This window comes from Alkalitalea saponilacus (assembly GCF_900168165.1).
In the GTDB taxonomy this organism is placed as follows: Bacteria; Bacteroidota; Bacteroidia; order Bacteroidales; family Marinilabiliaceae; genus Natronoflexus; species Natronoflexus saponilacus.
The window spans coordinates 4,124-61,794 of record NZ_FUYV01000021.1 but is presented as its reverse complement, the minus strand read 5'-3'; the positions used below and the strand labels follow the sequence as shown (position 1 = coordinate 61,794).

Genomic DNA, 57,671 nt, shown 5'->3' with positions numbered 1-57,671 from the left:
TTATTTGACTGTTTTACCCTGTTAAATTTCCGATAATGTATTTTTTAAAAATCAAATCACTGCTCGTTATAATATGTTCCTTTAGTCTTATTGCATGTGCGCAAAAATCATCCGACACTAAAAAGCCGTTGATCGATTTTGAAATATATGCAACTTTACAGGATTCTCTGATATTTGAAGAAGTGATGACTGAGTTTAGGTTATCAGGTGATACTCTCTCCAATTTGTCGTCACGAATAATGTCTGTTGCTGAGTTTTTTGCCGGAACCGAATATGTTGCATCCACACTGGAGTTGGAAGGGGAGGAGCGCCTGGTAGTTAACTTGCGGGAGATGGATTGTACCACTTTTGTTGAGTACGTTTTGGCAATGGCCTGTTGTCAGTTCTCCGGTCGTATGGACATAGACGATTTTTACAGGAATTTGGCGTTAATCCGATACCGTCAGGGAAAGCCGGAGGGTTACCTGTCGCGGCTTCACTACTTTACCGAATGGTTAAAAGTGAAAGAAAAACAAGGGAGTCTGATTCTAATCAGCGACTCTATTGGAAATGAAGCGTTTAATTCGGAAGTGCATTTTATGTCTACAAATCCCGGTTTTTATCGTCAGTTGGAGGCAAATCCAGAGTATGTTTTCCCTTTGCAGAGAATTGAGGGCCGGATTGCGGGGTATTCCATGAAATACCTTACCAAAGATATCATTAAGGATAAAGAATTACACATCAATAACGGCGACATCATTGCCTTTGTCACTACCATCGAAGGGCTTGATGTTTCCCATACAGGGTTTGCAATGCATCACAACGACCGACTTCATCTGTTGCATGCGTCAACCCGAAGTAATAAAGTTGAATTAACCCCGGTACCTTTACATGAATATCTGGCAGGTTTGCCGCGCGTTAGTGGAATTCTTGTGGGAAGAGTGGTTGATTGTAAATCACTGTTGTCCGATTAAAATATTTGAAACCATTGACGTGTTATTTTTCTTTAGGTATTTTATAACTTTTGGTATTAATGGGGGCTTTCTTCCGCCTCAAGGAATTTCCGTTAATAAAATCTAGTTTATTGTCGTTAAAAATCCGGGTTGTTTGAGCGTAGCGAGTTTCCGGATTTTAGACAATGAACTTGATTTTTAGGAAATTACTTGCAGCGGCGGCATTTTTTGCTTACTTTTTTTTGCTGTAGCAAAAAAGTAAGAGCCCGTGCGGCTTGAGCACTTAAATAATATGGAATTATTTTTCCCGAACAATAATGTATTGTAAATAATTAAAACTCCAAAATGGCTTTAAGTCTTGCTATCATCGGTCTGTTAGGTATAACAGCTCATTATCTTTTTACAAAATTGCGTTTACCCGGATTTCTTGGGATTTTATTTGTTGGAATAGCCATTGGGCCAAATGCACTCAACTGGATAGATGAAAGCATTTTAATAGCTTCTGAGGATTTAAGAAAGATGGCTCTAATCATCATTCTTTTGCGAGCAGGGATGGGATTACACAGGCAAACCTTGAAAATGGTAGGTGCTCCGGCCATTAGACTTGGATTCATCCCGGTTCTTTTTGAGGGATTTATGGTTCTTTTTGTTGCATGGTATTTTTGGGATTTGGGTTTTGTAGAAGCAGGAATGCTGGGGTTTATTCTGGCAGCTGTTTCGCCAGCTGTTATTGTTCCCAAAATGTTATCCTTTATCGACCGTGGCAAAGGAAGTGAAAAGGGAATTCCAACCATGATATTGGCAGGTGCATCCTTGGACGATGTGGTGGCCATAACCATATTTTCTGCTTTTGCAGGATTTTATGGCGGTCAACAAGTGAATATTACGACTCAGGTATTATCTATACCCGTGGCAGTCATAACAGGCATCGCACTAGGTATTGTGATTGCGTTTTTATTGTTATGGATTTTCAGGAAGTTTGAGACCCGTAACACCAAAAAGGTTTTAATTATGTTGGGGGCGGCCATTCTGTTAACAACACTTGAATCTGTTCAGTCGCTTATTCCTTTGGCATCTTTGCTTGGTGTGATGGTCATTGGCTTTATTATTCTTGAAAAAGAACAAAAAACAGCGATTGATTTATCCTCAAAGCTCAATAAATCGTGGATTTTCGCTGAAATTATTCTATTCACGCTGGTGGGTGCAGAAGTGGACGTTTTTCTGGCATTAGAGGCCGGGGTCGCGGGACTTTTAATCATTGCCGCCGGATTATTGGCACGCTCCGTGGGAGTTATGGTATCATTGATTAAAACCGGTTTTAGTTTTAAGGAGCGTTTTTTCTGCATTCTTGCATACAGTCCAAAAGCTACTGTACAGGCCGCAATTGGCGCAGTTCCCATGGCCATGGGTGTTCCGGGGGGAGATGTTATTTTAACCATTGCTGTACTTTCCATTGTAGTGACCGCACCGCTTGGAGCCATTGCCATGAATTTTGCAGGGGAGAGAATCCTAAAATAGCTTCCTTTATTCTTAATTCGATGTTTCTGGCAGATGGTTGTTGCAAAAGTCTGAAAGATTTTCCCTAATTTAACTTCGAAATTGAATATTTTGAATATGGGTTTTAAAAACAAAATAGTTGCCGAAGCATATTCTTCATATATATCAGCAGTTTGGCCTGTTGTTAAAAGTTTTGTTGATTCAGAAACAGACCGGCGTGAAAAGATTGTTGGTGAGTATTTTAAATGGTATAGCCATTTAAAAAAAGAACTAAAAGCATCCAATGATGGTGCAAAATATGTTGAGCTGCAAAGAAACTTCAGGTCAGAAATATTTAAGATGCTCCAAGAGCATCTTAAAACTTCCACAAATACCGGTATTCATAAACTTCCACATCTTTTTGACAACGAGTTTCAAGGTTGGATAAAAGATATACCTAAAAGAGTAACCGCGAGGGAGCCATACACATGGTACGAACTTTCCCGGTTAAAGAATCCGTTTCGATACCCGGCTGCAATATTTCAAAATTTTCGGGCATCGTTGCTTCAAAGTTTTAGAAAAGTGTGGAACGGTTTTCGGAAATTATTCCGAAAACCGCCTAAGGATATTACGGTTTACAGAGTAAGACGTATCCCTTTTAATCAAATCCTTTCTTATCATACTTATGGCAGGTTGCATCAAAAACAAATTGAATTTCTTGATGAATTATTGACCCAATACACCAAGGTGTTTTTGGAATTATGGGAGCAGGATATGTTCCTTGATAAACATTGTAAATCTACCTTGGGAAAAAGTGAGGATGATATTTCCCTGAATTTCGAAGATAAATGGCCTGAGATTAGAAAAGCGACAAGAAGAAAGGACCTTTTACAGGAATTTGAAATAGCCGTTGAAAAGAACATAAAGAATGTTTTTTTACAAGTTGATGAACTTTATAATCTTTCAGATACATTGTATTTGCCAAACGGCAAATACAAAACCAGAGTGGTTGATGCATACTGTAACCGAATTCACGGCCATTGTAATGGGATTCTTCAGGGATGGAACAGGTCATGGCTTACCCTTTTGGATGATTGGACTTTGGATGTGGAGATTTCGTTGCTCTACTTGAGCGTGTTTCATGAATATTACGAATTTGAGAAAGTTACCCATGATTACATTCATGGCGAATTGGAAGAAGGTTATGCTGCTGTGGAGCAGTTCATAAACCAAAGTCGGGAGCGTTTTGAAAAATGTGAGGGACAAAAAAAATCTGTTCTTCAGTTGGTGGCAAAAGAGCGTAAACTGGCTGCCAGTGAGTTTGTTGATAAACACATTACACACTTAACCGAAAAACTGGCCATTTGTTTTAAGAGCGACTACAGGCAACTCTTACTTAAATTTAAAGCAGAAATAAATAAAGTCTCTGAGAAACGCACGTTTGTTTCGGAGCGCAAATATGCTTGTCCGGTGCAGGAGAATGATGTAAATTCCATTTCTCCGCGAGGGTTATTAAGCTTTGAAGCTTTGCCGGTTTTTGTTGCTGATGCCGAAAAAATTATGGCCATGGTTGAGCAAAATCTTGAAGAAGCAAGAATTAAGCTGACAGGCCTAGGTTCAGTATGGGATTTTAGTCTGGAGTCGGCTGCCATGATGTTGAATGAAACAAAGGGAACAGCTTGCGAGGCAATAATTAGCGCAAAGGAAGGTACAGTTCGTGCTCTGGAGTTGCTTTCTGAGTCGCAAGCAATTGTTGAGAATACCGGAAAAGCCATCAGCTCCGATTTTGGTGTTACCATTAATAGGTTTAACGACCAGATTCAGAAGCTCACCAACAGTGAATCTATTTTCGAACTCAACCTTAAAATAGCACGCATTAAAACCCTCGAAAGGTCAAAGGAGTTCAGAAAAAAAGTGGTGAATGGATTTAAAACGGCCATTCCTGTTGCGACAGAGTTTGTAAAGAGCAACTATAAAAAAATAAAATCCGGAACCGACAAGCTTCAGTATCGAATCGGGTTAAAACATGAATCGGTAGGTCTGGCATTTGAGTTATACGAATTCATCAATGATACTTCTGAAGGTTTGCGCAAGCTGCCCTTTGTTTATCAACGTTTGTATCAGCTCACCCCTGTTAGTGAAGCACGTTTTTTTGTAGGCAGGGAGGAAGAGCTGAATACGCTAACCGAAGCACTTAACAATTGGCGAAAAGACCGTTTTATAACCATTGCAGTGGTTGGCGAAAAGGGGAGTGGAGTTACTTCTTTGCTCAACCGTTTTTTAAATGAGAAAATTCAGGAAAAGGATATATACAGGGTAACGTTGAGCGAAAAAATACATACAACCAATCGCTATTTTGATTTTTTTACTGAGTTGTTTGGAGTCGAAGAGCGGTTTGAATCAAACGAACAAATAATAGACTATTTGATTAATAAAGATAGTCAGAGTGTGGTAGTTATTGAAAATCTACACCATTTCTATCTGAAAAAAGTAAATGGTTTCGATGATTTGATGTTGTTGTTCGACCTAATGTCGAACACCATGAAAAAAGTATTGTGGATAGGTGCATTTACAAAGCATGCCTGGAGATATCTCGATAAAACCATTCATGTCTCAGGCTATTTTACTTCCATAGTTCACCTGCAGGATATGCAACCTGACGTAATGGAAGAGATTATTTCACGCCGGAATAATATCAGCGGGTATCGCCTCCATTTCGACGATGATGAGGATATTATTTATCAAAAGCGGTATAAAAATTCGGATGAAAAAGCTCAACAGGAAATGCTGAGAAAGAATTTTTTCAGAAAACTAACAAGATTAAGTTACGGAAACATCAGTTTAGCGCAGCTATACTGGCTTAGGCTTACTCGCAAGGTAACTGAGCGTGAAATTAAAATGGGGAATGTGAAAGAGATTGATTTTTCATTTGTAAAAGATTTGGGTGCTGATGAATTGTTTGTTCTTCAAACCATCGTGTTACACGATGGTTTGTCAACTCAGGATTATATTCAGATTACTGGTAAATCTGAAAATTCAGCCAGGAATATTCTGGTTCCTATGCTCGAAAAAGGGTTGCTCATCCGGCCAAAAACAAAATACAATGTGAATCCAATTGTTTTTAGTCCGGTTGTCAGGCATCTTCAGTCCCGTAACTTTATTGGTTGATTTTAATTATAGTGATAATGATAAAATATATACTCTCCATCTTGTTCTTTTTAACGGCTTCGCTGTCCATGGCTGTTGAATCTGATACGTTATCAGCTCCTGATGTTCAAGATGATACTTTGGTGGTTGCGTTTCCCGACACACTCACGGTCGTAATTGGAAAAACAGAGATTGATACTGCAGCTATTACCGCCATTGAAGACTTCGAAAAGGAGCGAGAACAATTGCGACAGGAAATTGGAACACCCGGAGAGGTGATTAATGTCATCTCTTTCAGCAAAATTTTCTGGACTCTGGTAATTATTGTCTTAAGTTACCTAATCATTAGGTTTGTGGTGAAAATTCTGGAAACCATAGCCGAAAGAAGCAGCAAGTTAAGGATTGGCCTGAAGAGTATCATTCCGGTGGTACGCATATTACTTTGGATTTTTGTTGTATTTATTATCATAAAAGGGATATATAACCCGCCAAAGGAGACCTACTTAGCCATGTGGGCCTCTGCTGCCATTGCCATTGGTCTGGCTGCACAGGATTTGCTGAAGAATGTTTTTGGAGGAATTATGTTGTTGTTTGACAGGCCTTTTCAGGTTGGTGATAAGATTGAAACAGGAAAATATTATGGAGAGGTCATAGAAATTGGCTTGCGTGCCACACGAATTGTGACACCCGACGACTCGGTGGTATCAGTTCCAAATATGGAACTGATGAACTCTTCCGTTTCAAATGCTAATTCCGGCGAATTAAATTGCCAGGTGGTGGCCGAAATATATCTACCCATTGATGTGGATACGCAGAAAGCACGAAAAATAGCCATCGAAACAGCTCAGGTATCACGATTTATCTATCTTGAAAAACCCATTGTGGTGGTCTTTTTTAATGAAGTAAAAGAGAGACGTTCATACCTTAAAATGCGCATTAAAGCATATGTGATGGACATCCGTTACGAGTTTCAGTTTAAAAGCGATATGACTGAAATTGTCATTCGGGAATTATTGCAACAGGGAGTTATCCGAAAAGGTGATTTATTTTAGTTTGTAAAAGATTGCTTTGTTGATGTATATCAATACACATAAAAAACTTACATATTTGTCTTAAAATTTTTCTTAATATTTATATGTCAAAAAAGATTCTCATAGAAAAAGCCTCAGGAGAAATGCAGCCCTTTTCGGTTGAAAAGCTTGAGCAATCATTAAAGCGTTCAGGAGCCGATGGTGCTCTTATTCTGGAAGTGGTCGAAGATGTTGAATCATGGCTTAAGGAAGGAATGACTACCAGAAGGATATACAACCGTGCTTTTTCTTTGCTTCGACGTAAACGTCGAAGCATGGCAGCAAGGTATAGCCTTAAGAAAGCCATTATGGAGTTAGGCCCCTCCGGATATCCGTTCGAACATTTTATCGGTCAGCTTTTTAAATATCAGGGATTTGAAGTACAAGTAGGAGAGGTTGTTAAGGGACACTGTGTTTCACACGAAATGGATGTGATAGCCACCAACCTGACTCATCAGCATTTGGTTGAATGCAAGTTTTACAACAGTCCCGGGAAATTTGCCAGTGTGCAGGTTCCGCTTTACATCCGTTCACGAATAGATGATATTGTAAGAGAGAGGCAAAAAGATGCTGCCTATCAACGTTTCAATTTTCAGGGATGGGTGGTTACCAATACACGTTTTACAACCGATGCCATAGATTTTGGCCTTTGCAGCGGGTTAAAGCTGTTGGGGTGGGATTTTCCTGAGAAAAGAAATTTGCGTCAGTTGATTGAAGAGATGCGTATTTTCCCCATTACTGCTATTACCCAGCTTTCAAAAGCCGAAAAAGCACAATTGCTGAATCAGGGCGTGGTGCTGTGTCGCCAGTTGCTTGAAAAGCCGGGGGTGTTGGACAATTTGCGCCTAAAAGGAAATAAACGTGAAAAAATTCTGGATGAGGTGGATGATCTTTGCCATGGATGAAAATTGATGTAAAAAGTTTTTTAATCAATTAAATCTCTTAAAATAATGATTTGCCTACTGAGTTTGTTGCATGTTTTTGAGATTTCGAGAAGAATATTTTCTATGTTTATTTCTTGAATATGCGAAATGAGGTAAGATACTCTTGATGTCATTTGCAAAACTGAGACTCTAAATAGTTGATAGCAGTTAGTATAATACTAAGCTATATTCTATTTTTAAAAGGATGGGTTTTAATAATTGTTTAAATCCAAATCAGATCAATACAATTAATTATATGCTTATTTGGTTGTTGCAATGTAGCGAATTATTCTTGTATTGATTTTTTTTATAGATTTGTCTACATTTTGTGAAACTTGGTAATATGAACATTATATCGGGTATAAGTTTCTTTGTTTACTGCCGCTATTTAATTCTTTTTTTATTGAGTTGTATAGCACATTCACATGCAACTTCTGCTACCTCCATTAGCTTCAGATCAGTTAATGCCACAAATACACTATCTCAATCATCTGTATTATCCATGCTTCAGGACAGCACAGGGTTTTTGTGGGTGGGAACGAAAGACGGATTGAACAGATTTGATGGGTACGAATTCGTGAGCTATAAGTATGATCCTTATGACAGTAATTCATTGTCGAGCAATGAGATTAGTGCTTTGGAAATGGAGGGAGACCGATATTTATGGGTTGGAACCAGGAGCGGAGGTTTAAATCGCCTTGAGCTGCATACTGGAATCATACAGCGTTTTAGTAATCTGACATATGATGATCTAATCAGGGATATATATTATGATTATGATGGTAATTTATGGGCCGGAACATCTGAAGGCCTATTTTTAAAAGAAGAGATTAACGGTCAAATTGTTTTCAGAAACCTAACACCGAATGCCATATATAGAAGAGACACCAATGAGCCCTTCATTCCAACCCGTAAGAATATTTCTGTAACGGCTATTTATCATCATGAACCCGGATTTATGCTGATTGGCGCCGAAGAGGGATTATTTGTATATGATCTTGAACGCAACGAATTTAAATCTCTTTCAGAACAAACTATAGGGTTTACAGTTGTCACCAGGTTTTTAAGAGACAGTAAGGGGCGTTTGTGGGCAACAACTTATGATGGTCTATTGCAAATTAACAAACGACCAACTCCATCACTTTATGAGGTTGTTGTTTATGATTCCAATGCACCCATTGAAAGACGTCTGCCAGTTGATTGGGTCGAAGATATTCGAGAGGATCATCGTGGGAATCTCTGGTTAGCCACGCGTGGCGCAGGTATGGTATTGATTTCACCTCAGGCAAAAGTTGAAAGGGTTTTTAATTATTCTGTGATTGAATCCGGAACCATTCCCGATAACATTATCAATTGTTTACTAATTGACCGAACGGGTGTTTTGTGGATTGGGACTGAGAGTAGAGGACTTGTTTTTTCTGATTTATACGCCAAACAGTTCCGGTCGATAGTTCCAGGTGTTTCTCCGAATTCTGGTTTGAGTGACCATCTTGTATCAGCAATTGTGGGCGAGGATAATGTTTTATGGGTAGGTACATCCTCTGCTGGAATAGATGTATTTGAGATTAATGGAGGCGATATATCTAAAAGAAAAAATATCCCAAGAGTCATTTTGTCACACGGTCAATGGAAAAGTGAGATTCTTGCACTTGCAATAGACGAACAAGGAGCATTGTGGATTGGTTCTGCCACCAATAGTTTAGTGCGTTATACAGAAACAAAAGGATTTGAAAGCTATATTGTAGAGGGTTTTGTTTTTGCATTAATGGAAGATAACCGTGGAAACATTTGGTTTGGAACCTGGGGGCAGGGGTTGGGATATATTAATAAGTCAACACGTGAAATTATTCAGTTTAATGAAGAAACTGGTGAATTACTGGGTTTAAGCAGTGACAAAATCCTTAGCATTTATTTAGACTCTAATGATTTTTTATGGGTTGGCACAAAAGGTGGTGGTGTAAATGTAGCACATATTGATGATGTCATCAATCAAACTGCTGACTTTACAGTTTATCGTCATATACCTGAAATTCCAGGATCCCTTTCTTATAATGATATTTACAGTGTGTTTGAAGATGAGGCCGGAAACATTTGGCTGGCCTCCGGGAGAGGCTTAAACAGGCTGGTCGTGAACGAGGCTGACGATTTTCGCAAAACGGTGCTGGATGGTGATGCCCAATTTTCTGTTATAAGTGAAAGGAATGGGTTACCTGGTGGCTTGGTTTATACTATTTTAGAAGATGGAAATAATCATTTATGGCTGGGAACGAATAACGGTTTAAGCCGTTATTCTCCATTTGATCAGAGCATTATAAATTATGGAGAGAATGATGGACTTCCATCCGTTCAATTCCTTCAAAACAGTGCATTTTATGATAAACGTTCGGGGTTGATGTATTTTGGTGGAGTTGGTGGTATAACTCTTTTTAATCCCGACAGTATATCTATCAATCCGTTTCACGCCAAAGTACGAATAACGGATTTTCGATTACACAATCGTTCAGTAAAACCAAAACAACGAGTTGGAGGTCGAAGAATCCTGGAGAAAGACATTGCGAATACAAAGCAGCTAAGGTTGGCACATTCTGATAATGAGATTTCCTTTGAGTTTTCGGCCATGCATTTTTCGAGCCCTGAAAAAATTCGATACAGTTACCGACTCTTAGGATTTAATGATGAATGGCAAAATGTTGGAAGTCAAAACAGAAGAGCCACATATACCAACTTGAGTTTTGGAGAGTATATTTTTCAGGTTCGTGCAACGAATAACGATGGAGAATGGGCTCCTGAATTAACTGAGTTACACATTGTAATTAATCCACCGTTGTGGTTAACCAAGTGGGCCTATATTTTTTATACAGCGCTGTTTCTTTTTCTTCTATATGTATTCAGAAAATACTCTCTTATTGCTGTAAAAAAGAAAAATCAGCTCATTATTGAGAGTCTGGAGAATAAAAAAGAGACTGAGCTTGCCGAGGCAAAAATGAGATTCTTTACAAATGTTTCTCATGAAATTCGAACACCTTTAACGCTAATCAATGCTCCCCTTCAGGAAATGATAGGCAATAAATCTTTGCCATCTGATGTTTCCGAGTCGCTTAATATGATTTATCGAAATGTCAAAAGGCTTCTAAATCAGGTAAATCAGTTGCTGGAATTGAGGAAAATGGAGAAGGGACAGTTCAAGTTAAGGCCATCGCGGTTTTCTCTTGATGTATTGATCCAGGAGGTGTTATTAGATTTTGAATCCATTATTAAACAAAAAGAGATAAAGGTTTATCATGATCAGGGAGATGAAGCATTTATTCATGCTGATAAGCGCCTAATTGGGACAGTTTTATACAACCTCCTGTCCAATTCTCTAAAGTTTACGCCACAAAAGGGTGAATTAAGAATCTCAATCAGTTGTTCCGGAAATGTTGGAGAGGAAGATTTGATTGAGCAACACGTCATTCTGCGAGTATGTGACTCTGGTCCCGGAATCCCCGAAAGTGAACTGGAAAATGTCTTTAATCGTTTTTATCAATCTAAAAACCAGCAGTTTGAATATATGGGCGGATCTGGCATTGGCTTATCGATCGTAAAGGAGTTTATTGATCAGCATAAAGGAACTGTAACTGCGTCGAATTTGCCTGAAAAGGGTTGTTGTTTTGAGGTTGTCCTGCCAGTTAGTCAGAATGAAGCAACCGATTCTTATAAACATTCACAGTTAGGGAATGATTTCGATCAACCAGGAGTGGAGTCTGATGTTATTTCTAATTCCTTGATGATTAAAGACTCCGGGTCAGATTCCGTTTCAGATTCAAAATTGCCCGTTTTAGTTGTGGTGGAGGATGACTTAGATCTTTCGGGTTATTTGAAATCATTTTTCAGTAAAAAATTTGTCACTCATCTCTTTATGAATGGAAAGGATGCGTTTGATGAAATTGTCAATATCATGCCTGATTTGGTCATATGCGACGTCATGTTGCCAGGAATGGATGGCGTACAATTGACTGGAAAACTAAAAAGTAGGGAAGAGACCAGCCACATCCCTGTTGTTATGCTTACGGCACGATCTGGTGAAGATAATATTGTAGAAGGATTGTCCATTGGAGCAGATAGTTATATAACCAAACCTTTTAGCATCAGCGTGCTAGAGGCCCAGGTAAACTCCCTTTTGAGCAGTCAGAAGGCATTTAAAATGAGATTTAGCAAAAAAATGGTTCTTGAACCAACCGAAGAGTCCATTACTCCCATGGACGAAAAGTTTCTCAAGAAGTTGATTGAGGTTACTGAACAGAATATGGCTGATCCTATGTTTGATGTAACCACACTGATTGATGAAATGCATATGAGTCATTCCATAATTCTTAAAAAAGTCAGGGCTTTAACAGGATTATCACTTGTAGAATTCATTCGGTCCATGCGTATTAAGAGAGCTGCACAAATCTTTCGTCAGGATAAGCTATCCGTTTCTGAGGTCAGTTTTATGGTAGGATTTTCAGACCCCAAGTATTTTAGTCGCTGTTTTTCCAAAGAAATGGGAATGAAACCAACCGACTTTTTAAAGGAAATTCATGGGTAGTTTTAAACTCAAAAGCAAGTGTTTTAAACTTGTTTTAGGTCTGATTCTTTATTATTCTGGCAGTCCGGCAAGTTTATTTTAATCAGTCCGTAAACATTGGTTTATAATATGCTCCTTATGGGATGTTGTTTTACAGATGTTTCTGCTTTTTTGCTGTGTTCTGTATTTGGATTTTTAAATCCAAATTATTAGATGTATAAGTCTGTATTTGTTGTTGATTGGGTTACACATGCACATATTTACATCATGTTTGTGTGTAAATTTAAAATGTAAGCGGTATTTTAAGTTTGCAATCATCGATATCAGCTGGGGGAAATGTGGAATGGTTAAAACCATATTTAACTCTTTCATCTATCTCAACTGAAGTTTATTTGCTTTATCAGCAAGGCATGGAATAAATCAAATGGAAAAACGGTCGATCGCTTACATCAAACCGATCATACTCGTTTACTTTTTTTAACAATGCAGGATTGTTTTTTTTGAATGATGGTGTAAAATTCATCCAATTCAATGAATTTTTACTGTTTTTGATATAAAATTACACCTTTTCTGCAAAAATATACTCCATTTAGGCTGTCGACTTTCTTATTTTTACATTATGCAAAATTTTGTTTAACAAGGTGTTCCGAATTTCTGTGATGTAAATTCCTGATATGGTTTTCTAATATTAATATTAATTAGAAATTAACAATCCAAATTTTTGTAAATAGTATAGCACATTTGGTTCATATTGCTTCAAAACCATGTTTTATAATAAAAATAGATGTGTTAAAATAGAAAATGTAGAGTCAATTTTATTGTAACATGGCGTTTTGATCTTTAAAGTAATGGCAAGTTATAAAGTTAAGTAAGAATTGTTATAAAGTTAAGTAAGAATTATTATATAAATGTAGTCTTGTTAGAAATTATGGTCGATTCTTTAAACATTGGACAAATCAGGGGAAAAATCAACATCATCATATCATTTTTGATGATATTTTTTTTAAGTTCCTGTAATCAAGAAAAAATGGCGTTTATGGATACTTCGTTAGACAATGAAGAACGCGTGAAAGATTTGGTCTCCAGAATGACCCTGGAGGAAAAAGTTTTTCAGATGCTACATGAAGCTCCCGCTATTGAAAGACTCGGAATTCCCGAATATAACTGGTGGAACGAATGTTTACATGGGGTCGCAAGAGCCGGATTGGCCACGGTTTTTCCACAGGCCATAGGGATGGCTGCCATGTGGGATGATCAAATGATGTTTGATATTGCAGATGCAATATCTGATGAAGCAAGAGCTAAGCATCATGATTTCGCTAAACAGGGAAAACGCGGTATGAGCCAGGGATTGACTTTCTGGACACCAAATATTAATATTTTTCGCGATCCCAGATGGGGCAGAGGCATGGAGACATATGGTGAATGTCCCTACCTGACAGGCGAACTCGCCGTAAATTTTATCCGTGGTCTTCAAGGTGATCACCCTGATTATCTCAAACTAGTGGCAACAGCAAAGCATTTTGCTGTTCATAGTGGGCCTGAACCCGATAGACACAGTTTTAATGTTCACCCTTCGCAACGAGATCTTGTTGAGACCTATTACCCTCATTTTAAAAAGGCTGTTAAAGAAGCCGGTGTATATTCATTTATGTGTGCATATAACAGGCTATTCGATGAGCCTTGTTGCGGGAGTGAGTATTTAAACAGTTTACTAAGAGATGAATGGGGTTTTGAAGGCTACGTAGTTTCTGATTGTTGGGCAATACTTGATTTTTACAATCCTGGTGATCATGAGGTGGTTGAGAATGCTGCACAAGCCTCTGCTTTGGCTGTTCGATTTGGAACAGACCTTAATTGTGGCAGTTCATATCCGGCCTTATTAGAAGCTGTTGCAAATGGTTATATTACAGAAGAAGAGATTGATGTAAGTGTTTCCAGGCTTATACTTGCCAGAATGAAGTTGGGTATGTTTGATCCTCCATCAATGGTTCCTTTTGCTCATATACCGTACGATGTCGTAGATAGTGAGTTGCACCGCAAATTGGCCTTGGAAGCTGCCAGAAAGTCAATGGTGCTTCTTAAAAATGATAACAACACTTTACCATTCAGTAAAAATGTCAGTAGTGTGGCAGTGATAGGGCCAAATGCCCACAATGTTGATGCTTTATTGGCAAACTATAATGGTTATCCCTCCGAACCAATTACTCCTTACCAGGGAATTTCCCGGAAACTTCCATCTGCGAATGTAAAATATGCGCTTGGTAGTCGGTACGCTGAAGAGTTTCCGTATATGACCGTAATACCATCGCACATACTTTTTACTGATGAAACCCTGTCTGAAAATGGGTTGCAATCAGAATATTTTAACAACATTGATTTTCGTGGGAATCCTGAATTTTCAGGTTTCGATCCGAAAGTTGACTTTCAATGGTGGACTAACAGTCCAAAACCTGGTGTTTCAAATGATGAGTTTTCTGTGCGTTGGAGCGGATACCTTGTTCCAGATGTATCAGGGAAGTATGCACTTGGCGTTGAAGGGTTTTCCGGATTTCGACTCTATTTAGATGATGAGTTGATTGTTGAAAACTTTAGTCTTTACCATTCAATGACTGATTTTAAATTCATGCAATTAGAAGCTGGGAAGAAGTACAAAATCGTGCTGGAGTTTTATCAAGACAATAATACTCATCCTATGGTTAGGCTTTTGTGGGATAAACCCGGGCAAAACTTAAAACAGGAAGCCATCGAACTTGCAGCTCAATCAGATTTGGTTATTCTCTGTATGGGATTAAGTCCATTGTTAGAAGGTGAGGAGATGGCTGTTGATATTCCTGGTTTTTTTGGAGGTGACAGAACTGACATTGTTTTGCCTGCTATTCAGACAGATTTGGTAAAGGCCATCATGGAACTGGGAAAACCGACGGTAATGGTTCTTTTGAATGGAAGTGCCCTGGCTTTTAACTGGGAAGCGGATAATGTTCCTGCCATTATAGAAGCCTGGTATCCGGGACAAGCAGGCGGTCAAGCAATCGCTGATGTTTTGTTTGGGGATTACAACCCTGCCGGACGACTACCAGTCACGTTTTATAAAAGCATAAATCAAATCCCTGATTTTTCTGATTATTCTATGGATGGACGAACATACCGTTATTTCAAAGGAGAGCCTTTATACGAATTTGGATTTGGTTTGAGCTATACCACTTTCGATTATTCTGAATTGAATATTGATACCCAGGTTATGGCGGATGAAAGTTTTGATGTATCTGTCTTAGTTACCAATACAGGAAGTATGGATGGAGATGAGGTCGTTCAGTTGTATGTTTCATACCCAGACAATCACATGGCTCCAATTCGATCGCTTCAAGGATTCAGAAGAGTTTTTATCCCTGCTGGTGAGTCTCGTGAAGTGAAATTTAATATATCTCCCGATCAAATTGGGTTATTTCATCCGGAGCATGGTAAAGTTGTTTCTGCGGGCAAAATACATGTTTATGTGGGAGGTAAACAACCCGACAGCATATCACTCAAAAATGGAAATGTTGTGATGAGTAAAGTTGAAATACTTGGTGAGTTTATTTGTAGATAATTTTTAATAGTAATATAAAACATTGGTATTTAGATATTTTATTGTTTATGTTTCTTTTTTGTAAAGTTTCTTTTTCTGATTATCAAATACACTCTGGAATAGAACTTAAAAAAACGGAAGATAGACCTGAATTAAGGAGCTAAATACTAATAAAAAACAAAACAATTATGAGTGGAAAGATTTGCAGATTGCTAGTACTGTTTTTTTTATTGCCAAATATTATCCTGGCTGAATCGGGTGAAAAGCTTTGGTTGCGGTATTTGCCCCTCGACAATGCTAAAGTAGTTGATTATACCAATGCTATCCGGTCTTTAGTTGTGGCAGGAGATGATGCCGTTATATCAGCTGCTGCCGAAGAAATTCAAATGGCTTTTAATGGTTTAACCGGCAATGATCTTCGAAATGTTAATCGACCCGGCGCTGGAGCGTTACTAATCGGGACACCAGAGAATCGTCTGATTCGGGATCTTGAACTTTCTAGTGAACTTGAAAAATGTGGCGAGGAAGGCTATATCATTAGAACGTTTCCTGTGCGTAATGGCCAGATGACTGTAATAGCTGCAAATACATCGGCAGGTGTTTTGTATGGAACCTTCGATCTGATCAGAAGAATGCAGACAGGTGAATCCATCTCTAAACTGGAAGTAAATGAGTCCCCGGCTTTTAAAATCAGAGTACTTAATCATTGGGACAATTTAAATGGAACAGTTGAGCGTGGTTATGCTGGTCATTCTATTTGGTTTAACCGTCCTGAGGATTGGTCGGTCAGAAGCGCTCAATACAAATATTACGCAAGAGCTAATGCCTCTGTGGGAATCAATGGAACCGTGATAAACAATGTAAATGCTGATCCAAATGTACTTACTGCTGAATATATTGAAAAATATGCAAGAATTGCAGATATTTTCAGACCGTATAACATGAAAATATACATGTCTGTAAATTTTGCATCTCCGGCTGTAATAGGGGGACTTGAGAATTCTGATCCCTTTAATCCTGCAGTGCAACAATGGTGGAAGGATAAAGCAGCAGAAATATATCAGTCAATCCCGGATTTTGGTGGATTCTTGGTAAAAGCAAATTCTGAAGGACAGCCAGGTCCAATGGATTATGGTCGGACACACAAAGATGGAGCGAATATGATGGCTAAAGCGTTACAACCCCATAATGGTATTGTAATGTGGCGAGCTTTTGTTTATGAGCCTGGTGATGATGAACGCTCAGTTCAGGCCTATAATGAATTCATGCCGTTTGACGGGGAATTTGAGGATAATGTAATTGTTCAGGTTAAAAACGGACCAGTCGACTTTATGCCACGTGAGTCATTCAGTCCTCTGTTTGGTGGTATGCAAAAATCACCGGTGATGATTGAGTTTCAGATAACACAGGAGTACCTTGGTCACTCCAATCATCTGGCTTATTTGTCAACTATGTGGAAAGAAGTTCTTGATGCCGAGACATTTGCAAAAGGTGTCGGTTCTTCCGTCGCGAAGACTACAGACGGAACTCTTTTTAATCACGAATTAACTGCCATCTCTGCGGTATCAAATATTGGTAGGGACATTAACTGGACAGGGCACCATTTCGGACAATCTAACTGGTACGCTTTTGGTCGCTTAGCCTGGGATTATGACTTACTTTCTGAAGATATTGCCGAAGAGTGGGTAAAGATGACCTTTGTGCATGATCAAAAGTTTGTTGAGCCAGTTGTAGATATTATGATGCGATCCCGAGAGGCTGTTGTAAATTATATGAATCCACTGGGACTTCATCATATTATGGGATGGGACCATCATTTTGGACCTGAACCATGGACTGACATTCCGGGAGCACGTGAGGATTGGTTACCCAGATACTATCATAATGCAAGCGAATTTGGTATCGGATTTGACCGAACAACTAATGGAAGTAATCTGGTATCCCAATATCATAGCCCTTTAAATAAAATATACAACGATCCACTTTTGGTTCCTGAAAACCTGCTCTTGTGGTTCCACCACTTGCCATGGAATTACAGATTGCAGAATGGCCTTAAGTTGTGGGATGCGATGGTATATAAATATTATGAAGGTGTGGAAGAGGCCCGGTTATTTCAAAACAGATGGGATCGGTTGGAAGGATATATTGACGATAGAAGATTCAAGGAGATACAATATAAGTTGAAATTACAAACAACCGAAGCTATTTGGTGGAGAGATGCTTGTGTTTTATATTTCCAGACTTACTCTAATTTGCCCATTCCCGCTGAACTGGAAAGACCCGTTCATGATCTGGATGAGCTTAAGGAGTTAAAATTTGATATGAAACATCATAATTAATAAAGTATTATTTACTATATTTAAACAGTGAAACCACGGATGAGAAATAACTCAGTATAAATGTTAGGTGTGAAATTGTGTTTATATGCTCTTTATAGGTGCTAATGAGATTATTTCACTCCGTGGTTTTTTATTTTTCAGATTCTTTTCACCCCTTCAGCCTTTTAAACATTTCTGTTATGAAAAGTTTTTACTCATTGTTAATTCTCTTTCTTCTGTTTGCTCCCCTTTTTGCAGATAATCCATTGTATTTAGATCCTGATCAGGAGATAGAAGTCAGAATCAACGATTTACTATCACGGATGACACTAGAGGAGAAGGTCTCGCAGATGGCCAATACCAGCCCTGCTATTCCACATCTAAACATTCAGGAATATGAGTGGTGGAATGAGGCATTGCACGGGGTTGCACGAAGCGGTATAGCCACCGTTTTTCCACAGTCTATTGCTATGGGTGCAACCTTCAATCCGGAGTTGATAGAAAAAGTTGCCACAGCCGTTTCCGATGAAGCACGAGTTTTGCATCACGCTGCGGCCCGTCGGGATATTCGTTTGAGATATGGCGGTTTAACTTTTTGGGCACCTAACATTAACATATACAGAGATCCCAGATGGGGAAGGGGTATGGAAACATATGGAGAAGATCCTTTTTTAACAGGTGTCATTGGAACTGCTTATGTAAATGGATTGCAGGGCGATCATCCCCGATATCTTAAAACTGCTGCTGGAGCAAAACATTACGCAGTGCATAGCGGACCGGAGCATGGAAGAAGGGAATTTAATGCCATAGCTTCTACAAAGGATTTGTATGAAACATATCTGCCTGCTTTTAAGACCTTGGTAGATGCTGGTGTTGAAGCCATAATGTGTGCTTATAACAGTACCAATGGAGAACCTTGTTGTGCGCATAACTATTTAATCAATGAAGTATTAAGAGATAAATGGGGATTCAAGGGACATGTTGTTACTGATTGTTGGTCTCTTAACGATTTTTTTACCAGCATAAATGTTGCAGAAGATGCTGTTGAAGCAGCAGCATTAGCACTGAAAAATGGTGTAGATCTAGAGTGTGGCTCAGTATATAATCCAAATTTAGTAACTGCTGTTGAACGAGGATTAATCTCAGAAGATCAAATCGATGTGGCCTTATCACGACTTTTATCTACCCGTTTTCGGCTCGGAATGTTCGATCCTGAAGAGATCAACCCTTACGCCAATATCCCCGATACCGTTTTAAATTCTTCAACCCACAGGACTTTGTCTCGTGAGGTCGCAGTTGAATCAATGGTTTTGTTGAAGAATAATGGCATTTTGCCTTTGAGGGATGATTTATCGCGCTATTTTGTTACAGGCCCCAATGCCAGCAGTATACATGCTCTAATAGGTAATTATTATGGAGTAAACGACCGATATGTAACAATTTTGGAAGGCATCGCAGGAAGGGTTCAGATCGGAAGCCAGGTACAATATCGCCCTGCCATTCTTCTGGACAGGCCTAATGTGAATCCAATCGATTGGTCAACCGGAAGTGCCAGTGTCAGTGATGTAACTATATTAGTTTTAGGAATAACTAATTTACTGGAAGGAGAAGAAGGAGAAGCCATTGCTTCACCCTATTACGGTGATCGTTTGGACTATTCTATCCCTGAAAATCAGTTGGACTATTTAAGAAGACTTACCCGAAATGAGAATAATAAAATCGTCGCAGTCATAGTTGGAGGGAGTCCAATGAACCTTAAAGAGGTTCATGAACTGGCTGATGCAGTTCTGTTGGTCTGGTATCCTGGGCAAGAAGGAGGAAATGCTGTGGCCGATGTTTTGTTTGGAGATGCAGCCCCTGGCGGGAGACTTCCTGTTACATATCCAGTATCCCTGGATCAACTGCCGCCCTATGAAGACTATTCAATGGAGGGGCGCACATACCGATATATGAAAGAGGTACCTATGTACCCCTTTGGGTATGGCCTTAGTTACACCAGTTTTGAATATTCTGACATAAGCCTTGCAGACCGTCGCATCAGACGTGATGGAAAGACAACAGTAAGGGCTACTGTTACAAATAGTGGGAACATGGCTGCTTCTGAAGTTGTACAGCTTTATATAACAAATCCACCTTCCAGGGTTACAAGAACGCCATTGTTCTCCCTTAGAGGATTTGAAAAGATCTTTCTTGAGCCTGGAGAGTCACGCGAAGTAAAATTTGAGATTGCCAGAGATATGCTTGTTTTAATTGACGACAACGGGCAGGAAATCATAGATTCCGGAGCTTATACAATAGCTATTGGTGGTGCTGTACCCACGGAGCGAAGTGTGGAATTGGGGATGCCGGTTCCGGTAAGAGCAACTCTAAATGTTCGATAGAACTCTAGTTTTTTAAACATTCTTTTTTGAAATATAGAAAGAATGGTTTCTCTTTTTTGAACTTATTACATCGCTCATAAATCGTTATCATACTTTTTGGCCTTTAAAAAATATGGAATTGCTCACTTCTGCCAAACTTAAAATACTATTTGTTATGATATTTAAGAAAGCTAAAACAATCTTGTCGTCATTGTTAATTATTATTGCATTTGCAATGTGTACTTCACCATATGAAACGGTTGAAGTTAACAATCCAATTTTACCCGGTTTTTATCCCGATCCCAGTGTATGTAAAGGCCCTGATGGTTATTACATGGTACATTCAACATTTGGATATTTTCCGGGGATACCAATTTTCTACAGCCCCGATTTAATCAATTGGGAACAAATTGGTCATGTAATGCACAGACCGGATCAGATGCAACTTGATAGCCTTAGTTTAGCAGGTGCTGGAATGTTTGCGCCAACCATTGAATATCATGAAGGAACATTTTATGTTGCTTGTACTGAAGTTTATGGACGTGGGAACTTTGTTGTGACTGCCACAAATCCAGCCGGCCCATGGTCTGATCCCTATTTTTTTCCGGAAGTAATAGGAATTGATCCCTCACTTTTCTTTCATGAAAATGGTAAAACTTATATTATTTATAACAGCGATGCACCTGATGATCAACCTCTGTATGAGGGTCACAGAACAATCAGGATGTTTGAAATAGATATTGAAAAAATGCAGGTGGTAGGCAATCAATCGATTCTTGTTGATGGAGGTGTGGATATTTCCGAGCAACCGGTGTGGATTGAAGGGCCTCACATTTATCGAGTTGGTGATTATTACTATCTCTCTGCTGCCGAAGGAGGAACAAGTGTGAACCATCGTCAGGTGATTTTTAGAAGTGAAGATATTTGGGGGCCATACATCCCTTGGGAAAACAATCCGATTTTAACCCAGATGCATCTGGATCCAAACCGCCCAAACCCCATAACTTCCACTGGTCATGCCGATATGATTCAGGACTTAAAAGGAAATTGGTGGGCCGTTTATTTGGCTTGTCGTCCATATGAAGGCAATCACTACAACACAGGACGAGAAACATTCATGTCTAAGGTGGAATGGACCGAAGATGGTTGGCCAGTTATCAACCCTGAATCGGAAGTGATTCCTTTCCAATTTGAGTTTGATGCAGCTTTGAAGGATAAACGCGTTACAAAACCTTTACATGGAAATTTCACGGTACGTGATGATTTTGATCAACCAAGCATGGACTTCAAATGGGTACAAATTCGAACACCGAAGTCTTCATGGTTTAATTTGATCCCTGAAAAAGGAGTGTTAAATATGAGTCTTTTACCAGCATCAACAATAAAACAATTCAACCCTTCATTCCTGGGAAGAAGACAACAACATATGGTTTGTAATGCAACCACATCACTTGAGTTTAAACCGGAGAGTGAAGGGCAGCATGCAGGTCTGGCTGTTTTGCAAAATGAACATCGTTATTATTATCTGGCTCAATCGTTGGAAGACAATCTACCTGTTATTAGCTTGTATAAATCTGTACCAAATGCCATTGAAGACGAGATGGTCGTTTTGGCCACAAAAAGACTGTCTGACTCTTTAGGTGAAAATCTGTATCTTCGAATTGAATCTGACGTTGATGTATACCGTTTCTTTTACTCCTATAATGGGGACAAATGGTTCCAAATAGGTGACGAGCAGGATGCTCGCTTTTTAAGTACGGAAACTGCCGGCGGTTTTATCGGAAGCATGTTTGGACTCTACACTAAAACAACCGAAAGTTCTGAAGGTGGAATTAGTGCTAATTACCATTGGTTTGAGTATACCGGCAATGATGATATATTTAAATAATGCTTCATTTTTATTTGCGGTAATTTTTTAACTTTGAAAATCCTAATTGATAAATTTACCGGAAATTTCAGATAATGAAGTAAATGGCTAAAACAACCATCACTATAAATGATATTGCACGGGATTTGAATGTGGCACCGTCCACAGTATCCCGTGCATTAAATAACAGTAATAAAATCAGTGAAAAGACCAAGGATCTGATAAGAGATAAAGCTGCTGAATTAGGATATGATCTTAATATGGTGGCTTCCAGTCTCTCCAGAAAGCAGACCAATATCATCGGTGTGATGGTTCCTTCGGTTAATCGTCATTTTTTCAGTCAGGTTGTTAGCGGTATCGAAGACCTTGCTTATGATGCGGGTTACCGCATCATTATTGCACAAACAAATGAACTGGCCGAAAGGGAAAAGGACATTCTTACTTTATTCAACTCAACCAGAGTTGATGGAATCATTGCTTGTTTGTCGCTTGAAACATCTGATGTTACTCACTTTTCAAAAATTCTTAAAAACGGAATTCCTCTGGTTCTGATTGATCGGGTAAGTTATGAACTAGATTGTCCCAAAATTGTGGTAGATAACCATGAAGGTGCATTTCAGGCTGTTTCACACCTTGTTCGATCTGGCTGCAAACGTATTGCACACTTGGGAGGTCCCATGGGATGTCCTGTTTTCAAGGAGAGATCTAAAGGATATTTAGATGCGATGCAAAAGGCAGGTCTTCCGATACATGCAAAATATCATTTGTCAACTGACTTGTCAACAAGAGATGTGCAGGAAGCAATGAAAGTTTGGCTATCAATGCCAGAGACTCCTGATGGAATTTTTACTTCGGATAGTCACACTGGATTAGTAGCAGCTAAAATAGCTACAGAGGCTGGTATAAGAGTGCCGGAAGAGATCTCTTTTGTTGCTTTTGGAGATGATCCGGCTCATGAGTACATTACACCTTCACTTTCTTCTATTGAAGTACCTGGAAATGAAATGGGAAGAAGTGCTATGCAGCTAATTCTTGAACAGTGCCTGGGTGAATCAATTGATGTTCAAACCATCATTAAACCTATTCAACTTATCATTAGAAGCAGTTCTTTTAGGTAATTAACCTAAATAAGATTGTGTTAGCTTTTCCTCCATTATAATTCTCGTCCATATTTCTTCTTAGGATATAAATTGTAATAGTAGATCCATAATTGTTGTTAATTCATCTGTTTTTGATGAGTTTTTACTCTGTTAAACAATGGACTTTCAATTTATTGTTATTTGAATTTAAACCTTCTGTATTGATCTATGAGCATACGAACAGATCTTCAATAAATTAAGCGACTTAATCTATTGGGTTCGAACTGATAGCATGAGATTTTGTCGCTTGCGAGAATACTGAGAGGACGATGTTTAAAAATTTTGAGAACCTTCTGCAATGTAACATTCAATTAAACATCCTCTTTCGTGGTCACATAATTTTAATGATCTTCTACTTTTCATTTATCTAAAACAAATTGGAGTCGACTATTTAATCTGCATATTAATATGGGTGTTCTATCCGGAAAACAAGAAACAATTATTATTTATTTGTTTATAAAAGGGCAAGCGCTTGCATAATTGTAATTTCTTTTCTACTTTTGTAGTTCGAATGTAATTTGGATCATTGAAACCAAACATGAGAATCGGTAGATCGACGATGTCAAAGACTTTCTCACACAGGCGATGTGCTGAGTTCGGTCGAAGTCAGCAATGACTGGATTGGCGAGTTCTCCAGAGGCTTCGGGAGCAACTTTAAAAACAAATTATAGACACATGAAAAAAGATCATTTGAATTGATATTGACTATGCTTAATAGCTTTTTTAATATGTAGGATGATTTCTTGATATTAGCTGGATCGCAATGAACAAACTAAATTTTCACATATGAAAAAAAAATCTATTTTTTTACAAATTGCAACGGCAAGTTTTTTTATGCTGTTTTCTTGTACTACAGATTACAATGAAACAGTTTTTGAAAGAAACCTTGACAAAGGCTGGCAGCTTTTTTCCTCTGAGGGGCTGAATGCAACGGGTTCCGAAATATCGGGAGCAGACTTTGATCGTTCCTTTGGATACCCGGTAACATTACCTGCTACCGTGATGCATGGATTGCAGCAAAACGGAAAGTTTCCCGATTTGTTTGAATTCGGTGTGCTGGAGCAAATGGACACAGTACCTTATCAGGTACCATGGTGGTACAGAACCACATTTAATGTAAATACAGAACCCGGAAAGGATTTTTTCCAGATCACATTAAATGGAATCAACTTTAAAGCCAATGTCTGGCTCAATGGTCAAAAAGTAGCTGGTGATGATTTAATTCAGGGATCATACGGAGTATGGAATTTTGATGTGAGTGAATTGGTGGTTCAAGGAGAAAACCATCTGGCCATAGAAATTATCCCTCCTGTGTTTGGTGTGGATGTTAGCAAAGGTTTTGTTGACTGGAATCCTAAACCTGCGGATAATTTGATGGGGATTTGGCGTGATGTTACCTTAAAGCAATCAGGGCCTGTATCCATGCGCCACTCAAATGTCGTTACCAAAGTTAATAAGGAGACTTTGGATGAGGCTGAGGTAACCATTTCAACATATCTTACCAATCATTCCGGGGTTGAGCAAAGAGCTGAAATAACTGCAAATTTTGATATCCTACATTTGAAAAAGGAAGTTCGGTTAAACCCGGGAGAAACCAGAGAGATATTCTTCAGGCCTGGTCAATTTCCGGAACTGCATATGAAAAATCCAAGACTGTGGTGGCCTAATAATATGGGCGAACAGGCTTTATACGATTTGGAATTGGAAGTTTTAGTGGATAATAGGCTGACCGACAGGGATGAATTTCGGTTTGGGATTAGGGAGATTGAAGATTTTTGGAATGAGAACCGATATAGAGGATTTAAAGTGAATGGTCAGAAATTGGTTGTTAAAAGTGCCGGATGGGTGGATGATATTTTACTCGCAGATAGCGATCAGAAGGTTATTGACCAGTTGAAATATGCGCAACATGTAAATCTGAACTCAATTCGTCTGGAGAGTTTCTGGGGCAGAAACAGAACCATTATGGAAACTGCCGACGAGCTGGGACTGCTTCTGATGCTGGGATGGACTGCCCATTGGGAATGGGAATCATATATCGGAATTCCGCATGATGATTATGTCTCAATACGCGGAGAAGAAGCAAAAACATTGCATGCCAACAATTACCGAGACCAAGTGCTGTGGCACCGTCGTCATCCGAGTGTCGCAATCTGGACTTATGGAAGTGACAAACTGCCTCGCCCTTCTCTGGAAGTGATGCTGAATGAAAGAATGGCCAAAGCAGATACTACACGTCCCATTTTAAGCTATTGTGGAGGCGCCATGCTCATGGGCGATTCTGATCCCAGGCAGAGTATTATCAGTGGTCCTACAGGGGTTAAAATGGAAGGTCCATATGATTGGGTTGCGCCGGTTTATTGGTACATAGATGAGCGTTATGGAGGAGCTTTTGGTTTTAATACCGAAGTTGGACCAGGTCCTCAAATACCTCCTCTTTCCAGTATCAGGAAAATGATTCCCGAGGAGCATTTATGGCCGGTGGACGATGTTTGGTTATACTACAGTGGCCGAAACCAATTCGAAAATCTTGATCGTTATTTGGGAGCATTTCATGCCCGCTATGGCGAGTTTAATTATCTGGAGGATTTTCTGTTTGTCAACCAGATGGCAAGCTATGAAGCCATTCGTCCGATGTTTGAAGCTTTCTCTGTAAATAAATACAACAGCACGGGGGTTGTTCAATGGATGTTTAATAGCGCATGGCCTACTTTTTACTGGCAACTGTTCGACTATTATCTTATGCCAACCGGTGCATTTTATGGAACACGCAAAGCTGCTGCACCGCTTACTCTCATTTATAATTATGGCAACGGTAATATCTATCTAAATAACGATTTTCTGGAATCTCAACAAAATCTAAATGTTGCGGTTAAGGCTTTTGATTTGAATTCAAACCTATTGTTTGAAACTGGTCTTACCACCAATATTGACGCAAATTCAGCAAAAATGGTTGTAGAAATGCCCGGGTTAAATATTCCATCAACCACCTGGTTTCTGGATCTCAGGTTAAAAGATGATGCTGGTAATGAAATTGCCAATAATTTTTACTGGTTGTCAACAGTGGATGATGTTCCGGATTTTGATCGTACAACATGGTATTGGACTCCTAATAAGCAACATGCCGACCTAACGCAGATCCAAAACATGCCTCAGGCAAACGTCATTTTTAGTTACGATGTGAAAAAATATGACGATGAGTTCATTTTTACCGTTAATCTTGAAAATCAGGCTGACGTAATTGCCTTCTTTGCCGAGTATCAAATCGTAGATAAAAATACCATGGAGCCTGTTTTACCAGTATTTTGGGATGATAATTATATAAGTTTATTGCCCGGAGAAAAAAGAGTTATTAAGGGCTCTGTAGGAGCAAAAGGTATTAATGGTGATTCTCTTACGGTCACATTGCAGGGAAGTAACATTATTGTACAGTAAAAATGATTGCAAATTTTGTGGGAGTTTTTGGTTAGGGGCATGAACGTAAAGAATCATTTATGATTCTTTACGTTCAATTTCTTACTCACAAATAAACAGGATGGAGTCATAGATTAAATCATGACATTGATGAAAAATTTATACTTACAATTTTTTTGTAACTTAGGATAGTAAAGCATCACATTTTTAATCAGTTGTATTTAATCTTGGCTGCGGGAATAACTAAATGATAAATAGATGGATAAAAAGCTAATTGGAGTAGATTTGGGTGGCACTAATATGCGCGCCGGTCTTGTATGTGATGGCATTATTGAGAAGGTGTTTGCCTCACCTGTTCCGGTAACGGAAAATTGGAAAGAGGTTATGGATCAATTGATAGAAGTCATATCAAATGTTTTTTCTTCTGAGGTGGAAGGGATCGGGATAGGTGTACCTGGTGTGGTTGATTCCAAAACCGGGGTTGTTTATGATATTCAAAACATCCCTTCATGGAAAGAGGTTGCTGTTGGTACCATATTATCAGATCATTTTAAGGTGCCTGTTTTTGTGAATAACGATGCCAACTGTTTTGCCGTTGGCGAGCGATTCTATGGGGCAGGTAAAGAGTTTGACGATTTTGTAGGCTTGATAACCGGAACCGGACTTGGTGCCGGCATTATAAAATGGGGACATCTATTACCCGATCAAAACTGCGGAGCCGGTGAATTTGGTATGATTCCATATTTGGAAGAGAATTATGAATTCTATTGTAGTGGCCAGTTTTTTAAAAACAAGGCTGGTTTGGATGGAGCTGATGTCGCAAGAAGGGCAGATAGCGGAGACGAACAGGCGCTTAATCTTTTTGCAGAATATGGAAAACATCTGGCCAATGCTATTAAAAGTATTATATTTGCCATTGATCCTGCTGCCATTATCATTGGAGGATCGGTGTCTAAATCTTTTTCATATTATGAAAAAACCATGAAAGAAGAGTTGGCAACTTTCCCGTATTCGGGCGTTGTTGAGAAACTCGTAATTAAACCTTCTCAGATGCCGGAAATTGCCATTTTGGGAGCAGCTGCTCTTAATTTTAATAAACAGCAATTAATAGAAAACAACTATAAATATGCTTAGGGATTTGTCGCATACAAATAAGCCTGTGGTTGGTGTTTTTCTGGGAGGAAAAACACTAAAAGTCGGAAGGGTTTCAAATGACACTGTAGAGGAGATGGTAACAGTTGAAGTTGATAATTACGCCGGAGAAGAGGATGTTCTTAACCAGTTGATTAAGACCATAGAGTCCGTGTTTACCCCTGAAATTGCCGGTATTGGCATTGGAGTTCCAAGTATGGTTGATGTGGAGCAGGGAATTGTTTACAATGTTGAACACATTCCATCGTGGCGAAAGGTTTATTTGGGCGACTTATTAAAAGCTCATTTTAAGAAAGAGATTTATGTGAACAATGATGCCAACTGCTTTGCTGTTGGCGAAAAATATTACGGTAAAGGATGGAAGTACAATAATCTGGCTGTCATATTTGCCGGAGAAGGACTGGGAGTGGGCATCATTGCCGATAATCGGTTGTATTCCGGAACTAACTGCGGTGCAGGAGAATTCGGTTATATTTCATACCGGGATCATAATTATGAATACTATTGTACTCAAAGTTATTTTGAATTGAAGTATGGCTTAAAGCCCAATGCTCTTTTCAAAAGAGCAAAAAAGGAGGATAAAATTGCTCTGGCAATTTTAGAACAGTTTGGTTATGATTTCGGAAATTTTATTAAAACCATTTTATTCGCTATTGATCCTGAGTGTATCATTATCGGGGGCGATATTACCAGATTTTTTCCTTATTTTGAACCGTATATGTGGAAAACCATAAGAAAACATCCTTTCGAAAAAGCCATCGAAAAGTTGCGAATTGACGTAAGTGAAAAACAGGATGTTGCTGTACTTGGAGCTGCCGCTCTCTATTTCGATGCTGAAAAGAAAATTTAGATAGTCATGTCAAAAAAAAATCGAAAATCTGCCGGTGGGATCATTTTTAGTACCAACCCCGATTATGATTACGAACAGGAGGAAGAGAACATAGAAACACCTCCTCCTTCTCAACAAAAGCTAAAAGTTTGGCTGGATAAAAAGCAACGAAAAGGTAAAGTTGTTACGCTGATTACTAATTTTACAGGCCATCCGGATGATTTAAAAGATTTGGAAAAATCGTTAAAAAATTTGTGTGGGGCGGGTGGAAGTTCAAAGGATGGGGAAATCCTGATTCAAGGCGATTGCAGGGAGAAGATTCTTACTTGGCTCTTATCAAAAGGATATAATGCCGTTAAAGCCGGCGGATAATTTCTTATTACATATTTAATAGCCTTAAATTCACTGAGTTTAAGGCTTTTTTTATGATTTTTCTTTATCTTTTGCTAAGGGCCAGATTCTGAAATGCAAAAAGTTTTAAAGGTTTCCGGTAAAAGAAGGCCTCTTTATACGTTCAGTATTTAGAATGATTGTAAATAACTTTAATCTCCGGCATAACCCATGTATAAGAAATGAATATTCACTAATTTTGCGTGATTTTTATGCGAATTGTCATTGGAAATATATTTTTCAATAATATTTTGTAACTACATTATAGTACTCCTACCACATGGTTTGTAGGGCTGAATCCTGTTTTAAACAGGATTCTGACACTGAAAAGAAAACTTTATAGAAATGAACAAAGTCATAAGTAAGCATTATTACTCCGAAAATGTAGTCAGTCTGGAAATTGAAGCTCCTCGGATTGCGAAAGCACGACGTGCCGGACATTTTGTGATGGTTCGGGTTGGAAACACCGGTGAGAGGATTCCATTGACCATTTCAACGGCGAATGTTGAAAGAGGAACCATCACCTTAGTGGTTCAGAAAGTAGGCGTTTCCTCGCGAAAAATTACTGAACTGGAGGTGGGTGATGAGGTGACTGATTTGGTTGGACCTCTTGGACAGGCCACTCATGTTGAAAATTTTGGAACCATATTGGCTTGTGGAGGAGGTGTTGGAGTTGCGCCTTTATTACCGATCGTAGAAGAGTTGAAAAAGGCTGGAAACAAAGTTATTTCAGTGATTGCTGCCCGGAGTAAGGATTTAATAATCCTGGAGGATCAGATTCGTCAACATTCCGATGAGGTGATTGTAATGACTGATGATGGCTCTTATGGGAAAAAGGGGCTTATAACCGAGGGGATGGAAGAGGTCATCAACAGGGAAAAAATAGATCAGGCTGTGATCATTGGCCCTGGAATCATGATGAAGTTTGCTGCATTAACCACTAAAAAACATAATATTCCATCCATAGCCAGTTTGAATACCATCATGGTTGATGGCACCGGTATGTGCGGAGCTTGTCGTGTAACGGTTGGTGGAAAAACCCGTTTTGTATGCGTGGACGGACCTGAATTTGATGCCCATGAAGTTGATTTTGATGAGATGTTGATGAGGTTAAGCGGATATCGTGAAGATGAAATCAAAGCAGACGAGCAATATCTCTGTGTTTCAAAAAATAAAGGAAAGGCATGAACAATAGCGAATATTTAAAGCAGGAGCGTGCAGCTGCCTGGAGAGACGACTTACGAAAAGCTAAAAAGAACAAAGAGAGAACCTCTTTGGCGAGAGTAAAAATGCCTGAAGCGCCGCCTATAGAGCGGGCGCGTTCTTATGTTGAAGTAAACTCAGGATTAACTCCTGAGCAGGCCATAAATGAGGCAAGCCGCTGTATTGATTGTGCCAACCCTACCTGTATTTCAGGATGTCCCGTTGAGATCAACATACCAAAATTTGTTAAGAACATTGAACGAGGAGAGTTTTTAGAGGCTGCCAAAGTTTTAAAGGAGACCAATGCCTTGCCCGCTGTTTGTGGACGGGTATGCCCCCAAGAAAAGCAGTGCGAAGCAAGCTGTTTTTACCAATTAAAACTTAACACAGAACCTGTGGCTATTGGTTATCTGGAACGTTTTGCTGCCGACTTTGAGCAACAAAGCGGAAAAATATCTATTCCCGAAGTGGCTCCTTCCAATGGAATTAAAGTGGCAGTCATTGGTTCCGGGCCTGCAGGCCTTGCTTTTGCAGGTGATATGGCTAAACTTGGATACGATGTTGTTATACTGGAGGCGCTTCATGAGATCGGTGGAGTTCTGAAATATGGAATTCCTGAATTTCGTCTTCCAAACAGCATTGTGGATGTTGAAATTGAGAGTTTACGAAAAATGGGGGTGAAGTTTGAGACCAACTTTATTGTTGGAAAAACTGCCACAATTGATGACTTAAGAGAAGAAGGTTTTAAAGGGTTTTTCGTGGGTAGCGGAGCCGGATTACCCAGATTTATGAATATTCCGGGCGAAAATTTGGTGGGTGTATTAAGCTCAAATGAATACCTTACCAGGATAAATCTCATGGGCGCTTCGTCTCAAGGTATGGATACGCCCGTTGTAAGAGGTAAAAAAGTTGCCGTAATTGGTGGTGGCAACACCGCCATGGACTCAGTGCGAACCGCGCTTCGCCTTGGAGCTGAAAAGGTCTCAATCATCTATCGTCGTTCGCTTGAAGAGATGCCTGCAAGAGTTGAAGAGGTAAAGCATGCACAGGAGGAAGGTGTGGAGTTTTTAACCCTCAACAACCCTGTTGAGTATATTGGTGATGATAAAGGTAAGGTTAAACAGATCCGGGTTCAGAGAATGGAACTAGGGGAGCCGGACAGCAGCGGACGGCGGTCGCCTGTGGCTGTGGATGGGTCGGAATACATCATTGATGCCGACACAGTTGTGGTGAGTGTTGGTGTGTCTCCCAACCCAATTTTACCGCAGTCATTACCGCAACTAAAGGTAAGTCGTTGGGGTACCATCGAAGTTGACCCTGATACATTGCAAAGTTCCATTCCGGATATTTTTGCAGGAGGAGACATTGTAAGGGGAGGGGCAACAGTGATCCTCGCCATGGGCGATGGACGCAAAGCTGCTGCATCTATGCATCAGTACCTTACTAATCAAACCAAAAAATAACACATTATGGCAAATCTCACTACAAAATACCTGGGCCTCGAGTTAAAAAATCCATTGATAGTTGGAAGTTGCGGGTTAACCGCAACTCCTGATTCCATTGCCCGATTGGCCAAAAATGGTGCATCGGCTGTGATTCTTAAATCTCTTTTTGAGGAGGAAATCCAACTTGAATATCAGAAAACATTTAAAAACCAGTTGGGACATCAGGAAAACAATCTGGAATTTTTTGATTATTACGATTATCAATTGAAAAATGATATGCTTGAGCGTACAACTCAATTGATCAAGAGTGTAAAAAAGGAATCTGACATAAAAGTAATTGCAAGCATCAATTGCCGCTCGGTGGGTGAGTGGTTCTCATATGCAGCCAAACTGCAGGATGCTGGGGCAGATGCTATCGAATTGAACGTATTTAGGCTACCTGTATCAATTGATGAGGATGCTGCAACCATCTCGGCCAGATATATCAATATCATAAAAAAAGTGAAGTCACATGTTACAATACCGGTATCCATAAAGCTGTCACCATTTTTCACCGATACTGCCCACATGGCTAAAAAATTGGAAGATGCCGGAGTGGAAGGGTTGGTTCTTTTTAACCGTTATTATAACCCGGATATAGATCTGGTTAATAACAAGATTGTATCCGGTTCGGTCTATTCTTCAACTTCTGATTATGTTTGGTCTTTAAGGTGGATCTCCATCCTGTCGCAAAAAATCAGTTGCGATTTGGTTGCCTCAACAGGCATTCATACCCCCGATACCATGGTGAAAATGTTGGTTGCAGGAGCCAATGCCGTGCAAGTTGTTTCTGCCATCTATAAAAATGGGCCCGATTATATCATGGATTTTCTGCATGGACTCGAAAAGTGGATGGATCAGAACAATATTGAAACCATCAGCGATATACACAACTATGGAAAAAAAATGATGCCAAATAACCCCGAGATGTTCGAAAGGGTTCAGTTTATGAAATACTTTGGAGATCATTAATATACACAGCATCTCGCATTTGAACCATTCCATATGATGGCAGTTTATGGGTCTGTATGTCAAAAAGATAATAATTATACCATGCATAATTATTTGATTTCAAATAATTATTTTATAATTTTGCGGCTCAATTAATGTAAATCTTTAATTTAAATTTGTTTCTATGTTAAACAGTTATGAAACCGTTTTCATTTTAACTCCCGTTTTGTCTGATGTTCAGATGAAGGAAGCGGTGGAAAAGTTCAGGAACATGATCCTGGAAGATGGAGGCGAAATTGTCCATGAGGAGAATTGGGGCCTTCGTAAATTGGCTTATCCTATTCAGAAGAAATCCACAGGTTTTTACAATCTGTTGGAGTTCAAAGCTAAGCCTGAATTTATTCAGAAGTTAGAGTTGAACTATCGTCGTGATGAGCGCATCATCAGGTTTTTAACTTTTAAACTTGATAAGTATGCGCTGCTTTACAGTGAAAAAAGAAGAAGTAACAAAAAAGAAGAAAAGGAGAAATAGGCCATGGCACAAAATCAAAGTGAAATCAGATATCTTACACCTCCGTCGGTAGAGATTAAGAAGAAGAAGTACTGCCGTTTCAAGAAGAACAAAATCAAATACGTGGATTATAAAGATCCTGAGTTTTTGAAGAAGTTCCTTAACGAGCAGGGTAAAATTTTACCACGTCGTTTAACTGGTACATCTTTAAAGTACCAGCGTAAAGTTGCCCAGGCAGTAAAGAGAGCTCGTCATCTGGCCCTGTTGCCTTATGTAACCGATTTAATGAAATAATTTAAGGAGGAAAAAGACCATGATGGAAGTAATCTTAAAAGAAGATGTGACCAACCTGGGTCACAAAGACGATATTGTAAAGGTAAAGCCTGGTTACGGCAGAAATTATCTTATTCCCCAGGGATTTGCTATATTGGCAACAGAGTCGGCTTTAAAAGTTCACGCTGAAAACCAAAAGCAAAGAGCTCATAAGGAAGAGAAACTTAGACAGGAAGCTGCAGCTGTTGCAGAAAAACTGGAAGGTGTAAAACTAACCATAGGGGCAAAAGCCAGTTCAACTGGAAAAATTTTCGGTTCAGTTAATAATATTCAAATTGCTGAAGTACTCGAAAAAGATGGTTTCAAAGTTGAACGGAAGCACATCACCATTAAAGATGCTATTAAAGAGTTGGGTACTTACACCGCAACTGTAAAATTACATCGTGATGTGAAAGTGACCATCGAATTTGAAGTGGTTGCTGAATAAGCAGAAAATAATAACAAATACGTTTTTCAAACAAACAGAAAAAAGGAACATCCACGGATGTTCCTTTTTTTGCACTATACACTATTTTATTGCAATGGTTTCTATCTCAACCAAAGCACCCATAGGGAGAGCTTTTACTGCAAAAGCAGCTCTTGCCGGCGGATTCAAACGGTAATAACTGCCATATACTTCGTTCATGGCTTTGAAGTCTTCCATGTCAGCCAACAAGCAGGTTGATTTTACTACATCGGAAAATTCGTATCCCGCCTCTTTCAGAATGGCCCGGATGTTTTCCATTACCTGGGTGGTTTGTTCTGTAATTCCTCCTTCAACTATTTGTCCGGTGGCCGGATTTACAGGTATTTGCCCTGAAATGTACAATGTTCCATTCTTTTCGATGGCCTGACTATATGGCCCAATGGCCGCAGGAGCATTTTCGGTCTGGATTATTCTTTTCATCGCTATAAATTTTTGTTTAAGGTTTAAGGTTTAAAGTTTTGACTGAACCATTAACTTAAAACATAAAACATAGAACATAAAACTTAAAACCAGTTCGGATTATCTCTCGGGTGACTTCGTTTCTCATATTTCAGGTCTCTCAGCAGACTGCTGTTAACCGATATGGTAAAGAAGTATGATTTAAATCTTCCAACTGGAACCAGGTTAAAACTCATATTCCAGCAATGGAGGTTTCTATTTATCCTTACGTTGGTATGCGAGATTTCTTTCCGGTCAAAATTGTACCCCGATGATACACTGATATCCCACTTATTGGTAAGCGAAATTCGGCCATTTGCGTTGATGTCAGCCGTAATTCTTTTGTCATAATCCATCCGTTCCCGGTTGAATTCTCCCTGAACAACCCGCATACTGTAGTTGAATGAGATGTTCCATGGCATATCGAATTTTACATATCCATCGTCACCCGCCTGTTGAGGTTCTGCATTGTGTGGAGCCGATTGTCCTTGCATATGTTGATCCATCCCTGGTGGCATCATGGAGTCATCGTCGGTAGGAGGTGGAATACCGTTGTTATTATCATTTCCGTTACCATTTGCAGAGCGACCATCGCGCCAACGCTTAATCGTTTCAGATCCAAAATTTAGTCCAAAACTCAGATTAGCCTGTGTTAGTCTGGCAATTCTTCTGTTTACATCCCACTCTGAGCGATGAACAGCTACCGGGCGGCCTGTTGCTGTGGTATCTATTGCATACGGATTAAATGTAGCACCAAAACTGATATTGGTTCCAAATACTTTGGTTCGTCCACTCATGGATATGTTAGACCAGTTGAGCGAATCAGCCATGAAATTATAGGAGGTACTGAAATTAAGAGACTCCAGAATATTTACTTTCTTGAATCCTGTCGTATCTCTATCACTTCTCATTTTCATTTCCAGGGTGTTCCCTAAACTCAATCCCATGGAACCTGATTTTCCTCTTCCGGGTACCCCATACAATGCACCCTCAAAAATGGAATACTCTTCTCTTACAACCAAATCCCGGCTTTTGTCATAGTATTCAATCCAGTCGTAATATCCAAATTTCTCCTCACCAAAATCAGGCCGGTAACTCATACTTACCGAGGGAGTCATGACGTGGCGAATCGCATCTATTTTATCTCCAAAAATGGCCCTGCTTGGGGTAAAGAATGTATATAATTTAGTTGAAGTTCCAACGCCTACATTGTAATCATATACTCTGTTAAATCCGGGAATGGTATCCGTGGTAACAACTCTTCTCAAATCTTCATCGTAATCTTTACGTATGGAGTTAAAATACCATCTTTCAGTATAGTTTACGTTTGGCGTTACAGTGAAGTATCTCAGAAGTTTTAGGTTTAAAGACACAGGGATGCTGTGTCTTACTCCATTTCGCCAATCATCTCTCAAAGCTTGCGGACTCATGCTGAATTCGCTTTCCTTGGTAGAAATTTCGTTTCTCATATTACCTGTATAACCAACGCTAATGTTTTCGTACCAGGCTTCTTGTCCGCCAATACGATTTTGGTTTTTAAATGGAAAAATCCGACTCATCGTCACTGTCATGTCGGGCAATGTCAGATTTATAGTGGTATCCCGGCTGTTCTGAGAGTGTAAAGCATTCAACGACATATTGAACGGAGAGTTAGGAAATCGGCGGGAATATGAAATGTTTGATCTTTTTTGGTTTTGAGCCAGCACTTCCGGGTTAATCACGCTACCAACATTGTTTTGATCAAAGGAACTGGTGGAGAAGTTAACGCTTGCACCAAAAGTGCGGTAAGGATGAGCTTTTGCATCCTGTCTGTGCGACCATGTTACCGAAAAATCATTGGTTTTGCGATAATCCGGCAGATCTCGTTCGCTAAAGACGTTGGTGATTCTGTTGGCATTGAAACTACCAGCATACCTGTATCTTCTGCGATAATTGGACGACGATCTCAATCCCCATGAGCCATTGGCATATAGATCTCCGGTAAGAGCCAGATCAAAATATTCATTTGCAGCCCAATAATACCCCCCATCGCGAAGGAAAAACCCCCGGTTGCTCTCCTCACCATATGAAGGCATTAAAAAACCTGAACTATAGGTGGTGGTGCTGGGCACAAAGGCAAATGGGATGATGAGCGGATAGATTGGAACATCTTCCAGAACAAGGTAAGCAGGACCGGTAACTATTTTATCTCCCGGTATCACCTTTGCTCTGGTCATATTGATATAAAAGTGGGGGCTGTCATGATGGTTACATGTTGTGTATCGTCCGTCCTTTAAAAAATAGGTGTTGTCAGCATTTTTTTTTGCTCTGTCGCTTACTACAAACCCTTCTCCCTGCGTGGTAACTACATGAGTAATGATGGCCTTTTCTGTCTTAAAATTATAGCGGATACTTCGCATGGTGTACTCACCGCTGGGATCACGAAACACTGGTAGCCCTGTTTCAACACCAAGCGAGTCAACGGTTCCGGTTGCATAAACCAGATTGCTGTCCAGGTCAAGCTCAATGTAATGAGCCGTCAGATGAACATCCTGATAACTGACAGATGCATTCCCAAACAGGTAGACTCTTCCCCGATCAAACCAGGTTGAATCTTCCGCACTGTATTTTACTTCTGCTTCTATAAAAGGCGATCTTTGTCTTTGTCGTTCTCTCGGTTGCTCCGTAACTATTGTGTCATCATTTGCTGAAGTAGCTTCCTGGTCGGTTGCAAAGGTCTCGTCGGTGATAAATATCTCAGTGGTATCGCTCAATATGGTGTGATACATCCTGGTGAGCTCTTCCGAGAGGTTGGGTAATGAGTCGTTTACAGGTGATTGTAGTTCAATGTTTTGAGCCTTAGGATGCATGTATGTGCCAAGACACAGTAATAGTATTAACCATTTGATCGGCATGAAGTTAAAAGGCGTAATTTTATTGGTCTTTACTCTCAAAACAATCCCGTATTTTTAATAGATATGAGCACAAAAATAAATTAAAAATTGGTCTTAATACATTTCTTTTCAATAAAACTTAAAGGAGTTCTGGCACACAGGGAGATATTTATTAAATTTGGCAAAAATATAATTGTTTCGCTTTATATATAGGTTAACTTTAATGATGGAACCATTTGCCATGGTTGCTTGTCTTACAGATTCTGGAATGAATGTTGTTACAGCTTTTAATCAATTGTCTGTGTATTTCTATAAACTAAGCGCATAAAGTTTTATTATTTATGAGGTACATATTATTTTTGTTGATATTGTTTGGGGTTATAATAATTGATGCGGAGGCTCAAAATCAACGTGAATCCGGATTTCGCACAGTAGTTATAGATCCCGGCCATGGAGGCCGTGATCCCGGTGCCGTAGGAAGAACTGTGAAGGAGAAGGATGTTGTTTTGGCCATCGGACTCAAGGTGGGCGAGTATCTCAAACGTGAAATGCCCGAATTGAATGTTGTTTTCACTCGAACTGATGATGTGTTTGTACCTTTGAATGAACGGGCTGAGATTGCTAATAATGCCAAAGCAGATCTTTTTGTGTCTATCCATGCCAACTCCATTCACAATCCACGCATATACGGCGCTGAAACCTTTGTTTTGGGTTTGCACAGGTCGCAGGAAAACCTTGAAGTGGCCAAGAGGGAGAACAGTGTAATCATTCTTGAAGAGGATTACACCACAACCTATCAGGGGTTTGATCCTACTTCGCCCGAGTCATATATTATTTTTGAGTTGATGCAGAACGTTTATCTGGATCAGAGCATCTCTGCTGCATCATTGATCCAAAATCAGTTTGAGAGCAGGGTGGGCAGGCACAACAGAGGGGTAAAACAGGCCGGATTTCTTGTTTTGAGGGAAACTGCCATGCCAGGTGTTTTGGTTGAAGTTGGTTTTCTTAGTAATGCCCAAGAGGAGAGATTTCTAGCATCTGAAGAAGGTCAGGTGTATTTGGCTTCTGCAATATTTAGAGCAATTCGGGACTATAAGAACCGACATGAAGCCAGAAGCCAGATTGCCTCAGTTAGACCCAATGTTCAGTCTGAAATAGTTCTTCCAGAAACTCCTCCAATGGTAGATACACAAAATGAGGTGGTTTTCAGAATTCAGGTTGCCACAACCCGGCAAATGATCAACTCTGGTGAAGGTCCATATACTCATTTTGATGAAGTATGGGTATATGAAGAAGGGGGGCTTTACAAATATACCACAGGCTATTCAATTTGTTACGATGATATCAGTCATCAACTCACTGGTGTCAGGGAGAAAATTCCTGATAGTTTTATTGTAGCTTTTAAAAATGGCGAACGAGTGCCAGTATCATCCGTTCGCTAAACTTAACTTATACTCATGCATATAAAAAAGGAAATTAAGCTCGGTCTGCTTGTCATTGTTGCAATGACCCTGCTTATATGGGGATTCAACTTCCTGAAGGGAAAAGATATATTTGTTTTCGGTACACAATATTATGGCGTTTACGAAAAAGTAAACGGCCTTTCCGATGGAAGTCCGGTAATTTATAGAGGATATCGAATTGGAACAGTGCAACGTGTGAGATTACATCCTGAACAGCCGGGTAAATTTCTGGTTACTCTTTTAATTAGTGAAGATGTAAAAATTCCGGATAATTCAGTTGCTCAGATTCAGAATATGGATATTATGGGCAGTAAGGTTGTGGAGATTTTAATTGGAGATAGCCCTGCGATGTTGCAGCCAGGTGATTTTATTTATACTGATGTGGGAACTGACCTGTTTGAACAGGTCAGTGTTGAGATGCAACCCATTAAGGAAAAGACAGAACGTGTGCTTGTACAACTTGATACTTTGCTAACCCATGTCAACCGCATTTTCTCCAGTGAAATGGAGCAATCCATGCAAAAACTATACAGTACCATCGATCATCTGCAGCAAACTTCGCAACACATCAGCTCCTCTTTTCAGGATGGAGGAGCCCTTGCCAACAGCCTTCAAAATGTTGAAATCTTTACCAGTGGGCTCAAAGATCAGGCTCAAAACATGGAAAGTACCATGGAAAACCTGGCTGTTTTTTCTCAAGGGCTCTCGGAGGTTGATTTAGCTTCCATTGCAGCATCGGCAGATACTTTGCTGATTGGACTAAATGAGTTAATGACCATGGCCACAACGGGAGAAGGAACACTTGGTCTGTTAATGAGCGATGCAGAACTTTATTTAAATATGGCCGATGCAACTGCAAACATGGATCGTTTATTGGCTGATTTGCGTCATCATCCCGGCCGCTATCTGAATTTCTCTGCTGTTAATTTCGGACGGCGGGTGTATGTTACGCCTACCGAAAAAATGGCTGAAGAAAAGAACATTGTATTCAAGGTTAAAGTTGCATCTTCAAAAGAACCTTTGGACATTCGAAACGCTATCGTTCTTGATGACATACCGGTTTTTGAAGATACAGACGGCAGAAACTACATCTATACCGTTGGCGAAACCAGATCCTTTGAAAAGGCTGAGATATTAAGACTTAAATTAGTTGACCAATTCCCAAAAGCTGAGGTCATCGCATTGAGGGATGGGAAACCCATTCGGCTAAACAGAGCGCTGATGCAAGTTAATTACAAAAACTAGTTATTTGGTTAAATAGATTTTAGGCTCCTAAATCCCAAAAATATTTTTTGGGATTTTTTTTATCAACAACTTCAAGACTCTTTTACACAATGTATTAAGGACGTTAAGATAAAGTTAAGGTTCTTGTTTAAAGTTCAGTAAGTCATGATGTTAAAGGTGTTTTTTTTAAGCGTTTGAGTATTAATCTTCTAATGGCTTTTGCAAAAAATCAAGGAAGAGTTGATTTTTTTATTCAAATTTTTTTCACAAATTTTGTCTTAAGCGAACTCAAAATTATAAACATAAAATTAAAGGAAGGCACAGTAAAAATGAAGCTGGATCATCAAAATGTCTGGAACATTTGTATGGATTTAGTCAGTAAATCCATTGACCCATTGGCTTTTCAAACCTGGTTTGAACCGATTGTACCCTTACGTCTGGAAAAGGATGTGCTGACCATCCAGGTTCCAAGCGTGTATTTCTATGAGATTATAGAGGAGCAGTACATTGATCACGTCAGAAGAGCCTTACATGATGTTATAGGTAATTCTGCCAAACTGGAATACAGCGTTGTAATGGATAAAGGACAGAAACGAAACCACAATCCATACACGTTAAATCTTCCAACAGCAAACCGAGCCGATTTGCGAAACCGAGCCGTTTCACCGGGTTCAAATAATGATCAACCTGCTATTAAGAATCCTTTTGTGATTCCTGGAATCAAAAAACTGAATGTAGATCCCCAGCTAAATGCGGACTATACATTCGAGAACTTTGTTGAAGGAGATTGTAACAGGTTGGCTCGTTCTGCGAGCCAGGCTGTGGCTAAGAACCCCGGTAAAACCGCGTTTAACCCTCTGTTTATATATGGAAATTCCGGTTTGGGAAAGACCCATCTTGCCCAAGCTATTGGAATTGATGTGAAGCAATCTATGCCTGAAAAAACAGTGCTTTATGTCAGTGCCAATAAGTTTCAGACTCAGTATACCGATTCAATCAGAAATAATTCACTGAATGATTTTCTTAACTTCTATCAAATGATAGATGTTCTGATTATGGACGACATACAGGAGTTTGCCGGTAAAACAGGAACTCAGAACACATTCTTTCATATTTTCAACCATTTGCAACAATCAGGGAAGCAGCTCATTCTCACATCTGATCAGGCTCCGGCTGATTTGCAGGGTATGGAGGAGAGATTATTGTCCAGATTTAAATGGGGACTTCCGGCTGATTTGCAGGCTCCCGATTTTGAAACAAGGGTGGACATCTTAAAACATAAAATCAGGAAAGATGGTATCAATGTATCACCAGAGGTGGTGCATTATTTGGCAAGTCATATCAATCACAATGTTCGTGAGCTGGAAGGAGCTTTAATATCCTTACTCTTCTTGTCTACCATCAATAGAGATGAAATTTCACTTGAAACCGCCAAGAGTGTTGTAGATAAGTTGGTAAGAAAATCACAGCGTGAGCTTTCGGTTGATTTTATTCAAAAAACCGTTTGTAAATATTACGGTCTTGATCCGGAATCTTTGCAATCGAAAACGCGCAAGAGAGAGATCGTTCAGGCCAGACAAATTGCCATGTACTTTTCAAAAAATCTGACGAACTCATCATTATCAGCCATTGGATCAAAAATTGGAAAAAAAGATCATGCAACGGTTTTGCATGCCTGTAAAACCATTACCAATTTAATTGAAACCGACCGGGATTTTAAAAGCCAGATACGGGAAATTGAAAGTCAATTGAAGTGTTGATTACAAGGTAGTTATTATATTTTGAATAAAAAACCACAGAAATGCGACGATATGACGTCGCATTTCTGTGGTTTTTTGTATTTTAGCCGTTTATAGAGAATGTATGAAGAGGACAAAGCAGTTTTCAGCCAAATTTGGTACTGTCTTTGCTATAGCTTGTGCGGGAGGTTTTTCTGCACATTAAAAATCCTTCTTTTTCTAGTAGTAATATCTTAATCGCTATAGTAGAATGAGCATTAAAGCAATTATTCTGATCATAGGTTTTTCATTGAGTGCCGGGATGTGGCCTGTTTCCATACAGGCACAAACAGAGAATGGCCGGGAATTGCAAAAAATTATCCTGAATAACAGAGAGTACTATCTCCATGTTATTCAAAGGGGAGAGGGGCTTTATCGAATCAGCCAAAAGTATGGTGTTTCCATGCAAGAGATTTTGGATGCCAACGATGATATTTCTGAGAGCTTAAAAGTTGGACAAATTCTCCGAATTCCTGTCATCTCAGGACGAAACCGAACCGATTCGGAGATGGAAAGATCCAGAGAATTTTTGTATCATACGGTAGAGAAAGGGCAGACAGCATTTTTTGTGTCGCGTAAATACAGTGTTCCCATTGAAGTGATTTACCAACACAATCCAAATAGCGAAAGAGGTTTGGTTGAAGGGTCTATTCTCCGCATCCCTATGGAAGCGGAGCAAACGGCAACTGTTGACAGGCCGGCAACCACCACCACAGAATCTCAACAACCAACAGTAGATGCAGATTATATCTATCATACAGTTCAACCACGGGAAACCTTGTTTGGATTATCACGTCAGTATTCAGTTTCTGTTGATGAAATCATTGAAGCCAATCCCGCTTTAAGAGGCGGTGTTTTGGGAATTGGAAGTACTGTAAGAATTCCAAGAAAAGAGCATACACCAACTCCGGGAGAGCAACCCTCAAGGATTCTTCAAAGTGATGACTTCGTCTATCATACCATCCAGAACGGACAAACCTATTATTCCATCAGCCGGCAATATCAGGTTAGTGTTGAAGCCCTCAGAAATGCCAATCCCGGTGTTGAGCAGGATGATTTGAAAGTGGGGTACATGCTTCGCATACCTCGTCCCGATATAGATCAACAAATTGTGAAAATGGATGTCGATCAGGACGATCTTTACATTAGCCACAGAGTCAGACGTCGTGAAACTTTGTTTGGTATTTCCCGCCAATATCATGTGGATATGGAGACCATTAAAAAGGTAAACCCCCATGTGGACTTCTCGGAATTTCGGCATGGTATCACTTTGCGTATTCCAAAAGATGCATGGTTTGCACGAAGAACTGCTGATGTACTACAACCGGAAGTTGTGTATACCGACACAACGGATGGTGATGTGGATATGATTACCCAATTTGGTGATTGTTCTGTTAACCGTGAACTTGGATACCGAACTCCCATTAAAGTTGCTTTAATGTTACCCTTTTCGGCCAATGAAAGTAACCGCTTTTTTTCTGCCGGATCGGATTCTGTTCAGGTGTCCAGAGATATGCGAAACCGGGTAAATCGTTCCCGGATCTTCGCTGAGTTTTACAGCGGAGTCCTTCTGGCTCTGGATACATTAAAAAAGAAAGGAATAAATATAGAGCTTTCTGTATATGATATCGCAGCCTCAGGTGATGCTTTAAACCAGGCCTTGCGGGATCCCTCGCTTAAGGAAACCAACCTGATCATTGGTCCGGGAATGTCTTCCGAATTACCCAACTTGTCTGCTTTTAGTCGCGAACATAAAATTCCCCTGGTTTTTCCATTGTCGAACACAAACCCCGACATTGCCACCAATCCTTACCTGTTTCACGTCAACACACCTGATTCATTGATGTTTGATCAGATGGCTGGTGAAATCATCCGCCAGGCCAATGGGGCTTCTCTTTTAGTGATTTTGCCAAATGAACAGGATCGGCAAGGAAATCGCTTTGTGCAGGTTTTAAAGCGAAAGGCAGCACTTATGGGAGCCGGAAGCCTCAATTATACCGAATACAAATTGGGTGGCGATGATCTGGTTGAGATTCAATCTCTCATCAATCGGGAAGGAACCACTTATGTGGTTGTTCCTTCCGTGGCAGAGGCAGATGCTTCACGCATCATTCCCATACTATCTGGTGTTAAGGATAAAACAAGGGCAGATATTCGCCTGTTTGGTATGTCCGATTGGTTATTTTACCAAACCATTGATCCGGAACATATACATCATCTGGACGGAACCATATTCAGAACTTTCGGACTTGATTACAATGATCCGCTGTCAAACAGCGTTCTGAGGAAATTTCGTCAGTGGTATCATATTGAGCCTCATGCTGTAGCGCCTTACTTCCAGAATAGCTCACCAGCCTCAGCCTATTCGAGATACGGCCTGTGGGGATATGATGTGACAAGCTATTTTATTTCAGCCATTGCTCAGTTTGGAACTGATTTTGACATCTGTTTGAACAGGGTCACCAATGACCAGGTGCAATTTAATTTCAATTTTAAACGAACTTCTAACTGGGGAGGTTTTTACAACAAAGGACTGTATATGTTAAGATTCCGACCAGATTATTCCACAGAAAGAGTTCCTCTGAGAGAGATGTAGATTATTAGATGTAAGATTGTTAGACACTAGACTTTAGACACTAGATTTTTAGATATTAGATTATTAGAAGTTAGATGCTCTAGCTTAATTTCTTCGGATCCCGCAAAGCAGAGTAAATTTGAGACAACTTCATTTATCCCAATCGTTTAAACATCAGAAACAGAAATGATATCAGTTAATCAGTTAACCGTCGATTTTGGTGGCTTTCGTTTATTCGATGAGGTCTCTTTTCTAATAAATAACCGCGACAGAATTGGGTTGGTAGGTAAAAATGGCGCCGGCAAATCCACTCTTTTAAAAATCATTGCCGATCAACTGGTTCCTAGCGCCGGATCTGTTGCCAAACCGAAAGAGCTTACCATTGGTTATTTGCCCCAGCATATTGACTATTCTGATACTCAAACTGTGCGTGAGGAGACAGAGCAAGCTTTTTCAGAATTGATTCATTTGGAAAATGAGATTGAAAGATTAACCAAGCAAGTGAGCCAGAGAACCGATTACGAATCGGCTGAGTATTTCGAACTGATTAACAAACTCACATTGCAAAACGAACGTTTTGCAATGCTTGACGGACATAATTTTCATTCGCAAATTGAGGTTACATTAAAGGGTCTCGGTTTTAAACAGAGTGATCTCGATCGTCCCACCCGTGAGTTCAGCGGAGGATGGCGAATGCGCATCGAACTGGCAAAAATTCTTCTAAAAAAACCTGATGTTTTTTTACTGGATGAGCCAACTAACCATTTGGATATCGAATCCATTCAATGGCTTGAAGATTATTTAAAATCCTATGCCGGTGCATTGGTTCTCATCTCTCACGACAGAGCTTTTCTTGATAACATCACCAACCGAACTGTTGAGATATCTTTGGGGAAAATGTACGACTATAAGGTTTCGTATTCACGGTTTGTGGAGTTACGGCACGAACGGCGCGAACAGCAAATGGCTGCCTACAGGAATCAACAAAAGAAAATTGAAGACACCGAGGCTTTTATTGAGCGGTTTCGCTACAAAGCTACCAAGGCGGTTCAAGTGCAATCACGCATCAAGCAACTTGAAAAGTTAGAGCGAATTGAGGTGGATGAGTTTGATGGAAGTGCTCTTCGCATTCAGTTCCCTCCAGCACCTCACTCCGGATCAATCACTATTAAAGGAAAGGGAATCACAAAGTATTACGATCAGTTGCATGTTCTCGACGACTTGGATTTTGTGATTGAAAGAGGTGAGAAAGTAGCTTTCGTGGGCAAAAATGGTGAGGGTAAAACCACCATGGCGCGCATTATTCTGAATGAAATTGAATATGGTGGATCAATCGAGCTGGGACATCAGGTTAAGATTGGTTATTTTGCACAAAATCAGGCCGATCAGCTGGATAACTCTCTCACGGTCTTGGAGACTGTTGATCGTGTTGCGGTAGGGGATATACGCACCAAAATTCGTGATTTGCTTGGAGCATTTCTGTTCAGCGGTGAGGATGTGGATAAAAAGGTTTCGGTTCTCTCAGGTGGCGAAAGAACGCGTTTGGCAATGGTATTGTTGTTGCTCGAACCTGTTAATTTGCTTATATTGGATGAGCCAACCAACCACTTGGATATGCGGTCGAAGGAGTTGTTGAAAAAGGCTCTGGCTGATTTTAACGGAACGGTGATATTGGTTTCTCACGACCGTGATTTCCTGAACGGACTGGTTAATAAAACCTATGAGTTTACCAACAGGAAAATAAAGGAGCACCTGGGTGGGATCTATGAGTTTTTGGAGAAGAAAAAACTGGAATCCCTGAAGGAACTCGAAAGCCGTCCATCCATAGCAAAGTCGGCTTCCTCTTCAGAAATGGAAACCTCAAAAGGAAAACTATCTTTTGAGGAGCGTAAGGATTTAAACAGGCGTATCAAAAAAACCGCTACCGAGGCCGAGCAATCTGAAAAGAGGGTAGAAGACCTGGAAGATCAACTGACTAAAATGGATGCACTTTTGCAAAACCCTGACAAAAATGACGATCTTTCGCACATATATACCGATTATGAAAAAGTGAAGAAAGAACTTGATGAGGAGATGGAGCGATGGGAAAAGCTCAATTATGAACTGGAAAAACTGGAAACAGAAAAATGTGAACTGGAATGAGTGATAAAAACTTAATATACGGTATTCGTGCCGTGATTGAAGCCATCGAGAGTGGCAAAAGTCTGGAGAAAGTATTCGTGAAGAGCGGCTCCACCGGAGAGCTTTTTCAGGAGTTGATGCAGTTGATGCGTCAAAAAGGCATCAACTGGCAAAAAGTGCCGGTTGAACGCATTAACCGGTTTACCACCAAAAACCATCAGGGCGTTGTGGCAACCATATCTCCCGTTGAATACCAGGAATTGGAATCAGTGGTAAATAAAGCTATGGAAGATGGCCGTAAACCATTTATTCTGGTGCTGGATGGAATTACCGATGTCAGGAATTTTGGTGCCATTGCACGCACTGCTGAATGTGCCGGTGTAGATGCCATTGTTATCCCTGATAAAGGTGGAGCCCCTGTTAATGCTGATGCCATAAAAACTTCTGCCGGAGCACTTTTCAGAGTGCCGGTATGCCGGGCTTCTAAAATGTGGTACGCCATGAAATTTTTGAAGGAGAAAGGCTTTATGCTGATCGGAGCTTCGGAGAAAAGTGAAGCCGATTATAAGGATGTAAACTACAAGCAGCCAATAGCTTTGGTGGTTGGTGCTGAAGACAAGGGGATTTCATCACAGGTCTTAAAAATGATGGATCAGGTGGTTTCCATTCCTGTAAAAGGGGAGTCTGGTTCATTGAACGTCTCAGTGGCTACGGGAATTGTTGTTTATGAGATAGTTGCAAAAAACAGTTAGTTGTTTTTTTAAAACTTATTTGTTTTTATATCTTTTTTTTAGCTAATTTGGGTTGTTTTTGATTGCATTTGTATGAGGTAAGAGTACTATTTATAGTGCTCCTATACTAGTGTTTACTTAATACAACATCATGAATAATAGAGACCGAGTTCTTAAATCGCTCAATCACGAACAACCTGATCGGGTTCCTTTTTTTTACTGGGGGGTGCCCGGATTTACTGAAAAGATGATGAAACATCTGGGTTTTACTGAAAAGGATCAGTTGTTGGAGCATTTGGATGTGGATTTTCGTTGGGTTGAACCCAATTACCGGGGGCCTGAATTACTTGATATTTCCGGAGAGTCAAAAAAAGATATTTGGGGTGTTGAATATAAATTATGCGGACACGGCGATCTTAAATACTGGGATATTGCCGGCTCTCCTTTGGCTGGTGTCAATGATCCGGCAGTTCTGGCGGAGTACCCATGGCCGGATGTCTCTCTTTTCGATTTTAATTCATTAAATAGTCAACTTGATAAATACAGCAATTACGCAACCATGTCTGCTCCCGGGTATTCATCACCCGGTTTGTACAGAATAATCCAGCGGTTGATTGGGCGTGATAACTTTCTTGAGGTGATGATGTATCACCCAAAATTCTTTGGAGTGCTGGTTGAGAAGGTATCCGATTTTTATTGTGATTTCATCAGCTCTTTCTTTGAAGTTGCCGGCGACCGGCTTGATTTCATCCGCATTGCAGATGATTTTGGTGATCAGGGAGGACTGATTGTAAGCAATGATACATGGCAGGATATCATTCGTCCGGTAATGGAGCGCTTTATGGAAGTTCCCCGAAAACATCATGTTAAATTCTACATGCACAGTTGTGGTGCTGTGCGTAAGTTATTGCCAGAGTTTATTTCAATTGGTGCCGATGTTTTGGATCCAATTCAAACCCGCGCTGCCGGAATGTCCCCCGAAGGATTGAAAAAGGATTTTGGTTCGATGATTACTTTTTGTGGTGCTCTGGATGAAGAACTTTTACTCAGAAAAGCCACACCTGCAAGAGTAAAAGAGGGAGTGAAAGAACTTCTTGACATCATGGCTCCGGGAGGAGGGTTTTTCCTTGGCCCTTCACATAAATTTAAAGTTGAAACCCCGGTTGAAAACGTTCTTGCCATGTACGAGGCAGCCAGGGAGTGGAAGTATTGATGTTCTTTTTAAAGTTTTAGGTTTGAAGTTTTAGGTTCAGGGTTTGAACATAGAACATAAAGCTCTATACCCCCACGCCAGTTTCCCGTTTCTAATTTCCGGTAACCCATCCACCCTTAAATCATATCACCATTTCATTCGTTGCGAGTTGCGGAATTATATTCTCAAAAGCATAGTTGCACACCTATGGCGTGCCAGGCTGAGTGTGGATCTGTTTTTCTATCGACATTTGCCACCTACGGCGGCTCTTTTCAATAAGCAGTCTATAGATTTTAACTGCCGTTTAAGTTAAGAGTTTATGGTTCAAATTCTGTACCATAAACCCAGAACTCAAAACCATCCAACCTTCCCACCATATCACCCTTCCGCCTTCTTCCTGTTTCCGGTTTCCAATCTCCTTCCACCCTATTTACCTAAATCCCTATCAATATAAAACCTATATAGCCCTTCCGTTAGTTCAGTGATTACGCTATGGGGTACACTGAATCTATATTCATCGATTCTTTTAACCGGCAAGATTCTTAATGAAGTTCCGGTCAGAAAAGCGGCTTCCATCAAGGGTAATTTATTAACTCTAACAGCTTCAAAAATAATCGGTATATGCAACCGATTAGCTGTTTCCAATACCTTTTTTCTCATAACGCCGCATAGAACCAGCGAATCGGGAGCAGTAATCAGTTCTTCATTTCTTACAAAGAAGATGTTGGAACGAGAACCCTCAGTCACAGCCTCATCGTTGGTCAGAATGGTTTCAAAAACTCTTTTTTCTTCAATTATTTTGTTGCTTTGAACCCTTATTGATGTATTGGCAACTTTTATGGATGGGTTGGCTCTACAACCATTTAGTGTAGTACATATCACGCCTGATCTGTATTGTTCAACATCGGGGTAATTATGTGGGATGAAAAATATGGCATAATAACACTCGTATGTATCTTGCTGCTTAAAACTGCATTCAATTTTTATATTGCCTATGTTACGTTTCTCTGCTTCAATAAGGGTGAATATCTGACCGGCCAGTTCTTTTGTCGTAACTGATAGACGATGTCCCGATTTAGAAATCCCGTCATATAACCTTTTTAAATGATCATTTAAAAATAGTGGTTTATCATTCTCAATTCTGAATACATCATAAATTACCAGTAGATCATCAAACTCCGGTTTGTTGATTGTTGTTGTAAGCTCTCCGTTTTCAATTAAATATGTGTTAGATGCCATTCTATTAAATTTTATACAAATGTAGATGGAATTGAGAAGCTAAATCACACTGGTGCTTGTTAAATAGTTAAATATTGTTAATGATGTTGAGGTTTTATAATAAATTAATTATATTTGAACATATAGTTCAAAAATTTAAGCACTGCATGATTGATTGCTTTGTTTTAAATCATTTTGTACTTATTAAGTTTTGGTTTTGGATGGCGTAAAGGCAGTGTGCGAGGGCACCTGCCTTTATGTTTTTAATGGCGGAAAGAGAATTGCAGGGGTTGGGTGGAAGGGTTAGGATTTTAGTTTGTAGTTTATAGTTTTAAGTTTTAAGTTCAAAGTTTATAGTTATCTTATCACTAAACCATCAACCACTAACCCTCAACCCTCAACTCTCAACTCTCAACCCTCAACTCTCAACTCTCAACTCTCAACCCTCAACCCTCAACCCTCAACCCTCAACCATCCAACTTTGAACCTTAAACCATCTCAAAATAACCATCCATCCTTCCAACCTTTCCACTCTGCCACCTTCCTCCCCAAAACCTTTTCTCTCATATAATTGTTTATATTAGCATATTAAAACAATGACATTATGCGAAATAAGGTAATTCAATTTGGGGCATTTCTATGGCTGGCTGCCATCTCAATGTCGGCAAGCGCACAATCCGGTTTTTACTCATTTGAAGTAAATACTCTTGGAGGAACTCCTTTTAGTTTTTCATCTCTGAAAGGTAAAAAGGTGATGGTGGTTAATACTGCAAGTGAATGCGGACTGACTCCTCAGTACGAACAGCTTCAGGCTCTGTGGGAGCAATACGGGGGAGATGATTTTGTGATTATTGGTTTTCCTGCCAATGATTTTATGAATCAGGAACCCGGGAGTGCGGAGGAGATCATGGAATTTTGCCAAATCAATTATGGGGTGACCTTTCCCATGATGGAAAAAATAACAGTGGTTGGTGATGATAAACACCCTCTTTATCAATGGCTGACTCAGAAATCTCTTAACGGTTTTAAGGATAGTGAGGTGCAGTGGAACTTTCAAAAATACCTGATTGACAAAAACGGGAAACTTGTGAAAGTGGTACCACCCAGAACCAGACCGGATGATCCGGAGGTGGTGGCGTGGATTCAAAAGTAGGGGTTAGGTTTTAAGTTTAGGGTTTAAAGTTCAGGGTTTTAGGTTTTAAGTTTAGGGTTTTAAGTTCAGGGTTTATAGTTTTAAGTTCGGGGTTTATAGTTATCTGAGCACTAAACCATCAACCACTAACTCTCAACCCTCAACTCTCAACCCTCAACTCTCAACCATCAACCCTCAACTCTCAGCCCTCAACTCTCAACTCTCAACTCTCAACTCTCAACTCTCAACCACTAACCTTCAACTCTCAACCCTCAACTCTCAACCCTCAACTCTCAACTCTCAACTCTCAACTTTAAACATAAAACCTTAAACCTTCTTACCCCAACAAAGATATCAGAACACCTGCTGCCACTGCTGAACCTATAACTCCCGAAATATTGGAAGCCATACAATACTGCAACAGGTGGTTGTTTTGATCGTGTTTCAGTCCAAGGTCGTTGGCAACTCTTGATGCCATGGGGACTGCACTCAGGCCGGTGGCTCCAATGAGCGGGTTGATTTTCTTTTTGGCAAAAGTGTTGTAAACCTTTACTGCCATAATACCTCCTCCAATGGAGATGGCAAAAGCGAGAAATCCACCGACAATAATTCCCAGAGTTCTCATATCCAGAAATACATCATGTGTCATGGTGCCTCCCACCGCAAGACCCAGAAATATGGTGGCCGTGTTCATGATGGGGCCGGTGGCCGCATCAGAAAGTCTCTGGGTAATGGTTCCCACTTCTTTTATCAGGTTTCCAAACAGCAACATTCCCAAAAGAGGCACAGAAGAAGGCACAAACAAAGCCACTGTGACACCCAAGACAATTGGGAACAGTATCTTTATCAACTTCATGTTTTTGATCTCGTATTTAGGCGGATATAGTTTATCCTGTTGCTTCATGTTGATGAGGAAATCCTGTTTAGACATTAACATGTTGGCAATGAGCGGAATGATAACCGGAACAAGAGCCATATATGAGTATGCTGCGATGGCAATGGGTCCAAGAAGATGAGGAGCCAGCATAATGGTGGTATAGATGGCTGTTGGGCCATCGGCACCACCAATGATTCCCAACGAGCCCGCCTCCTGAAGAGTGAATCCCATGGCAATGGCACCAAAAATTACTGAGAAGATTCCAATTTGTGCAGCCGCACCAAAAAATGCCAGTCTGAGATTTCTTAGCATAGGCCCAAAATCGGTTAATGCGCCCACTCCCATGAATATGATGGGGGGAATAAACCCGGTTTTGAGCAGCGCGAAATAGAGGTAGTTCATTATTCCAAACTCACTGCCAATTTCGAAAAGGTTCATATACCTTCCGCCTTCCAGTTCGATTTTCTCAGCAGCCACCACACCCATCCCTCCACCGGGAAGGTTTGCCAGAATGACCCCAAATGCGATGGGAACCAATAATAAAGGCTCGTATTTTTTGGTGATGCCAAGATAGAGAAGAATGAAACCTATCAGCAACATCAGCAGAATTGATGGCTCGTTGGCAATTGGTCCAAAGGCCGTCATATTATAGAGTTCTTCAAGAACGCCCATGTTATTCTTTTATTTTGTGATTAAATTTTGGTTGATGGGTTGATGGTTTATAGTTAATAGTTAATAGTTTATAGTTTATAGTTTATGGTTTTGACGGAACTTAAAACCTTGAACTTAAAACCTTACAACCCTTCTACTTAATTTCCTGTACCGCTATGCGGAATTACGCTGCGCTTCACTTCCGATCTCCGGTCTCCTTTCCTCACCCCACTGTCACCAGCAAATCGTCTTCATCCACATCGTCGCCGTTGGCGACTTCGATTTTTTTGACAATGCCCGCTTCTTCAAAGCGAACGGCGTTATAGGTTTTCATGGATTCGATGTATCCTGCAATGTCTCCGGCCTTCACGTGATCTCCTTCCTGAATGGCTTTTTCACTGCTGTCTTTGGTGAAATAGAATTTCCCTTCGAGGGGAGCGATTACGGTGCTTGTTTTTCCTGATGAAGCAGAATTGTCTGAAGGTGTAGGTGCATTGCCCGAAACAGCTGGTGCTGCCTGGGCGTTTTCATCGTAAGCAACGCTTACGGTGAATTGTTCGCCATTTACATTGATATGCATGGTGGATGGCTGCCAGTTGGCAGGCATCTCTTTTGTTTGTTTATCTCCTTTATCCTCTTTTAAGTATTTCTCCTCATACGATTTTATCTCTGATTCAAAATTCTCTTTGGCCTTCCCTGATTTATATAGTCTGTACTGTTCGGGGTGCATGGCCAGCTCCATCAGCTCCTCGTCATCTTCTCCATAGTCCCAGCCATTTTCGTCCATCTCTTTACGGAAACTTTCCAATGCATCGGAATATGGCTCTTGCGGATGACCTGTATAAAATTCGCGCCCCTCTTTTTTCGCCAACTCCACGATTTCATCTGCCAATTTGCCCGGAAGCTTACCACTTTTGCCCAGGATCATGTCCCAAATGTTATCAGCAATCATGCTCCAACGTTCTTTGCCTTTTTCCAGCTGAATCACGTTCATTAGTGCAATGTTCTTTACATATTGGCTGAACGGGGTAACAAGTGGTGGATATCCCAGTCGTGGCCATACATACTCCACTTCATCAAAGAGTTTAACCAGTAGGTCGTCTTCTGTCAATTCAGGCTGGTTATTTTTATCTTTCCATTTGTTCAAACTCTTCAGATTGTTGGATAAATCGGCCATCATGCTTCCCATCATCCCGCCGGGCAGGCCGGGACCAATGAGTAATGAGTTCATCAACCTGTTTTTTGGGCTGATGAAATAGCCCAGAAAATCTTCTATAAACTCCTGAGTAAGAGATCTCACTTTCATGTAAGCCTTCATATTGATGTCGGGAACATCAAAACCAGCATCTTTCAGCATGGCCTGAACGGTCAGCAAATCGGCGTGACCTGTTCCCCAAGAAAGAGGCTCCATTCCTACATCCACATAATCCACGCCGGCGCGTGCTACTTCTAATATGGTGGCTACCTGAAACCCGGGGCCGGCATGGCCGTGGTAAGTGATGGGAATCTCTTTATGTTTTTCGCGTATTCTTTCAACTATTTTTCCTAAGGATGCCGGGCGGGCTATACCTGCCATATCCTTTAAACAAAGTTCGTCGGCTCCAGCCTGAATACATTGTTCGGCCAAATCGACATAGTAATCAACTGTATGAACTTCTGAATAGGAAATGCTCAAGGCTGCCTGAGCAATCATACCTCCCTCTTTGGCATATTTTATAGAATCAATGATGTTTCGAGGGTCATTAAGTCCACAAAAAGACCGGGCAATATCGGTTCCCTGTTTCTTTTTGACTTTGAACATGAGCTTGCGGACATCGGCCGGAACGGGAGTCATCCGAATTCCGTTCAGAGCTCTTTCAAGCATGTGCGTTTGAATACCAGCTTCCTGAAAGGGTTTTGTCCAGGCACGAACTGCTTTGTTAGGATTTTCGCCAAACAAAAGATTGATCTGTTCAAAACCGCCTCCGTTGGTTTCTACTCTTGAAAAACACCCCATTTCAATAATATGGGGTGCTACCCGTTCCAACTGATCTAAACGAGGTACATATTTTCCTGATGATTGCCACATATCCCTGTAAAGCAGGGAGAATTTTATTTTTCTCTTCATTATCTTACTGTTTATTTAGCTCAATAATTAAATTCTATATATTTGTTTTCTATACGGGGGTAACTTTTTGGAATGTCCCGACGGAATACTTTCTTTGCTTGGAGGTTTAATACTTACCTTCCTACCTTATTACCCTCCTACCTTTCTACCATCTCACCTTTCTACCATCTCACCTTTCTACCTTTTCTCAATTTTAGTCACAACACCTTTACCCTGTGTAAGTATTTTAACTGCCGCTACAATGGCTGCTGTTTTGGATGATGATATTTCGGATGAAGCTGCAATTTTATTTGCCTTCTCAGGGAAGAAGCGATTGACAAAAAAAATGATCCCATTTCCCAGTAATACGACCGTTAACAGGATAATAAAAACGGTGAGCATTCCAACGCCCAAAAGAGTAAATGCTTCATTAAAGTTTTCGCTCATTTTTCTTTATGTTTTTGCTAATTAACGTTTAAAGGGGCGGTTTGTTTAATTCGGGGGTTAAGGTTCGATGTTTTAAGTTCAAGGTTCAAAGTTTATGGTTTATGGTTTATAGTTTATGGTTTATGGTTTATAGTTTATGGTTGATAGTTTATGGTTTATAGTGTTTTTGGGGGTATATTAACTGGTTTCCAATAATAGAACCAGTCGTTGGTTTGACTGGACAATTATGCAAAACCACAGGCTATTTATGAAATGTAATTGGTTTAATAATAAAGTGTGTGCTGATGGTTGATGTACGTACACGGAAATGTAATTATCAATAAATCAGTATTTAAAAAGTTTAGTTATTGATTTTGTTTTATTTTGCCGTAAAAAATCATTGTATGCTAATACAATATTAGCCATTTCATCCCTTATTTAAAAGTATTTAGCAGGCTTTTTTTTCCGTGTAAATTGCAGAAACGTGATAAATATCACTGTTTCATCGATTTAAGTGAATTAAAGAAAAAAATACTTAATTGAAACATATTCAGGTGGTTGGGAGGCGGCTGACCGGAAACCGGAGATGGGAGACCGGAAGAGGGGGAGTAAAAGGAAACCGGAAATCGGAAATCGGAGATCGGAAACCGGAAGCGAAGTTTAACGGAGTTAAAGCGTAGCGGAATGCCGATTATCGGTATCCGCAAGGCAGGATTAAACGTAGTGAATGGAATTATGCGCAGCGGAATCGGAAGAGAGTGGAAGGGTTTAAAGTTTAATGTTATAAGTTCAATGTTTTAGGTTTTAGGTTCAATGTTTTAGGTTCAATGTTTTATATTTTAAGCTCTTTTTGCAACTATCAACCCAAAACTATCAACCCAAAACTCTAAACCTTCAAAATATCTGGTAACTGAACCCTGCCAACTGAAGCCTGAATTTACTATCTTTGTTGAGTTATGACAAAAAATAGAAAACTGCGCATACTGGTGTTCATCGATTGGTACCTGCCGGGCTATAAGGCGGGGGGAGGGCAACGAGCCTTCGCTAATTTGGTAAGCCATCTACGTGATGAATATGAATTTTATATTCTTACAAGAGATAGTGATTTTAAGGAGAGGGAGCCCTATGAAGGAATACAGCGGAATGAATGGACTGAATTGAATTTAGGTGAGTTTGTATATTATATTCCAGAAGAGGAGGTTTCTTTTAATAGATACCGAGAGTTGTTTAAAGAGGTAAATCCGGATTGCATATATATCAATGGAATTTATTCATATAAGTTCTCAATTTTGCCCTTATTGCTTTTGAGGAATACTGCATTTAATGGTAAAATTATATTGGGAACTTATGGAATGCTTGCTCCTACAGCCATTCGAATAAAGGGTTGGAAAAAAAGGTTATTTCTATATATCGCCCATATTGTCGGCTTGTATAAAAAAGTTGTTTTTCACGCAACCAGCGACCAGGAAGAGATGGACATTAAAAATGCTTTTGGTGAAAAAACAAAGGTCATGTTAGCTCCTCATTTACCGGTTAAGGACTTTCCTAATTTGATGGAGAAAATAAAGAAGGAGGGTGAGTTAAAGATGATTTCGTTGGCAAGGATTTCTCCTGAGAAAAATACGCTATTTGCTTTGGAGTGTCTTAAAGAGGTGAAGATGGCTAAAGTTGTACTTGACTTGTATGGACCTCTTTATGACCTTGAATATTGGGAGAAATGTTTAGAGGTTCTAAATTCACTACCCTATAATGTAGTTGTCACTCATAAAGGCATTGTAGAAGGAAATAGGGTGTTGGATTTGCTGGCAAATTATGACTGTTTGTATATGCCAACACGAGGTGAGAACTTTGGTTATTCAATTTTGGAAAGTTTTATGGCAGGAAGACCGGTAATAATTAGTAACCGTACACCATGGAAAGGATTGGAATCTAAGAAAGCGGGATTTGATCTTGATCTGGGCAATCCTGAGTGTTTTACAAATGCGGTTGAGTCTTTAGCAGCTTTAAATCAGGATGGATACTCTGTAATGTGTCATGCTTCATGGAATGAAGCAAAGCTTTTTATAAATAATCCGGAACTGAGAGATTTAAACAGAGCGTTGTTTGTTTAAAGACGCAAGGTTATATAAGCAAATATATAGTAATATTGGAGCTAATGTAAAATTTAAGGTCCTATTAAGTGATACATTTGAACAAGGTTTGTTTGCTGCTCTCTGATATTTAAGTTGTCCTTTCAGGACGTTATGGCCATACGTTACCTGTGCCCAAGGCGATGCTGTTGCCCAAGGCGTTGCCGTTGGGTTGAAATAATCTGCCACTCTGTGGCGCCGGAATGTGTATATGGATTGCTTAAATGTCGAAAATCTCACAATTGTTCAAGGCTGAAAGCCTTATATATTTTAACTCGGGGTAGCGCTTCGGGGTTGGTGTAATGCCTATCAAAGTCGCCCTGAAAGGGCAACTTAATATCTTGGGTTTCGCGCCCTGGCCTTTGTTTACAAGGATATTTCACCCCCTAGCACCCCAAGGGGGGGATGCTGCGTTGCAGATAGAGATTATTTTTTATGCAGCTCAAGCGCCATAGGTGCGATATCGCAATAGCACGGGGTGAAGCCCCGTGTTACAATGCGTAATGTACATCATAGCGCCGTAGGTGCGGTATCTATTAAAGAAATGCGATGAATATCTTTCTAGAAATGTTGCTCTGTACCTATTACGATTTCGGTGCTCTGTGGCTATTATGATGTCGGTACTCTGTACCTATTATGATATCGGTACTCTGTACCTATTATGATATCGGTGCTCTG

Annotated in this window: 37 protein-coding genes; 31 read left to right on the top strand and 6 right to left on the bottom strand. The window is 40.0% G+C overall.

Features of this window, described 5'->3' with window-relative positions:
* The first annotated feature begins 35 nt into the window (after positions 1-35).
* The 21 genes from B5X70_RS15235 (at position 36) to rplI (ending at position 34,040) form a co-directional block, all read left to right on the top strand.
* On the top strand, positions 36-953 hold the full coding sequence (locus tag B5X70_RS15235; protein ID WP_079558768.1) for an N-acetylmuramoyl-L-alanine amidase-like domain-containing protein: 918 nt from the start codon (positions 36-38) through the stop codon (positions 951-953).
* A 324-nt stretch (positions 954-1,277) separates the two neighbouring features.
* Entirely contained in the window at positions 1,278-2,450 is a 1,173-nt protein-coding gene (locus B5X70_RS15230; RefSeq protein WP_079558767.1) for a cation:proton antiporter, read from the top strand.
* A gap of 96 nt (positions 2,451-2,546) precedes the next feature.
* Complete coding sequence (locus B5X70_RS15225) at positions 2,547-5,576, top strand: ATP-binding protein (protein ID WP_079558766.1); 3,030 nt, start codon at positions 2,547-2,549, stop codon at positions 5,574-5,576.
* A 17-nt stretch (positions 5,577-5,593) separates the two neighbouring features.
* Positions 5,594-6,607 carry a mechanosensitive ion channel family protein gene (locus B5X70_RS15220; RefSeq protein WP_079558765.1) on the top strand — a complete coding sequence of 338 codons (1,014 nt, stop codon included), beginning with the start codon at positions 5,594-5,596 and terminating at the stop codon, positions 6,605-6,607.
* Between the two features lie 83 nt (positions 6,608-6,690).
* Positions 6,691-7,530 (top strand): restriction endonuclease, encoded by an 840-nt coding sequence (locus B5X70_RS15215; RefSeq protein WP_079558764.1) that lies wholly within the window; start codon positions 6,691-6,693, stop codon positions 7,528-7,530.
* A gap of 361 nt (positions 7,531-7,891) precedes the next feature.
* The gene (locus B5X70_RS15210) at positions 7,892-12,115 is read left to right on the top strand and encodes a hybrid sensor histidine kinase/response regulator transcription factor (protein ID WP_079558763.1); all 4,224 of its coding nucleotides are present in this window, start codon (positions 7,892-7,894) and stop codon (positions 12,113-12,115) included.
* 1,015 nt (positions 12,116-13,130) lie between these two features.
* A complete protein-coding gene (locus B5X70_RS15205) occupies positions 13,131-15,683 on the top strand; it encodes a glycoside hydrolase family 3 C-terminal domain-containing protein (RefSeq protein WP_232468353.1) in 2,553 nt (850 codons plus the stop codon).
* A gap of 167 nt (positions 15,684-15,850) precedes the next feature.
* Complete coding sequence (locus B5X70_RS15200; RefSeq protein ID WP_079558762.1) at positions 15,851-18,001, top strand: alpha-glucuronidase family glycosyl hydrolase; 2,151 nt, start codon at positions 15,851-15,853, stop codon at positions 17,999-18,001.
* A gap of 179 nt (positions 18,002-18,180) precedes the next feature.
* Entirely contained in the window at positions 18,181-20,361 is a 2,181-nt protein-coding gene (locus B5X70_RS15195) for a glycoside hydrolase family 3 N-terminal domain-containing protein (protein WP_079558779.1), read from the top strand.
* Positions 20,362-20,515: 154 nt separating this feature from the next.
* Positions 20,516-22,228 carry a glycoside hydrolase family 43 protein gene (locus B5X70_RS15190; RefSeq protein WP_198314198.1) on the top strand — a complete coding sequence of 571 codons (1,713 nt, stop codon included), beginning with the start codon at positions 20,516-20,518 and terminating at the stop codon, positions 22,226-22,228.
* Positions 22,229-22,311: 83 nt separating this feature from the next.
* Entirely contained in the window at positions 22,312-23,325 is a 1,014-nt protein-coding gene (locus B5X70_RS15185) for a LacI family DNA-binding transcriptional regulator (RefSeq protein ID WP_079558760.1), read from the top strand.
* Positions 23,326-24,132: 807 nt separating this feature from the next.
* Complete coding sequence (locus B5X70_RS15180; protein ID WP_079558759.1) at positions 24,133-26,781, top strand: glycoside hydrolase family 2 protein; 2,649 nt, start codon at positions 24,133-24,135, stop codon at positions 26,779-26,781.
* A 237-nt stretch (positions 26,782-27,018) separates the two neighbouring features.
* Entirely contained in the window at positions 27,019-27,894 is an 876-nt protein-coding gene (locus tag B5X70_RS15175; RefSeq protein WP_079558758.1) for an ROK family protein, read from the top strand.
* A complete protein-coding gene (locus B5X70_RS15170; protein ID WP_079558757.1) occupies positions 27,887-28,762 on the top strand; it encodes an ROK family protein in 876 nt (291 codons plus the stop codon). Before B5X70_RS15175 ends, B5X70_RS15170 begins: the two co-directional genes overlap by 8 nt.
* A 6-nt stretch (positions 28,763-28,768) precedes the next feature.
* Positions 28,769-29,113, top strand: a complete 345-nt coding sequence (locus B5X70_RS15165) for a translation initiation factor (protein WP_079558756.1) — start codon at positions 28,769-28,771, stop codon at positions 29,111-29,113.
* Between the two features lie 363 nt (positions 29,114-29,476).
* Positions 29,477-30,319, top strand: a complete 843-nt coding sequence (locus B5X70_RS15160) for a sulfide/dihydroorotate dehydrogenase-like FAD/NAD-binding protein (RefSeq protein ID WP_079558755.1) — start codon at positions 29,477-29,479, stop codon at positions 30,317-30,319.
* Positions 30,316-31,797, top strand: coding sequence for an NADPH-dependent glutamate synthase (gene gltA / locus B5X70_RS15155; RefSeq protein ID WP_079558754.1), 1,482 nt, complete (start codon positions 30,316-30,318; stop codon positions 31,795-31,797). The genes B5X70_RS15160 and gltA overlap by 4 nt, the downstream gene beginning before the upstream one ends.
* Positions 31,798-31,803: 6 nt before the next feature.
* Positions 31,804-32,790, top strand: a complete 987-nt coding sequence (locus B5X70_RS15150) for a dihydroorotate dehydrogenase-like protein (protein ID WP_079558753.1) — start codon at positions 31,804-31,806, stop codon at positions 32,788-32,790.
* Positions 32,791-32,953: 163 nt separating this feature from the next.
* A complete protein-coding gene (gene rpsF, locus B5X70_RS15145; RefSeq protein WP_079558752.1) occupies positions 32,954-33,301 on the top strand; it encodes a 30S ribosomal protein S6 in 348 nt (115 codons plus the stop codon).
* A 3-nt stretch (positions 33,302-33,304) separates the two neighbouring features.
* Complete coding sequence (gene rpsR / locus B5X70_RS15140) at positions 33,305-33,574, top strand: 30S ribosomal protein S18 (protein WP_079558751.1); 270 nt, start codon at positions 33,305-33,307, stop codon at positions 33,572-33,574.
* Positions 33,575-33,593: 19 nt separating this feature from the next.
* Complete coding sequence (gene rplI, locus B5X70_RS15135) at positions 33,594-34,040, top strand: 50S ribosomal protein L9 (RefSeq protein WP_232468352.1); 447 nt, start codon at positions 33,594-33,596, stop codon at positions 34,038-34,040.
* 81 nt (positions 34,041-34,121) lie between these two features.
* On the opposite strand, the gene B5X70_RS15130 is transcribed toward rplI, so the two are convergent.
* On the bottom strand, positions 34,122-34,499 hold the full coding sequence (locus B5X70_RS15130) for a RidA family protein (protein ID WP_079558749.1): 378 nt from the start codon (positions 34,497-34,499) through the stop codon (positions 34,122-34,124).
* Positions 34,500-34,582: 83 nt separating this feature from the next.
* Positions 34,583-37,450 (bottom strand): putative LPS assembly protein LptD, encoded by a 2,868-nt coding sequence (locus B5X70_RS15125; RefSeq protein ID WP_143255086.1) that lies wholly within the window; start codon positions 37,448-37,450, stop codon positions 34,583-34,585.
* 281 nt (positions 37,451-37,731) lie between these two features.
* On the opposite strand from B5X70_RS15125, the gene B5X70_RS15120 reads away from it, so the two are divergent.
* The 7 genes from B5X70_RS15120 to B5X70_RS15090 all read left to right on the top strand — a co-directional run bounded on the left by B5X70_RS15120 (position 37,732) and on the right by B5X70_RS15090 (position 48,495).
* A complete protein-coding gene (locus B5X70_RS15120) occupies positions 37,732-38,832 on the top strand; it encodes an N-acetylmuramoyl-L-alanine amidase family protein (protein WP_079558747.1) in 1,101 nt (366 codons plus the stop codon).
* Between the two features lie 15 nt (positions 38,833-38,847).
* On the top strand, positions 38,848-40,098 hold the full coding sequence (locus tag B5X70_RS15115; protein ID WP_079558746.1) for an MlaD family protein: 1,251 nt from the start codon (positions 38,848-38,850) through the stop codon (positions 40,096-40,098).
* Positions 40,099-40,406: 308 nt separating this feature from the next.
* Positions 40,407-41,837, top strand: coding sequence for a chromosomal replication initiator protein DnaA (gene dnaA, locus B5X70_RS15110; protein WP_079558778.1), 1,431 nt, complete (start codon positions 40,407-40,409; stop codon positions 41,835-41,837).
* Positions 41,838-42,066: 229 nt separating this feature from the next.
* Positions 42,067-44,451 carry a PBP1 and LysM peptidoglycan-binding domain-containing protein gene (locus tag B5X70_RS15105; RefSeq protein ID WP_079558745.1) on the top strand — a complete coding sequence of 795 codons (2,385 nt, stop codon included), beginning with the start codon at positions 42,067-42,069 and terminating at the stop codon, positions 44,449-44,451.
* Between the two features lie 165 nt (positions 44,452-44,616).
* Positions 44,617-46,572, top strand: coding sequence for an ABC-F family ATP-binding cassette domain-containing protein (locus B5X70_RS15100; RefSeq protein ID WP_079558744.1), 1,956 nt, complete (start codon positions 44,617-44,619; stop codon positions 46,570-46,572).
* Positions 46,569-47,303 carry a 23S rRNA (guanosine(2251)-2'-O)-methyltransferase RlmB gene (gene rlmB / locus B5X70_RS15095; protein ID WP_079558743.1) on the top strand — a complete coding sequence of 245 codons (735 nt, stop codon included), beginning with the start codon at positions 46,569-46,571 and terminating at the stop codon, positions 47,301-47,303. The genes B5X70_RS15100 and rlmB overlap by 4 nt, the downstream gene beginning before the upstream one ends.
* 130 nt (positions 47,304-47,433) lie before the next feature.
* Positions 47,434-48,495, top strand: a complete 1,062-nt coding sequence (locus B5X70_RS15090) for a uroporphyrinogen decarboxylase family protein (RefSeq protein ID WP_079558742.1) — start codon at positions 47,434-47,436, stop codon at positions 48,493-48,495.
* A gap of 405 nt (positions 48,496-48,900) precedes the next feature.
* Here B5X70_RS15090 and B5X70_RS15085 read toward each other — a convergent pair whose 3' ends face one another.
* Positions 48,901-49,713 carry an aminotransferase class IV gene (locus B5X70_RS15085; RefSeq protein WP_079558741.1) on the bottom strand — a complete coding sequence of 271 codons (813 nt, stop codon included), beginning with the start codon at positions 49,711-49,713 and terminating at the stop codon, positions 48,901-48,903.
* Positions 49,714-50,296: 583 nt separating this feature from the next.
* On the opposite strand from B5X70_RS15085, the gene B5X70_RS15080 reads away from it, so the two are divergent.
* Positions 50,297-50,845: a glutathione peroxidase gene (locus B5X70_RS15080; protein WP_079558740.1), complete on the top strand. Its 549-nt coding sequence runs from the start codon at positions 50,297-50,299 to the stop codon at positions 50,843-50,845.
* 316 nt (positions 50,846-51,161) lie between these two features.
* Here B5X70_RS15080 and B5X70_RS15075 read toward each other — a convergent pair whose 3' ends face one another.
* The 3 genes from B5X70_RS15075 to B5X70_RS15065 all read right to left on the bottom strand — a co-directional run bounded on the left by B5X70_RS15075 (position 51,162) and on the right by B5X70_RS15065 (position 54,885).
* Positions 51,162-52,373, bottom strand: coding sequence for a sodium ion-translocating decarboxylase subunit beta (locus B5X70_RS15075; protein ID WP_079558739.1), 1,212 nt, complete (start codon positions 52,371-52,373; stop codon positions 51,162-51,164).
* Between the two features lie 202 nt (positions 52,374-52,575).
* Positions 52,576-54,459, bottom strand: coding sequence for a biotin/lipoyl-containing protein (locus tag B5X70_RS15070; protein WP_079558738.1), 1,884 nt, complete (start codon positions 54,457-54,459; stop codon positions 52,576-52,578).
* Between the two features lie 177 nt (positions 54,460-54,636).
* A complete protein-coding gene (locus tag B5X70_RS15065; protein ID WP_079558737.1) occupies positions 54,637-54,885 on the bottom strand; it encodes an OadG family protein in 249 nt (82 codons plus the stop codon).
* A gap of 518 nt (positions 54,886-55,403) precedes the next feature.
* Here B5X70_RS15065 and B5X70_RS18085 point away from each other — a divergent pair.
* Positions 55,404-55,544 carry a hypothetical protein gene (locus B5X70_RS18085; protein WP_157666550.1) on the top strand — a complete coding sequence of 47 codons (141 nt, stop codon included), beginning with the start codon at positions 55,404-55,406 and terminating at the stop codon, positions 55,542-55,544.
* Positions 55,545-55,820: 276 nt separating this feature from the next.
* The gene (locus B5X70_RS15060; RefSeq protein WP_079558736.1) at positions 55,821-56,975 is read left to right on the top strand and encodes a glycosyltransferase family 4 protein; all 1,155 of its coding nucleotides are present in this window, start codon (positions 55,821-55,823) and stop codon (positions 56,973-56,975) included.
* The last annotated feature ends 696 nt before the right edge of the window (positions 56,976-57,671 follow it).

What these genes read in the sequence shown, in the direction of transcription:
- B5X70_RS15105 (WP_079558745.1), top strand. Translation starts at nt 42,067, where the DNA reads ATGAGCATTAAAGCAATTATTCTGATCATAGGTTTTTCATTGAGTGCC.
- rlmB (WP_079558743.1), top strand. Translation starts at nt 46,569, where the DNA reads ATGAGTGATAAAAACTTAATATACGGTATTCGTGCCGTGATTGAAGCC.
- B5X70_RS15085 (WP_079558741.1), bottom strand. Translation starts at nt 49,713, where the DNA reads ATGGCATCTAACACATATTTAATTGAAAACGGAGAGCTTACAACAACA.
- B5X70_RS15065 (WP_079558737.1), bottom strand. Translation starts at nt 54,885, where the DNA reads ATGAGCGAAAACTTTAATGAAGCATTTACTCTTTTGGGCGTTGGAATG.
- B5X70_RS15200 (WP_079558762.1), top strand. Translation starts at nt 15,851, where the DNA reads ATGAGTGGAAAGATTTGCAGATTGCTAGTACTGTTTTTTTTATTGCCA.
- B5X70_RS15170 (WP_079558757.1), top strand. Translation starts at nt 27,887, where the DNA reads ATGCTTAGGGATTTGTCGCATACAAATAAGCCTGTGGTTGGTGTTTTT.
- B5X70_RS15225 (WP_079558766.1), top strand. Translation starts at nt 2,547, where the DNA reads ATGGGTTTTAAAAACAAAATAGTTGCCGAAGCATATTCTTCATATATA.
- B5X70_RS15160 (WP_079558755.1), top strand. Translation starts at nt 29,477, where the DNA reads ATGAACAAAGTCATAAGTAAGCATTATTACTCCGAAAATGTAGTCAGT.
- rpsR (WP_079558751.1), top strand. Translation starts at nt 33,305, where the DNA reads ATGGCACAAAATCAAAGTGAAATCAGATATCTTACACCTCCGTCGGTA.
- B5X70_RS15190 (WP_198314198.1), top strand. Translation starts at nt 20,516, where the DNA reads ATGATATTTAAGAAAGCTAAAACAATCTTGTCGTCATTGTTAATTATT.
- B5X70_RS15235 (WP_079558768.1), top strand. Translation starts at nt 36, where the DNA reads ATGTATTTTTTAAAAATCAAATCACTGCTCGTTATAATATGTTCCTTT.
- B5X70_RS15230 (WP_079558767.1), top strand. Translation starts at nt 1,278, where the DNA reads ATGGCTTTAAGTCTTGCTATCATCGGTCTGTTAGGTATAACAGCTCAT.
- B5X70_RS15180 (WP_079558759.1), top strand. Translation starts at nt 24,133, where the DNA reads ATGAAAAAAAAATCTATTTTTTTACAAATTGCAACGGCAAGTTTTTTT.
- B5X70_RS15115 (WP_079558746.1), top strand. Translation starts at nt 38,848, where the DNA reads ATGCATATAAAAAAGGAAATTAAGCTCGGTCTGCTTGTCATTGTTGCA.
- B5X70_RS15080 (WP_079558740.1), top strand. Translation starts at nt 50,297, where the DNA reads ATGCGAAATAAGGTAATTCAATTTGGGGCATTTCTATGGCTGGCTGCC.
- B5X70_RS15175 (WP_079558758.1), top strand. Translation starts at nt 27,019, where the DNA reads ATGGATAAAAAGCTAATTGGAGTAGATTTGGGTGGCACTAATATGCGC.
- B5X70_RS15165 (WP_079558756.1), top strand. Translation starts at nt 28,769, where the DNA reads ATGTCAAAAAAAAATCGAAAATCTGCCGGTGGGATCATTTTTAGTACC.
- rpsF (WP_079558752.1), top strand. Translation starts at nt 32,954, where the DNA reads ATGTTAAACAGTTATGAAACCGTTTTCATTTTAACTCCCGTTTTGTCT.
- B5X70_RS15205 (WP_232468353.1), top strand. Translation starts at nt 13,131, where the DNA reads ATGGATACTTCGTTAGACAATGAAGAACGCGTGAAAGATTTGGTCTCC.
- B5X70_RS15185 (WP_079558760.1), top strand. Translation starts at nt 22,312, where the DNA reads ATGGCTAAAACAACCATCACTATAAATGATATTGCACGGGATTTGAAT.
- B5X70_RS15220 (WP_079558765.1), top strand. Translation starts at nt 5,594, where the DNA reads ATGATAAAATATATACTCTCCATCTTGTTCTTTTTAACGGCTTCGCTG.
- B5X70_RS15210 (WP_079558763.1), top strand. Translation starts at nt 7,892, where the DNA reads ATGAACATTATATCGGGTATAAGTTTCTTTGTTTACTGCCGCTATTTA.
- B5X70_RS15075 (WP_079558739.1), bottom strand. Translation starts at nt 52,373, where the DNA reads ATGGGCGTTCTTGAAGAACTCTATAATATGACGGCCTTTGGACCAATT.
- B5X70_RS15150 (WP_079558753.1), top strand. Translation starts at nt 31,804, where the DNA reads ATGGCAAATCTCACTACAAAATACCTGGGCCTCGAGTTAAAAAATCCA.
- B5X70_RS15215 (WP_079558764.1), top strand. Translation starts at nt 6,691, where the DNA reads ATGTCAAAAAAGATTCTCATAGAAAAAGCCTCAGGAGAAATGCAGCCC.
- gltA (WP_079558754.1), top strand. Translation starts at nt 30,316, where the DNA reads ATGAACAATAGCGAATATTTAAAGCAGGAGCGTGCAGCTGCCTGGAGA.
- rplI (WP_232468352.1), top strand. Translation starts at nt 33,594, where the DNA reads ATGATGGAAGTAATCTTAAAAGAAGATGTGACCAACCTGGGTCACAAA.
- B5X70_RS15070 (WP_079558738.1), bottom strand. Translation starts at nt 54,459, where the DNA reads ATGAAGAGAAAAATAAAATTCTCCCTGCTTTACAGGGATATGTGGCAA.
- B5X70_RS15195 (WP_079558779.1), top strand. Translation starts at nt 18,181, where the DNA reads ATGAAAAGTTTTTACTCATTGTTAATTCTCTTTCTTCTGTTTGCTCCC.
- B5X70_RS15130 (WP_079558749.1), bottom strand. Translation starts at nt 34,499, where the DNA reads ATGAAAAGAATAATCCAGACCGAAAATGCTCCTGCGGCCATTGGGCCA.
- B5X70_RS15060 (WP_079558736.1), top strand. Translation starts at nt 55,821, where the DNA reads ATGACAAAAAATAGAAAACTGCGCATACTGGTGTTCATCGATTGGTAC.
- B5X70_RS15100 (WP_079558744.1), top strand. Translation starts at nt 44,617, where the DNA reads ATGATATCAGTTAATCAGTTAACCGTCGATTTTGGTGGCTTTCGTTTA.
- B5X70_RS15120 (WP_079558747.1), top strand. Translation starts at nt 37,732, where the DNA reads ATGAGGTACATATTATTTTTGTTGATATTGTTTGGGGTTATAATAATT.
- dnaA (WP_079558778.1), top strand. Translation starts at nt 40,407, where the DNA reads ATGAAGCTGGATCATCAAAATGTCTGGAACATTTGTATGGATTTAGTC.
- B5X70_RS15090 (WP_079558742.1), top strand. Translation starts at nt 47,434, where the DNA reads ATGAATAATAGAGACCGAGTTCTTAAATCGCTCAATCACGAACAACCT.